The 57,671-nt window shown below is 66.7% G+C and carries 22 protein-coding genes (1 of these 22 running past the window's edge); 13 read left to right on the top strand and 9 right to left on the bottom strand.

All coding sequences use genetic code 11. The annotated features are described in order from the left end of the window. Positions 1-446: the start of an acetolactate synthase large subunit gene (locus FDZ84_RS00125; RefSeq protein WP_168584169.1), read on the bottom strand. The gene continues 1,624 nt to the left of window position 1, outside the view; only the first 446 of its 2,070 coding nucleotides appear in the window; it begins with the start codon at positions 444-446; its stop codon lies beyond the left edge, outside the window. 414 nt (positions 447-860) lie between these two features. On the opposite strand from FDZ84_RS00125, the gene FDZ84_RS00120 reads away from it, so the two are divergent. Further along, complete coding sequence (locus FDZ84_RS00120) at positions 861-1,124, top strand: hypothetical protein (RefSeq protein WP_168584168.1); 264 nt, start codon at positions 861-863, stop codon at positions 1,122-1,124. Positions 1,125-1,916: 792 nt separating this feature from the next. On the opposite strand, the gene FDZ84_RS00115 is transcribed toward FDZ84_RS00120, so the two are convergent. Next, the gene (locus tag FDZ84_RS00115; RefSeq protein WP_168584167.1) at positions 1,917-2,534 is read right to left on the bottom strand and encodes a response regulator transcription factor; all 618 of its coding nucleotides are present in this window, start codon (positions 2,532-2,534) and stop codon (positions 1,917-1,919) included. 94 nt (positions 2,535-2,628) lie between these two features. Continuing rightward, positions 2,629-2,823, bottom strand: coding sequence for a hypothetical protein (locus tag FDZ84_RS00110; protein WP_168584166.1), 195 nt, complete (start codon positions 2,821-2,823; stop codon positions 2,629-2,631). Between the two features lie 694 nt (positions 2,824-3,517). Between FDZ84_RS00110 and FDZ84_RS00105 the strand changes: the two genes are divergently transcribed. Next, positions 3,518-3,937 (top strand): cold-shock protein, encoded by a 420-nt coding sequence (locus FDZ84_RS00105; protein WP_168584165.1) that lies wholly within the window; start codon positions 3,518-3,520, stop codon positions 3,935-3,937. A 706-nt stretch (positions 3,938-4,643) separates the two neighbouring features. Here FDZ84_RS00105 and FDZ84_RS40425 read toward each other — a convergent pair. After that, entirely contained in the window at positions 4,644-4,817 is a 174-nt protein-coding gene (locus FDZ84_RS40425) for a DUF397 domain-containing protein (RefSeq protein ID WP_168584164.1), read from the bottom strand. After that, on the bottom strand, positions 4,814-5,179 hold the full coding sequence (locus FDZ84_RS00095) for a Scr1 family TA system antitoxin-like transcriptional regulator (RefSeq protein ID WP_256413791.1): 366 nt from the start codon (positions 5,177-5,179) through the stop codon (positions 4,814-4,816). Before FDZ84_RS00095 ends, FDZ84_RS40425 begins: the two co-directional genes overlap by 4 nt. A 722-nt stretch (positions 5,180-5,901) precedes the next feature. Between FDZ84_RS00095 and FDZ84_RS00090 the strand changes: the two genes are divergently transcribed. Both FDZ84_RS00090 and FDZ84_RS00085 read left to right on the top strand, forming a co-directional pair. Further along, entirely contained in the window at positions 5,902-6,213 is a 312-nt protein-coding gene (locus FDZ84_RS00090; RefSeq protein ID WP_168584162.1) for a hypothetical protein, read from the top strand. Between the two features lie 16 nt (positions 6,214-6,229). Next, positions 6,230-8,074, top strand: coding sequence for a hypothetical protein (locus FDZ84_RS00085; RefSeq protein ID WP_168584161.1), 1,845 nt, complete (start codon positions 6,230-6,232; stop codon positions 8,072-8,074). Between the two features lie 133 nt (positions 8,075-8,207). On the opposite strand, the gene FDZ84_RS00080 is transcribed toward FDZ84_RS00085, so the two are convergent. Beyond that, positions 8,208-9,722 (bottom strand): NAD(P)/FAD-dependent oxidoreductase, encoded by a 1,515-nt coding sequence (locus tag FDZ84_RS00080; RefSeq protein WP_168584160.1) that lies wholly within the window; start codon positions 9,720-9,722, stop codon positions 8,208-8,210. A gap of 614 nt (positions 9,723-10,336) precedes the next feature. On the opposite strand from FDZ84_RS00080, the gene FDZ84_RS00075 reads away from it, so the two are divergent. The 5 genes from FDZ84_RS00075 to FDZ84_RS00055 all read left to right on the top strand — a co-directional run bounded on the left by FDZ84_RS00075 (position 10,337) and on the right by FDZ84_RS00055 (position 29,743). After that, a complete protein-coding gene (locus FDZ84_RS00075; protein WP_168584159.1) occupies positions 10,337-12,136 on the top strand; it encodes a fatty acyl-AMP ligase in 1,800 nt (599 codons plus the stop codon). Then, positions 12,129-15,653 carry an FAD-dependent oxidoreductase gene (locus FDZ84_RS00070; protein WP_168584158.1) on the top strand — a complete coding sequence of 1,175 codons (3,525 nt, stop codon included), beginning with the start codon at positions 12,129-12,131 and terminating at the stop codon, positions 15,651-15,653. Before FDZ84_RS00075 ends, FDZ84_RS00070 begins: the two co-directional genes overlap by 8 nt. Before the next feature lie 5 nt (positions 15,654-15,658). Continuing rightward, positions 15,659-17,227 carry a PfaD family polyunsaturated fatty acid/polyketide biosynthesis protein gene (locus FDZ84_RS00065; RefSeq protein WP_246868701.1) on the top strand — a complete coding sequence of 523 codons (1,569 nt, stop codon included), beginning with the start codon at positions 15,659-15,661 and terminating at the stop codon, positions 17,225-17,227. A gap of 73 nt (positions 17,228-17,300) precedes the next feature. Further along, positions 17,301-23,264: a type I polyketide synthase gene (locus tag FDZ84_RS00060; protein ID WP_168584156.1), complete on the top strand. Its 5,964-nt coding sequence runs from the start codon at positions 17,301-17,303 to the stop codon at positions 23,262-23,264. 5 nt (positions 23,265-23,269) lie between these two features. Then, positions 23,270-29,743, top strand: a complete 6,474-nt coding sequence (locus FDZ84_RS00055) for a polyketide synthase (RefSeq protein ID WP_168584155.1) — start codon at positions 23,270-23,272, stop codon at positions 29,741-29,743. Positions 29,744-29,988: 245 nt separating this feature from the next. On the opposite strand, the gene FDZ84_RS00050 is transcribed toward FDZ84_RS00055, so the two are convergent. The 3 genes from FDZ84_RS00050 to FDZ84_RS00040 form a co-directional block, all read right to left on the bottom strand. Then, positions 29,989-30,606 carry a LuxR C-terminal-related transcriptional regulator gene (locus FDZ84_RS00050; RefSeq protein WP_168584154.1) on the bottom strand — a complete coding sequence of 206 codons (618 nt, stop codon included), beginning with the start codon at positions 30,604-30,606 and terminating at the stop codon, positions 29,989-29,991. Between the two features lie 288 nt (positions 30,607-30,894). Beyond that, positions 30,895-31,068 carry a hypothetical protein gene (locus FDZ84_RS00045; protein WP_168584153.1) on the bottom strand — a complete coding sequence of 58 codons (174 nt, stop codon included), beginning with the start codon at positions 31,066-31,068 and terminating at the stop codon, positions 30,895-30,897. A 536-nt stretch (positions 31,069-31,604) separates the two neighbouring features. Then, entirely contained in the window at positions 31,605-31,850 is a 246-nt protein-coding gene (locus FDZ84_RS00040; protein WP_168584070.1) for a hypothetical protein, read from the bottom strand. Positions 31,851-32,036: 186 nt separating this feature from the next. On the opposite strand from FDZ84_RS00040, the gene FDZ84_RS37550 reads away from it, so the two are divergent. The 4 genes from FDZ84_RS37550 (at position 32,037) to FDZ84_RS00005 (ending at position 56,291) form a co-directional block, all read left to right on the top strand. After that, positions 32,037-46,331, top strand: coding sequence for a hypothetical protein (locus FDZ84_RS37550; protein WP_210435371.1), 14,295 nt, complete (start codon positions 32,037-32,039; stop codon positions 46,329-46,331). Positions 46,332-46,384: 53 nt separating this feature from the next. Further along, positions 46,385-54,199: a hypothetical protein gene (locus FDZ84_RS38395; protein ID WP_246868700.1), complete on the top strand. Its 7,815-nt coding sequence runs from the start codon at positions 46,385-46,387 to the stop codon at positions 54,197-54,199. 65 nt (positions 54,200-54,264) lie between these two features. Beyond that, positions 54,265-54,966, top strand: a complete 702-nt coding sequence (locus tag FDZ84_RS37545) for a hypothetical protein (protein WP_210435370.1) — start codon at positions 54,265-54,267, stop codon at positions 54,964-54,966. Beyond that, on the top strand, positions 54,957-56,291 hold the full coding sequence (locus tag FDZ84_RS00005) for a hypothetical protein (protein WP_168584152.1): 1,335 nt from the start codon (positions 54,957-54,959) through the stop codon (positions 56,289-56,291). The genes FDZ84_RS37545 and FDZ84_RS00005 overlap by 10 nt, the downstream gene beginning before the upstream one ends. Positions 56,292-57,671: the final 1,380 nt, after the last annotated feature.

Raw genomic sequence — 57,671 nt, 5'->3', positions numbered from 1 at the left:
GCGGCGGGGATCTGTTCGGCGTTGGTGACTGCGAATCCGTGTTTGGTAATGGGAAGAGTGATTCCCAGGACGTCAATCTCCTGGAAAGCGTCCGTTCCGATCGCAGTGCTGGGGACCTGGCCGGTGATCGCCACAAGCGGAATCGAGTCTCGGTGCGCGTCGGCCAGCGGAGTGACGAGATTGGTCGCGCCGGGCCCGCTGGTAACCAGACAAACCCCAACATTCCCGGTCGCCTGGGCGTATCCTCTTGCCGCGTGGCCGGCGCATTGCTCGTGCCGTACCAATACGTGCCGCAGCCTCTTCGAATCGACCAGTGCATCATATGCTGGCAGGATCGCGCCCCCCGGCAAACCAAAGATCACCTCCGCCCCGATTAGCTCCAGGCTTTGGACCAGGGCTTGGGCGCCGGTTATCTGTCCGGCATGCCTTGGCGAGGGGATGGTCATCGAGAAAGCCTCCTAAAGAAGACCCATTTAATGCAACCGGCACCGGCGTGCCCCCACGCGAGAACCGACGCCAAGGGTTATTCGCTTACGACATGGCAGCTGCCGCTCCGTGCAAGTATTCTTAGAGCAAATGAGCGTCATTGGTCGCCGTTTCACGTGCGATCAACGGGATCACAAGGAAACCTGCAGGGAAACCAGAGGATTGGTCCAGGTGCTCCCCTGCCTCCACCTCCAGTAACGTTCTCTTTTTTCGGCATGCGGAAATCGGCCTACCCCAGGTGTGCGCTTGGGGCATTGATTCTGCCGCCAACCGGGCCAAATGTCACTAGTCGCGACTACGGGGCGAATTCTGACCCTATTTTCGGCAGAGACGGTACCGCTTGGTCGCGACAGTGCCCTAATGACCACTAATGCATGACCATTCGGACAGTCAGTCAGCCGGACGGGATCGGCAAAGCCGGTTTGGGCTGGTCGCGTCCGCTATGGTGGCAGGATTCCGCTGCGGTCGGCGGCGACGTGTTGCGGAGAACGGGTGACCTGGGTGATGTCGGCCAGGCCAAGCAGGCCGAGTGCGGGGTTGCGCAAAGTGGCAAGGCCTGGGAGCCGGGTTCCGGGGTACGCGTTCTGGTCGTCTTCGCGGTGGACGGTGTCGCGAAACCCAGTGCGTTTTGTTCTTGATTTCCCTTGTATCGGGAGCGGCGTTCGGGGCGGGTCCGGTTGCCGGTCGGGTTGGTTACGCCGTGCGCACTTCCTTGCTGATCCGGCTACTGAGGTGGTCGAAGGTGTCGCGGCGGATGCGGAGTACGTGTCCGGCACCGGGAAAATCGGTCCCGTCAGCGGGCGTGGCCCAGATCAACCGGCGTACGAAGCGAATGGCCTCGGCGTAGGCGGCTGGTGCTGGACCCACGGCCCCGCCCGCCCCAGCAGCGTGGCGCTGACCACATCGGGCAACATCCCTACAAATCAACCCTCGACGGTTTGAGGGATTGACACTTCGCAACGTCTGAAGCAAGCATCAGGTAGCCGTGACGCGCTAATTCCTATTGCCCGTTGGCTGTTGCACCGGGGTGTTACTGGACGAAGCTGGGTGGCCGCCCGGGGCAGGTTTTGCGTTGGAGTAGTGGCTGTGCGGCGGCCGGGCATGGCGCGGTGGTCTGGCCGGCGAGCGGGTGATCCGCCTTGCACTGTGATCGCCGCCGTGCTGCGACTGGTCACGGTCTGACCGTCGGATTCTTGACGCAGTTCGAACTCGATCGACGGATCGCCGGGCCTCGCTCGGGTGGAGTCGACTTGGAAGTAGACGGTAGTGGTCTGCCCGACGTCCAGGGGTGGTACGGACACGGCTCCGTCGAAAACCTCCTGACCTGTGGAGCGGAGTACGGCGGGTGACCACTCGTCTTGAACCAGGACTTCGTGCTCGGCCAGTGCTGCCCGCAGCCGGACACGCGTCGACCTGCCTCCTGTTCCTGGTCAGATCGCTCCGGCTCGCATCGCATACGCCACCGCGTGTGGCCGGTTGCGCAGGTTGAGTCGACTGGTCACCCCGTAGATGACGTTCTTGACCGTTCGTTCCGAGTAGCACAGCTTCTGCGCGATCTCCGCGGTGTCCATGCCGTCGGCCATCAGCCGCAGCACGTCAACTTCCCGGTTGGTCAAACCGGAAGCGTTCAAACCCCGAGGCGTCAGCACCTCACGCTGCAAGTGGTCGACCTGCTTGAGTAACTCACCAAGCAGATCCGGGGGCATCGTCCCGGCGCCTTTGGCCGCAGCGACCACGCTGTTGGTCAGCCTCGTTCCGGTCGCGGAAGTTCGAGGCAGCACGGCCACCACGCGGGATTCGACCACGCTGAGTACATCGGCCGGGTTGACCTCGTTGGTCACCAGCACTCTGGGCGCCGACACCTGTTGTGCTGACAGTCTCAACTCGGCCAGGACCTTGGCGTTGACGCGGTCTGCAGCGAATACGATCACGTCGGCTTCAGCCGGGTTCGGCGCCACGAACAACTCCTCCCGTGACTTCAGGCAACTCGCCAGACCGGCTACGGTGATCGGGTCTTCGGCCAGAACAGCCACTCGAACTCGGTCCATCAGGATCTCCCACACGCTCCGCGACGATGTGGTCTCAGTGTCGGAAGATCCCCTTCACAAATTCTCTACGCCACCTTCACGCCTGCTTGCCTGATCAGGTCGGTTGCGTGAACAGCCGGCACCGGCCCCATTCCTCCAGGAGGAGGTCGATCCACACGTCGTGGAGATGGGCAGCCTCTTCATTGCCCGCCGCGCGGCATCGCACGACGTACTCGCGAGCCTCCGACATCTCGGTCTCCAGTTGCCGCAGCACGGATACCGCGTCCTCGGGCAGATCGACCTTCTCCAATGTTCCCTCCTCCGTCCAAACCCGTCGACCTACCATGCCTGAAACTCGGCGCCATTATCTGTCTCAACAACCGGGATTGACCATTCGGCTCAGCGACTTTGCCTTGTCGCCCCCGTCCGTTCGCCCAGCGCAGGGTTGCTGCGATACGCGTCACAGGAGCAGTCAGGGGCGCTACGTTCCGGCCGGACCCGCTACGGCGATCGGGCATGATCGCGGCAATGCACCAGGGAACCTCCAGCCTGAGCAGAACCCGGGCGCGAACCGGGGCACCGTGCCATCCCATCGGCGACGACGTCGGGGGATTACGTGCAGCGCACCGCCGGGCTCACCGACCGTGTCGGCAAACCGCGAAATACTGATCAATTTCGCTTGAATCGCATACAAACGGCGTCGATGAATCCGCAAGAGCAACAGGGGCAAACTTCGGTGCCCGTCCGGGCGGATCGACTGCGGTTCGTGCCGGGAAGTGCCCGGCTTCGGTGTCTCCGCGCGCCAGCAGTCCGCGCCCAGGGAAGACCGGTACGGGACGCGGTCACGGGCGATTCGGGGGCTCGTGACGGCGTTCTCGTACTTTATCCGGCCCGGAGTACGCCGGTTGCCTGACCCGGACTTTGTTTTTGGCGCGGAGGGCCTTATACTCGGGGGGTAATTGTTGGCGGTGCGGTAGGCACTAGCGGTTTAAGGGGCGGAAGCGGTGAAGACAGGAACAATCGTAAAGTACGACGGGACCAGGGGATTCGGTTTCATCGAACCGGATGCCGGCGGTGAGGACGTGTTCCTACACGCGTCCATTCTGGACGAACAACTGAAGCAGGTCCTCCAAGGTGGCATGCGGGTGCAGTTCGAGGCAGCCTCCAGCAACCAGGGCACGAAGGCCGTGGCTGTGCGGTTGCTCGGCGCGGTTTCGCAGACACCCGCGCCGCAGATCCTGCCCGTCAAACAACAGGAGCGTGACGACGAGGAGCTGTGCGAAGTTCTGTCGGCAGCCGAGTTCTCCCAGAAGATCACGGATGTGCTGATCGAGGCTGCGCCCAGTATGACGGGCGGGCAGATCCTCCAAGTGCGCAGTCAGCTCGTGGCGTTCGCGCAGCGTAACGGCTGGGTGGAAGCCTGACGGCACACTGAATTAGAACCGTATGCCCGGCCGGGACGCAGAGTGTCCAGGCCGGGCATACGGCTCTGAGCGCCGTATCAAAGCTCAACGGCTTTGGGCTCAGGCCGGCCAATCTTTTTGTCTCCCATTGAGCCTTTTCATCCTGGTCGATCCGTAGCCGCGAGGTGGAAGGCCCACGGTGCGAGGCTGCCGCAAGCGGCGTAGCCGCCCTCCTTAGGCTTGCCCGACAGTTGCTGTCGTCTGCCCAGCATCAATGTCCTTCTCCTTCTTCCGCTCAGCGGGAGTGAAGGTGTTTTGGACGTCAGGCAGGTGTGCCTTCACGAGGTGCACCAGGTGCAGCGATCGCTTCAATGCTTCCCCGAACACCGTAGGCTGTTGCTTCGACGTCCAACGCTCTTCGGCACCGCACAGGTAGAACCGGCATTGTCGCTCACGACCGGACGGGCATCGGTCGTGAGTGGTGGTTCCGGTAAGAACCGGCGTTGTCACTCACGACCGGACGGGCATCGGTCGTGAGTGGCAATGTTCCGTTCCAAAAACATCCGGGTGGTCCCGAGATACGGCGCCCGCTACCGATGCCCACCACGGCACGCCATGAAATGCCCTTCGGCACGACATTTTCCGCTCCTCGGTTCCTGACTCTGGACAAGCCAGAAACTTAGCCGAAGCAACGGCGTGCCCTCGTCTCCGGACCCAAGAACCCAGCTCAAACTACCCACAGAAACGTCACAAGAGCCCGAAATCGGCACCCCTCCCTCACTTGGAACGCCGATTTCGCGGGAAATCGGCCCGCCACACCGGGAGCGCCTCCGACCTCCACACAGGCTGTCTGCTGTGCGGACCGGGTCGACTTGCGCCAGCCGGTCAGATTGTTTGTCACTCGTCTATTCCTTCCAGTTCTGCGGCACCTTTCGAAATCATCCTCAGTGATTCCACGGTATATACTGCCCGTTCCCGCAAGGTATTAACCGCGCGTTTGTATGCGGCAATATCTCGCGAGCCTTTGAGGGACGCGGCACCGCTGTAGTGTTCCAAGTGCACGATCGGCGGCGAAAGTGCCCTGTATGAGATGCTGGGCGGTCCGCGCGTCATGCCGAGTATCACATCGAAGCTGGGGGAATCGACGCGCGAAATCAAGTTCTTGCGTTCCATGCGCATCAGGATGCGCGGCCCGGTCTCTTTGTCCGACATGTCATGCATGATCGCTTGCATGTATTCAGGTATCTGCAAAAGGCCTGGAATCAGAAACGGGGGCGACCTCTGTCATCGCAACGGCGGTTCGCTCGCCTGGATGAGTGTCGCGAGTTCCTGCGGGCGCTCAACGAGTTACTCGACGCGCTGCATCGGCTCTAGCACCGCGCCGATTCCACCTGCACTCACCAAGGCCCGCATCCTCGGAACGAACACGGAGCGGACCTGCCACCCAATCAGTCCACAGAGGACGTTCCTGCCGGATACCGGGCTGCGGTCTCTCTGACGTTACGAAGATCACTGCGCCTAAGTTCCTTCGCCAAAGCGGAGAAGAAACTCAAGCGGGCACAACGAAACCTCCCCGCAAGGAGAAAGGCAGCCGGAACGGGATGGGGCAGGGATCACGGTGGCTCGCGCTCAGGCGCGGGTCGCGGATGCGCGCCGTGAGTTCCATCACCAGCTTTCCATGCGCACCGGCCGTCAGCTTCAGGCCGGTGAGGAAATCAGAATGTGACTTACGACAAACGCGTATGCGGCACCCTCCTTTTTGGCCGCCACGCACGCTTCCCCGAGTCGAGAGGTTGGCGCGTCCGCAAGTCGTCCGCGCGCGGGCACGACGTGTCGGTGCCCTTTCTGCTCTAAGGAACGCGCCGAAGGACCGCGAGTGAACATTTGCCGATTGGCTTCGGTCGGTTTGGTGAAGTTGGGCCTCAACGGCCTTGTTGGTCTGGCATCTTCGGTTGCGTGGCCCACCGATCGGAGGAGGTAAGACCGTGTCCAACGTTGTCGGTGTGGACGTGGAGAACCTGCGGCGCATGAGCCAGGAGCTGCGGGCCACGGCCGACGAATTGAGGGCGCGGATTCTGAAGTTCCAAAACGAGGCGGAGCCCACGCGCGGAGCGTACGGCGCGACGCCGGACGCCGTGGAATCCGAACGGGAGTACCGGGAAACCACCGCGCAGACGCTGGAACAGCTCATGAAGATGCACCGCGAAGTCGTGGAAGTTGCGGACGCCTTGGAGGACGAGGCCAGGCACTTCTCCGACGTGGACGCCACGGCCACAGAGACGGCCGACAAAACCTGATGAAGGACGCGAATTAATGTCGCAGGACGCGCTGTCCGAGGTCGGTCTCCGAAACCCCGGGGGTGACGCGCAGGCTCTGTACCGCAGTGCCCAGGGCTGGGCCGACCTGTCGGCTTACCTGTGCGAGCACAGCGCTCGGGTAGCCGAGATTACCGGCGTCGGCCTGCAGAAGTGGACGGGTGATGCGGCGGACGCCTTCACCGACCGCATGCGAGGGGTTGTGCATCGCGCTGAACGAATGGCGCAGACCACGGAGGTGGTGGCCGCGCAGCAGGAGCAGCACGCGAGGAAGCACGTCAGGGTAACGCAAATCATCGTTGAGCTGGCTGTTTTGATCGCCGCGACGTTGGCGTTCTACGCCGCAGCAGCCATGTTTCCGGCACTGCTGGCCTGGGCACAGGCCTGGCTTGCGTATCTGGTCAGCACTGGCGTCCGCGTGCTGCAATTGCTTGCCCAGGCATTGCGGGTATTGGTGGACTTCCTGGTGCGTACCCGCACGTGGATTGCCGAGGTCTCGCAGCTGACCTGGAAGAGCGAACGGCTCAGCGTCGGCTACGGCCGGATTTTGGTCGAGGGCGTCCGCGACATGGGGATCGACTTGGCGGCGAACCTGACGGCGTCGGGTCTCCTGGGCAAGAAGATCGACCCGGCTCAGGTGTTCATCAGCGCTGGAGTCAGTGGTCTGGGCGGGGCGTTCGTCGGCGGTCTGGAAAAGAGCGGTATATCGAAGGTGCTGGACGGCGCGGGCAACGCGAGACGGGGGTCCGACGGCCTGCCGGAGTTCGTCACCTTCGAGAGCCAGGCCAAGAACTTCGTCATGAAAATAGGCCCGGCACCGAAGCAGAAGCCGCCCAATCCACCGCCTTCCGAGTCGGAACGCTTGCTCGACAACGTCAAGACCGCGTACGACAACGCGGCGAACCTCGGCATTAAGGACACGCCCGATGCAGGCAGGCGCCTCGCCGACGAGCTCACCCTGGCACGCAACAACCACCGGAACGCGGTCGCAGAACACACCATAGCCGTCGACGAACTCTCTCGAGCCGTTACGGACGTGGCGACGCGCGAACGCGCCGTGTTGGTGCACCGCGAGGCGGTCGACCAGGCCATGCAACGGGTCGGCGCCGCCAGCACGAGGCTCGACCTGTACCGGGCGTCCGGCAACCCGGAGTGGATTCAGGACGGCGTTCAGCAGCTGGACGCTGCCCGCCGCGCGCTCGCCGAGGCCTCCGGTGGTCTACGCGAGGCCCAGAACGCACTGGACACCTCCCGGCAGGGCCTCCTCGAATGGCAGCGGAACGTGCAGACCGCCAGAGACGCTGTTGCGCGCAGCGAAGCCGCTCACGACCTCGCGAGATTCCGGGCTGACGCCTGGGACCAGCTTGATGCGGCCCGCATCGCCGCCCGTGACCAGACCACCTTCCGCCAGCGGCTGGCGTTCGTGCGGAATAACAATGCGTGGGGTGCCTCGTTCGGCTCGCGCAATAGCTGGCAGGAAATTCTCTTCTACGATGTCCCGAAGGATGCCATCAACGGTATGACCAGCGGCGCGGTAAAGTCCGGCATCGAGGTGGCCAGGGGCAACGGCCAGCCCGGTGACATGTGGAAGGGCGTGCTGCTGCAGGGAGCGACCGGCGCGCTGCGCGGCGGGGTCAATTCGGCGGCCAGCAACACCGCGTTCCCGAGGTCGGGTGTCGGAGAAACGCTGTGGAAGACCGGGAGTAAGACCGCAGACATCCACGCGCGCTCGAGCATCGAGGCCAATACCTACGGAAAGGCATCGGCGGGTCATCACCGCAAGGATGTGTCGCGGATGCCCCGTCCGCAGGGCGGGGAGGAAGCGCGTTCAACTTCCGCATGAGGTGGCACCTCCAACCTCCAGACTTCCTTGAGCCGCTCTCGCGAGAGCCGCTTTCGCAAGTCTGGAGGAGCATCGCAGAGCGGTAGTCCGCTTCGTCGGCGTGATCAACCGACAGCGCTTGGCTTGGCGGATTTTACCGAGCCGGGGTGCTCTCGCTGGCCTCGAGGCGCCTATCCTGCGGTGCGCGATGGAGCAGACGGTAGTCCTCGCGCCGCACCCTTCGGGTGGCCAGCCAGAACTGCCACGTGAAGCCCGGCCAGATGGCTCGGTTGACGCCTGCCGCATCGTGGTAGATGTTCGTGCAGCCACCCCGGGTCCAGACTCCCTTAACCAGCTTCTGCTGGATCGTTGTCTGGAATCCTTCCTGCACGTCGCGCCGAACATCGAGTGCCGCAGCGCCGCTGTTGTCGACCAACCTGATCGCGTTCACCACGTACCTGGCTTGTGCTTCGAGCATGAAGATCACGGACGTATGGGTGACAGCGGTGTTCGGCCCGAGCAGAAAAAACATGTTCGGAAATCCAGCAACGGTGGTGCCGAGATGAGCACGCATGCCACCGGTTGCCCATTCCTCGGCTAAGAACCGCCTGTCGGTGCCGATGATGTGGAGGTAGTCCAACGCATCCGTGATGCGGAAGCCGGTCGCGTAGATGATCGCGTCTATCTCGCGCTCGACGCCAGAAGCGTCCACCACCGAGCCGGCCCGAACGTCGGCCACGCTGTCGGTGATGAGCTCGACGTTGTCCCTGGCCAGGGCCGGATAGTAGTCATTGGAGAACAATACCCGCTTGCAGCCCATGGTGTACTTGGGCGTCAGTTTCTCCCGCAGAGCGGAGTCTTTGATGTGCCGGGCGATGTGCTGCTTGGCGATCGACTCGGGCCCCTTCCACAGCTCCAAGCGCCCGTTGAACGCAAGCGCGCGCATCTCCCGGCGCCAGTAGATCCTGTTGCGGTAAACGCGCTGAACACCGGGGATGTATTTGAACAACACCCGCTGCCAGCCGGGAACGTCTCGGTTGCGTTTGGGCAGCACCCAGTGCGGAGTGCGTTGGAAGACGTACAACTTGGCTGCGTCGGCCGCGATCGGTGGCACGAGCTGGATCCCGGATGCCCCGGTGCCGATGACAGCGACCCGCTTTCCGGCGAAGTCGAAGTCATGGTTCCACTGCGAGGAATGCCAGACCGGGCCCGTGAAAGTTTCGATGCCAGGAAGCTCGGGCAGCCGGGGGACGTGCAGGCCGCCGACTGCGGAGATCAGGAACTGGCACCAGAGTTCTTCGCCTGTCGTGGTGTTGAGCCGCCACCTGCATCGGTCTGGCTCCCAGGTCGCCGCGGTCAAACCGACTCCGAATCGGATCTTAGACCTCAGCCGGTGCTTGTCCGCGATGTTGCTCAGGTAGGCAAAAATTTCGGACCGGGCGGCGAAATTGCGTGACCAGTCGGGTTTCTGCTCGTAGGACAACGAATACAGGTGCGACTCGACGTCGCACTCGCATCCGGGGTATGAGTTGTCCCGCCACGTGCCGCCCACGTCATCGGCCTTTTCCAGGACGAGGTAGTCCCGGATGCCGGCCTTCTCCAGCTGGATGGCCTGTCCGAGTCCTCCGAAGCCGGTGCCGACGATCACGACCTTGAGGTATTGTTTCATGCGCTCCTCGCAGGGCCAACCCGCTCACACTGTCGCGGTTGCCTGTCCTGTTCGAATCTTTAACGTTCCGGGCGTGCTCTCGGCAAGAGACCGCCCGGGGGTGTGAACTAATGGGCAACGAAACCATGCCTATGAGGCATCTTTCGGAAGCGGCACCTATCGCTCCATGGCCGCATCGCGTACCGCTTTTCTGTAGGCATCACGTGCTTGCGCCACGTGGACGTTTCGAAGGTGGCGCCGCCTGTGCTGTCGGCGCTCGGTCGCCCGTCCGCTGGATGGCTGGCCTACCGGGGTGGCGGGGCGGGGCAGAGCTCACCAACTTGCCGCAGTGTCCCGGTGCTCGTCGTGAGCTTCGTGGGTCTTAAATCAGCCGAATAGCCGCCGAGATTACGCGGCCTGGAGGAGTAGGCAGGAAAGGCTGTCGGATCAGGCAACTTCGAGGGCGGTGACCTTTCGTCCGCCGCACTAAGGTCCGTAGCATTTTGGTGTCCGGGTCGGACTGGGCAGGTTGTGGCGCAAGACCGTCCGCACAGGGCGTCCGGGGGAGATGCCAGCATAAGCGGCTGGGCGGATCAAGTGGGTTCGCGGCCCGACCGTAGACAGGGAGACTCGCCATGCATTTGGAAGTTGAGCCGGATCCGAACCCGGCCCCGAGCCTCGGAGCAGGCACGATTCTGGCGGCGTTCATCGATCTCCACGAGCGTGACATGGACCGCGAGCTCTTCGTGTTCGTCGACGACGACGGTCGCGATGCCGAGTCGATGACGGTGCGCCGGCTGGCTCACGACGCGCAGCGGGTCATGTCGCTCCTGGCAAGAGAGGGCGTCCGGCGTGGCGACCGGGCGTTGCTGGTGTACCTGCCATCGCTGCATTTCATCAGCGCGTTCCTCGGCTGCCTGGCGTGCGGAGTGATTCCGGTTCCGGTCGCACCGCCAAACCCGCTCAAACTCGCGCAGGATACCGGGGCCTTGGCGGCTGTCGCCACCAGCTCCGGTGCCCGTGTCGTGCTCACTCACGATGCCTACCAGGGGGCGATCGATGCGGCGTTGAGAGCACGCCCATTGCCGCCCGAAGCGCCCCAAATGCCCGGGATTCCGTGGCTGGCCACCGATTCACGCCACGGCGGCGAGGTGGACGTGGTCGAGCCGCGGCATTGGTACAACCCGGCAGACCCGGACGAGCCGGCCTTCCTGCAGTACACGTCCGGATCGACCGGGTTCCCCAAGGGCGTGATCGTCAGCCACCGCAACATCGGCCGCGAGTTGCAGTTCCTGGCAGCGGATTTGGGCCTGGGCGACGACACGGTCGCGGTCACCTGGGTTCCGCACTTCCACGACCTCGGACTGATCAGCTTCCTGCTGAACACCATCGCGGGGCACTCCGGGCGGACCTACGTGATGTCTCCGCTGAGCTTCCTGCAGCGGCCCTCGGTGTGGTTCGATGTCATGTCCCGGGTGCGCGCCACGCACACGTCGGCGCCGAATTTCGCCTACGACCTGATGGTCCGCAAGACGACTCCGGAGCAGCGCGCCGAATGGGACCTCAGCTCCGTGCGAATTCTCGGTTCCTCCGGAGAAATGGTGCTACCGGAGACCATGGAGCGTTTCTGGAACGCTTTCCTGCCGACCGGACTGAGACCTGCGGTGTTCCACCCCGGTTACGGCATGGCCGAGCACACCTTGAGCCTGAGCATGGGAAGCGGTGGTCAGCTGTGGGTGGACAAGCGCGAGTTGGAGAAGGGCCGGGTGGAGCCGGTTGAGGCCGGCTCCACCCGGGATGCCGCCGGTTTCTATGGCAGCGGCTGGGTTACCAAGCAGGATGCCAACGTTCGCATCGTCGATCCCGGCACCGGCAAACCGTGCGATCCCGGGCAGGTGGGGGAGATCTGGGTCGACTCGCCCACCAAGGCCCTCGGGTACTGGGGCCTGGCGGATGAGACCCGCGAGACTTTCCGTGCTCGCGTCTCCGACGGGGACCCACGCGAGTATCTGAGGACGGGTGATCTCGGATTCTTCCACAATGGAGAGTTGTTCGTTACCGGTCGACTCAAGGAACTGATTATTATCCGGGGCGATAATTACTATCCGCAGGACATCGAGGAATCCGTTCGCCGGTGTCACCCGCTGATCCGCCCGGGTGGGGTTGCCGCGTTCTCGGTTCCTTCGGCTGGATCTGGCCAGGGCGAGCGGTTGATCGTCTTCGTGGAAACGGCGGATGGTGAGCCTGCTACCGGCACTGCCCGGGAGGTCACCCAGGTGGTCCGTCGCACGGTCCGGGATTCCTACGGGATCGCATGCGACAAGGTGGTCGTGGGCGCGCCTGGGCTGGTGCTCAAGACGACCAGCGGCAAGGTGCGCCGCGCCGCGTGCCGCACGCAGTACCTTCAGCGTTTAGAGGAGCAGCCCGATGAGTAGTGAACTTCTGGCCCCGGCGCTGCGGATTTGCACCGGGCCGGATGATCCGCGACTGCACGACGTCGACGCGGATTTCACCGCACTGCTCCGGAAATTCCAGACCGCGGTGACCTCGACCGGCAAACGCCTCTTCCACGGTGCGGGCGCTTGCGTGCGCGGGCATGTCGAGTTCGTCGACGGCACCGGGATCGCCGTGCATCCGTTCTTCGCGGCGGGCAAGCGGTACCCGCTGATTGCCAGGTACAGCAACGGTGAATCGCCGGACGACATCGCGCCCGGAACCCGCGGTGTGTCGCTGCTTTGGTTGGATCCCGATGGTTCCCGGGAGTCGCCGTTCAGTCTGACGCTGAACACCGGTCGCGCACTTTTCGCCGGCAACGTCGCGGCCTTCGTGCGCTTCCTGCTGGGAAGCGATCAGGACCGCCAGGACATGGTGGAGGCGAATCCGCGTGCCGGGGAACTGCTGTGGGAGCAGGTCCGCGATCCGGTCTCGTTCATGCGGTACCACTATCACTCGCAGGCGCCGCGCGTGCACGTGGACGCCACCGGGCGTCCTTGGCTGGCGCGTTACCGGCTCGTACCGGCGGAAGACAGCTCCGACTGCGGACGGCACGTCGCCGGCCATCGCGTTTTCCCGCCCGTGCCACCGCATTTCCTCCCCAGGTCTGCTGCCGATATGCGACCGCCGACTGCCCTCCGGGATGAGCTCGTCGAGCAGGTTTCGAACGGCGGATTCGGTGCGCTGCTGCAAATCCAGCTGCATCCGGTGACCGACTCCACCGACGGCAATCAGGCCGCGCTCGATCCATCGGTCGTGTGGTCTGCGGGATACCACACGATCGCGCGAGTGCGGTTCGACGCCGTTCTCGATACCGAGACGGCGAAAGACCTGGTGTTCGACCCGGCTCAGGCCCCGGAAGGTCTTGGTATCGCGCTCGCCCGGTCGCCGTTTGAAGCGGCCTCGGTGAACCATGCCCGTGCCCTGATCTACCGGACGATGCACGCCGCGCGGACGGCGCCGGTTGCGGCCAGGGTTGCGGCCAGGGTTGAGGGCACGGTTGAGGCCAGGGGCACCCGTGACCAAGTAACCGGGTCGAGGGGGCCCCTAACCTCAACAGTCTGTGTCGTCGGTGCGGGCCCAAGCGGGCTGACTGTCGCGCGCGAATTGGAGCGCCTCGGCCACACCGTGGTGGTGTTGGAGCGCGAGCCGGTCGTCGGTGGTAAGGCCGTCTCAATCGATGTCGACGGGCGTGCCTACGATCTGGGCGCCCACATCTGCACACCGCGCTACGAGCGGTTTGCCGAACTGGCGGCGGAATTCGGTGTCGACACTGAAGAAGCCACGGCGACCTACGAATACGACGCCGACCGGTGGTTTCGCAGATCGCCGGGTGCAGCTTTCTTCCGGAGATCGGAGTTCTCCCGGTACACGCAACTGCGGGAGCAGTCCTTTCCGGGCATCGCGACGGCCGGCCTGGCGCATTCTGCAGGGACGTTGGTTCAGCCGATATCGGAATGGGTGGTCGGCAACGATCTTCTGGGTATGACGGATTCGCTCGGATCCGGTTACACCGCCTCGGGATACGGCTATCCGCACGACGATATCCCCGCGCTGTACTTCGTCAAACATGTCGAGATGACCGGTCTGGTTTCCCTTGGTCCGCGAACCACCGGCCATGCCGGACCCTTCACGGTATCCGGCGGCTTCGGGAGGCTGTGGCAGCGGGTTGCCGACAGTCTTTCCGATGTGCGCACCGGTACGCGCATCACATCGATCGAACGCGCCTCCGGCGGCGTCGTCGTGCACACCGATTCCGGCCCGGTACATGCGGATTCGCTCGTCCTTTCCGTTCCGCTCGACCAGGTCGTCGACGTGCTCGACGCCACCGCCGACGAGCGGGATATCGCGTCGAGGGTTCGCACGATCGACTACTACACCGTGCTTTGCCGGATTTCCGGACTGCCCAGAGCCGGCATGTATCTCGTGCGCTCCAAGGAGGCGGCACCGCCACCTGGCCACTGCGTCGCCTACCACAACCGGTATGCCAACACGGACGTCTACACCTGCTACTCCTATGGGGCGCGAGGCCTGGACACCGCGGACATCGTCCGGCGGCTTCGTGCAGATGTGGCCGCGATGGGTGGTCAGGTTACCGAGGTACTGGTCGCCGGACGATGGCCGTTCATGCCGCACTTCAGCGCCGCGGATCTCAAGGACGGTGTTCTCGATCGCCTCGAGCGCATGCAAGGAGACCGGCAGACTTACCACGTCGGGAGTCTCCTGGGTTTCGAGTTGATCGAGACCAATGTGGCTTATGCTCAGGATCTCGCGCGCCGCTACTTCGCAGCTCCAGTGGCCGACGACAGCCGGGGGCGAGGCCGGCTCGGCGCACCGCGATACCAGGTGCGTTCCGGTGCCGAGCTGCTGGAGTGGCTGACCCGGCAGCTCGCGGCCGAACTCGGCCGCCCCGTGGCCGAGATCGACCCACAGGCCCCACTGGATGACTACGGGCTCGACTCGCTGACCGCGACCGGACTGCAGGCCGAGCTATCCGACTGGCTGGGCTTCCGCGTCCCGCCAACGCTGTTGCTCGAACATCCCACGCTGGAAGCGGTTGCACGCCAACTGGTCATGCTGATGGACGGTGAGCACGCCGACACGCTTGACGTGGAGCGGAAGCCGGTGTTGGCCGTTGCGCTGACTCCGCCACGACCCTTCTTCTGCGTCGGCGGCGCGGTCGGAGCAGCGCATCAGCTACAGGCGCTCGCCGATGATCTGGGTCCAGGATACCCGTTCTACGGGCTTCAAGCCCCCGGGTATGACGGCGGCGAGCCGGCACTCAAGACCGTCGAGGAACTCGCCGACCGGTACCTCGAGGACATCTACGCGGTCCAGCCGCGTGGTCCCTACGTCATTGGTGGCTACTCGTTCGGTGGTCTGGTCGCGTACGAGATCGGCTGCCGGTTGCGGCGTGATGGGGCAGAGGTCGCCGGCGTGGTGGGGATCGACAGTTACCTTCCGCGAGGGGGGCAGACCGCCCCGGTTTGGGATGAGCGTGCCGCGCTGGAGGAGCTGGTGGCGGTGCACCGGGCGATGTCGGGAGCCCAAGGGGATGCGTTGAAGGTGGATCCCGCACTGACGTTCGCCCAGTGCCGTGAGCTGGTCATCAGAGAGCTTCAGATCATGGGCGCGGCAGCGGCCGATCGACTACTCGATCGGTTGTTGCCGGTGTTCCAATCGAATCTGGAAGCCAACATCGCCTACCGGCCTCAGCCGTCTGATCTGTCGATGACGTTGCTTCGCGCTGTCGAACCTTTTCCGCCAGTCTTCGGCGAGGCGCGGCGACCAGCGATAACGGTGGGGGATCCCCACAACGGCTGGGCGTCGGTGCAGATGGCTCGACTGCGCGTGCATGAGGTGCCCGGCAACCACTTCACCATCATCGGCGGGGCTGACCTGCGCGGGCTGGCCGCGACCTTGCGGAAAGTGCTTGACGAGACGCTGCTGGAGAAGTGATGAAGATGTCCTCGACCACGGTCCCCAGCGTCGTGCAACCCGGAGCGCAGGAGCCGCTTGCCGACGTGGTGGCAAGGATTCGTGAAGAAGTCCGGATCGTCGCGACCCCCGGCAACGGAATCGGCGCCATCGTCGGCGACCCGCGCGGTCGGCGTGTGCTGGCCACCTTGCCGCCGCTGTACCCGGAATGGCTGGGTGACCGCTCCTTCAACGAGGTTCATGGCACGCGGTTTCCCTATGTCGCGGGCGAAATGGCGAACGGAATCGCGACCGCGGAGCTGGTGATCGCCATGGCACGAGCGGACATGCTCGGCTTCTTCGGCGCCGCGGGTATCCCCGTTCCCAAGGTGACGGCGACGGTGCAAAACCTCCGGGAAGCGTTGCCGGACCGGCAGAACTGGGGAGTGAACGTCATCCACGCGCCACAGAATCCGGCGTGGGAGAGGCACCTGGTCGACATGCTCCTCCGGGAGCAGGTGCCCGCGGTTTCGGCCTCCGCGTTCATGGATCTGACTCCGACGGTGGTCCAGTTGGCAGCATCCGGACTGCGAACAGACCGCAGTGGCCGGATCGTCCGCGGGACACGGGTGTTCGCGAAGATCTCCCGCCCGGAGGTCGCGGAGAAGTTCATCGCCCCGGCACCGCAGCGCCTGCTGGATGAGCTGGTCGTGAATGGCCGGATCACCGCTGACGAAGCCGAACTCGCCAAGCGCGTCCCCGTGGCCGAGGACATCACCGTGGAAGCCGACAGCGGTGGGCATACCGACAACCGGCCGCTCGCATCGTTGCTGCCCCGGATCATGGAGCTGCGTGATGCGTTGAGCACCCGATTCCGGCATGGGCGCAACGTTCGGATCGGTGCTGCGGGTGGCCTCGGCACGCCCCACGGTGTCGCGTCGGCCCTTGCCGCCGGGGCGGCCTACGTGCTCACCGGGTCGGTGAACCAGACCTGCCTGGAGGCCGGAATCTCGGCGGAGGCGAAGGAAATGCTTGCGGCGGCCGACATCGCGGACGTGATGATGGCACCAGCCTCAGACATGTTCGAGCTTGGCGCCAAGGTGCAGGTGCTCCGCAAGGGCACCATGTTCGGCCCGCGTGCGAACCAGCTGTACCAGATCTACCGGCAGTATCGGTCGTTCGACGAAATGCCCGACCGGGAGGCCGAAAAGCTCGAACGTAGTGTGCTGGGCGCCACGATCGCGGACGTCTGGGCGGAGACGCGGCGCTACTGGCTGGAGCGGGATCCTGACGAGCTTTCTCGCGCCGAGGCCGATCCGAAACACCGCATGGCGCTGGTATGCCGGTGGTACTTGGGCAGGTCGAGCTGGTGGGCGATCCATGGCGAGACGACGCGCCGCGCCGATTACCAGCTCTGGTGCGGGCCGGCAACGGGAGCCTTCAACCGCTGGGCGGCCGGCAGTTTCCTCGCGGACCCGGCGAACCGCAGTGTCGTGCAGGTCGCCCGCAATCTGCTGGAAGGTGCTGCGGTGGTGACCAGAGCCCACCAGCTGCGCACCTACGGAGTGCCGGTCCCCGCGACCGCTTTCCGCTTCACGCCGCGCAGGCTTACATAAGAGCCCGTGAGTGTTTCGGGGTGTCATAGCACCCCAAAACACTCACGGGACCATCGACACTGAGGACAAGGCCATGCCCGAGGCGAGAACGAGAACCATGCCGCCGGTCGCGATTGTCGGGGTCAGCGCGCTGCTGCCGGGTTCTTCCGATCCGGGCGGATTCTGGCGCACCGTCGTGACGGGAGAAGACCAGGTCACCGAGGTACCGGCGACGCACTGGCTGGTCGAGGACCACTACGACCCGGATCCGGCGGCACCGGACAAGACCTATGCGCATCGCGGCGCGTTCCTCTCGCCGGTGCCGTTCGATCCGCTCGCTCACGGCATTCCCCCCAAGGTGTTGGAAGCCACCGACACCAGTCAACTGCTTGCACTCGTGGCAGCCGAACAACTGCTGTCCGGCCTTCCCGGCCTGTCGGGTGTGGATCGCGAGCGGGTGAGCGTAATCCTCGGCACGTCGTCGCTGGAACTGCTGACCACTATGGGCAGTCGCATCCAGCGGCCGGTGTGGCTGAAGGCGTTGCGGGACAGCGGCATCGCCGAGGACCAGGCGCAGGCGATCTGCGATCGAATCGCAGCCAGCTACGTCCCGTGGCAGGAGGCCAGCCTGCCCGGCTTACTCAGCAACGTCGTGGCCGGGCGGATCGCGAACAGGTTCGATCTGCACGGGAGCAACTACACCACGGACGCCGCGTGTGCGAGCTCGTTGGCTGCGTTGTCCAGCGGGGCGAACGAACTCGCCACCGGTCAGGCCGACTTGGTGATCACCGGCGGTGTGGACACACTCAACGATCCGGTGATGTACACCTGCTTCAGCAAGACACCCGCGCTTTCTCCAACTGGCGATTGCCGTCCCTTCTCGGACCAGGCCGACGGCATGGTTCTCGGGGAAGGGATTGTCCTGTTCGCGATTCGCCGCCTCGAAGATGCCGAGCGCGACGGCGACCGGATTCACGCGGTCATCCGTGGCATCGGCACCGCCTCGGACGGGCGCGGCAGCTCCATCTACGCGCCGGTGCCCGAAGGACAGGCCAGGGCGCTGCGCCGGGCCTACGACTCCGCGGGCTACGGTCCGGAAACGGTGGAGCTAGTCGAGGCGCACGGCACTGGAACTGCTGCCGGGGACGCTGCCGAGTTCGCCGGGCTTCGAGCCGTGTTCGGCGCGGCCGGACGCTCCGACTCCCAGTGGTGCGCGCTTGGCTCGGTGAAGTCGCAGATCGGCCACACCAAGAACGCGGCGGGCGCTGCCGGTCTGCTAAAGGCCACGCTCGCATTGAGTCAAAAGGCATTGCCTCCGACGATCAAGGTCGACCGCCCCAATCCGGCACTCGGATTCGCCGGCAGCCCGTTCTACCTGAACACCCAGGCACGTCCGTGGATCAGCGACGGCAGCCATCCGCGGCGCGCTGCGGTGTCCAGCTTCGGCTTCGGCGGAACAGATTTCCACGTCACGTTGGAGGAGTACCGGCCCTCGCCGGGGTCGGAGAGCCGTGCGCCCGATTTGACCAGGGCCGCCTCCTCCGAGCTGGTTCTGTTCTCGGCCGATTCCCCGCAGGCGCTCGTGAGCGCATGCCGGGCAAGCACCGGTGTCTCCCGCCCGCTGGCCGCGATCGCGCGGGAGACACAAGGCGCGTTCGACCACACCGCCCAGTCCAGACTGGCGATCGTGGCGACCACCGAAGCCGATCTGACCGCGAAGCTGGCAGAGACAGCGGACCGCATCGAAGCGGATCCGGAAACGGCGCTGTCCGCCCCGCGAGGTGTCTACTATGCGCCTCGTCGTACCGATCCCGGCAAGCTGGGACTCCTGTTCTCCGGGCAGGGCAGCCAGTACGTCGGGATGGGCGCAGAGGTCGCGATGCTTCATCCGGCCGCCAGGAGTGCGTGGGACTCGGCCGCTGGAATCAGCTTCGACGGTGTCGCGCTGCACCGCTTGGTATTCCCGCCTCCCGCCTTCACCGAGGACGAGCGGGCCGCGCAAGACCGCCTGCTGACCCGCACGGAATGGGCACAACCGGCTCTCGCTGTGCAAAGCCTTGCGTTGCTGGAAGTTCTGCGCACCTTGGGTGTGTCGCCGGATGCCGTTGCGGGGCACAGCTTCGGAGAACTGGTCGCGTTGCACGTCGCCGGTTGCTACGACGCCGAGACGCTCATCAGGCTGGCACGCAAGCGCGGCGAACTGATGCGGGACGCCGCCGCGTCACAAGGAGCTATGCTCGCGGTCGCAGGCTCCATCGACGACGTCCGCTCGGTCGTTGCGGATCTCGACGACCAGCTGTGGGTCGCCAACCACAACGCACCCAAACAAGTCGTGGTGTCCGGCACCACCGAGGCGATCGACCGGCTGGCGAAATGGCTTGCCGAAGCCGGCCGAGCTGCCCGGAAACTGAACACGGCCGCCGCTTTTCACAGCCCGCTCATGGACTCCGCCCGCGCACCGCTGCGGGAATTCCTTACGGCAGTGGACGTCGAGCCGCCGCGAATCGACGCGTACTCGAACGCGGAAGCCGATCGTTACCCGCCCGACCCGGACCCGATCCGGGACCGCCTCGCCGACCACCTTCAGCGGCCGGTCCGGTTCGTAGACCAGATCGAGACCATGCACGCCAACGGTGTCCGTACGTTCGTCGAGGTCGGTGCGGGAGCGACCCTCGCGAGACTGACCAGCGACATCCTGGCCGGACGCGAACACCTGTCGGTCAGCCTGGATCACGCCCGTACCGACGGGGTCACCGCCCTGCACGAAGGGCTGGCCCAGCTCGCCGTGCGCGGCATTCCCCTGAACTTCGAGGCACTGTGGTGCCCGTTCACGCCGATCGAGGAACCCCGAATGGACGAAAAACCCGGCATGACAGTGGACCTGCTCGGCGCGAACTACGGCAAACCGTATCCGCCGCCCGGCGGTGCCCACGAACTCCCGCCGCCCAACCCACCACAGCAGGCCAAGATCACCACCCCAGTTCCCGAACCCGTGGACGAACCTGTCGTTCAAGGACATCGACCTCCCCCCGACTGGGTGCCGGGTGAGGGGCATCCTTCACCAAGCAACCTGGTCAGGAGTGCGCCGCATCCCGTTTCGGACCCCTGGCTGGACGCGTTGCGGGAGACGCAGCGGCAGGCGAGCGAAGCGCATGCCACCTACCAGCGCGTGATGGCCGAGACGCACCTGGCGTTCCTCCGCATGTCCGAAGCGGCTCTCGGCGGGTTGTCTTCCGGCGGCGTGCCGGAAGCAGCGTCCGGCGGGTTCTCTTCCGCTAGCGTGCCCGAAGCGGCTGCCGTGCAGCCCGCGGTTCCCCCGTGGGGCCATGCCGGCTACACCGTGCCCCAAACGCCATCGCCTCCACCGGAACCCGTGGGCGTTCCGGTTCCGGCTGCTGATTCCGTGGCACCGTCATACGACGCATACGACGCATACCCGGCTTCGGTTGAGAACCCGGTTGAGAACCCGGCTGCGGAGCCGGAGTCGAGTCGTGTTGATGTGGGGTTGGTGTTGGAGGTGGTCGCGGAGAAGACGGGTTATCCGTTGAGCGTGCTTGATGCGGGGATGGAGCTGGAATCGGATCTGGGCATTGATTCGATAAAGCGGGTGGAGATTCTTTCGGCGGTGCGGGAACGGGTTCCCGGTCTGGCAGAGGTTGATCCGGCGTTGCTGGGTGCCGCCGGAACGCTGGGCGAGGTGGCTGAACTGCTCGGCGCCGGAGACAGCGGCGTGGTGCACGTCGCAGCCGAACCTGCCGTACCCCAGGAAATAGCGCCGAGTGACAAGCCAACCGAGTTGACGCGACTGGCTATTTCGGCCCGGCGGGCACCGGCGGCCGGGTTCGCGCTGTCCGGGTTGATCGGCGCGTCTATAGCGATCACCGAGGACGGAACCGGCGTGGCCGAGCCGCTGGCGGCCGAACTCGTCGAGCACGGTGTGCGCGCGTTCGTCACCGCGGACGTCCAGGGCGACACCGACGGCGTCATCTTCCTCGGGGGCCTGCGCTCTGGCTCGGCAGATGAGGCAATCGGGGTCAACCGGGACGCTTTGCGGGTGGCTCGCGCGATGGTCGCTGGTCGTCCGGAAACACCCAGGGTTTTCGTTACGGTGCAGGACACCGGTGGTGACTTCGGGCTGTCCGGCTCCGCGCCGGAACGCGTGTGGCTCGGTGGGGTCGCGGCGCTGGCGCGTACCGCCGCGAAGGAATGGCCGGGTACGGCGGTCAAAGCGATCGACTGCGAGCGGGGTGGGCGCAGCGGCGTCGAGCTGGCCCGGGCAATCGCTCGTGAGCTGCTCACCGGCGGCGGGGTGACTGATGTGGGACTGACCGCTGACGGCGCCCGCACCGTGCTCCACCACGCCGATGCGCCGTTCGGCGACCCGTGGACCGATGTGATCGGTCCGGAGTCCGTGATCGTCATCAGCGGTGGAGCGCGCGGTGTGACCGCGATGGCGGCGCGAGCCCTCGCCGCCGCACGCAAACCGAAGGTCGTCCTGCTCGGCCGCACGCCCTTGGCGGAAGAGCCGTCTTACTTGCGTGGCGTGTCCGGCGAGGCAGCGGTGCGGGAGGCGGTGGCCGAGCACCTGCGGACCAGTGGTGAGTCAACCGCACCGCAGCGGATCAGATCCGAAACCGCCAGAGTGCTTTCCTGCCGCGAAATCCGGGCGACGCTCGACGCGCTCGAATCCTGCGGTTCGCCGGCCCGCTATCTTCCCGTGGACGTCCGCGACAGCGCGGCGCTGACCGAGGCTCTGGCGGAAGTGCGCGCGCAGTGGGGGCCTATCACTGGGGTCGTGCACGGTGCCGGGGTGCTGGCGGACAAGACCATCAAGGACAAGACCGACGAACAGCTCGACTACGTCTTCGGCACGAAGGTCGGCGGTCTGCGCACCCTGCTCGACGTGACAGCGGACGATCCCCTTGATCTCCTCTGCGTGTTCTCCTCGGTCGCCGCCTGCTACGGCAACGCGGGGCAGAGCGACTACGCGATGGCCAACGAGGTCATCACCCAGATCGCCGCGGCGGAGCGCGCGAAACGACCGGGGTGCCTGGTTCGCACCATTGCGTGGGGCCCTTGGGACGGCGGGATGGTGGATGCGTCGCTGGCCGACCGTTTGCGGGCCTCCGGAGTCCAGCTGATCCCGATCGAAGCAGGGGCGAAAGCGTTCGTTGACGAGGTACTGGGCGCGCGCGAGCCTGTGCATGTCGTGTGCGCCGCGGGCGGCTTCCCGAAAGCCGAGCCCAGCGCAGCCGGGGAGATCGTGGTCACCGACCGGTCGCATCCGTATCTGGCGGACCACTCCGTTGCCGGCACGACGGTGGTTCCGGTCGCGATGGTGCTGGAGTGGTTCACCGCCGCGGCGCACCTGGCCGGAACGTGCGAAACCGCCGCGCTTCGCGACCTCGACGTACTCCGCAAGATCACCCTCGACCACTTTGCCGGAGACGGCGATATCGTGCGCATCACCTGCGAGCCCGGCGGATCCCTGGTCCTGCATGGCACGGGGGAGTTGCCGCATTACCGAGCGAAACTGGACTGCGGACGGACCGCGGTTTCGACTGAAACAACAATTGAAAGGGTGGTCGGCGCACCGCGCCGATGGGACATCCCGGCGCGCCTGCACGCCTTCGGCGACAGGCCGATCTACGACGGCTACCTGCTGTTCCACGGTCCGGCGTTCCAGGCCCTCCGCGGCGTCGACGGGGTCTCCGCGGCCGGAGCGGTTGGGACGGTTGTCGGCGCGCGTGTGCTGGGCTGGCCAGATGAGCACCGTTACACCGATCCGGCGGCGGTGGACGGCGGTATCCAGCTGGCGACCTTGTGGGCGCAGCGGGCGCTGGGGACCGCCGCGCTGCCCATGGGCGTCGGCGAATTCCGGCTGCATCGTCCGGGAATGCTGGACGGTGCGGGCACGAGCATCATCCGGGCGGGCGAGGTGCACAGCGCTCATGCTGAGTGCGATCTCCAGCTCTGCGCCGCCGACGGCACACCCGTCGCCGAGCTGCACGGGCTTCGCCTGGTGGCCCGCCCCGATGGCGCCCCGAGCGGGAGGTGACGGGCGTGTTCGAGCCGATCGCCATCGTCGGTCGTGGGTGCGTACTACCGGGCGCACTTGACCCGGATACGTTCTGGGACAACATCATCGAACGCCGGGTCAGCCTCACCCGGGTTCCCGAAGGCCGCTGGAGACTGCCCGCCGGCGACGTGCCACTTGGCATCAGCAGTGACATCGGCGGTTATGTCTCCGGCTTCGCCGGTGTCTTCGATCCTGACGGGTTGCAGGTCGATGCCGCGCGGATCGGCGTGCTGGACGAGTCGTATCGCTGGGTACTGCACGGTGTGCGTCAAGCACTGGGGGAAGCAGGCGTCGGCCAGCCCCGCGAACGTGCCGGACTGGTGCTCGGCAATCTGTCGCTGCCCACGGACGGCATGGTGCGTTTTGCCGAGAGCGTGTGGTTGTCCGACCAGACGCCCGCTGTCCGGGCGGTTTTGTCCGGCCTGCTCGATGGGCCCGAACCCAGCGCGCTGAACCGGTTTTCCTCCGGTATCCCGGCGCATTTCGCGGCCGCCGCGCTCGGCTTGGGTGCGGGCGCGTTCGCGTTGGACGCGGCGTGCGCATCGTCGCTCTACGCGATCAAGTTGGCGTGCGATCGCCTGCACGATGGCACGGCGGATCTCATGGTGGCGGGCGCGGTCAACCGGACCGACGATCTCGCGATCCACCAGGCGTTCAGTGCGTTGTCCGCGCTGAGCCCTACCGGACGCAGCCGTCCCTTCCACCGCGATGCCGACGGCCTGGTCCCGGCGGAAGGCGCGGCCTTCGTCGCCCTGATGAGGTTGTCCGACGCCCTCGCCGCGGGCGTCCGGATTCGTGGCGTGATTCGGGGTGTCGGACTGTCCAACGACGGACGGTCGAAGGGCATCCTGGTGCCCACCGAGGAGGGTCAGGTTCGCGCGCTCCAGCAGGCCTATGCCGACGCTGAGATCTCGCCTGAGTCGGTGTCGCTTCTCGAGTGCCACGCGACCGGCACCAGCCTCGGCGATGCGGTCGAGGTTCGCAGCACCTCGCGGGCCTTCGCCGGGGCGCGGGATCTGCCGATCGGTTCGGCGAAGTCGAACACCGGCCACCTCATCACGGCCGCAGGAGCCGCCGGTGTGCTGAAGGTGCTTGCCGCGATGGACGCCGGCATTCGCCCTCCAACGCTCGGAGCCGACGAGCCGGTCGAAGCGCTGCGCGACACCCCGCTGCGCCTGCTGCACGAAGCCGAAGCGTGGGAAGGCCTCCGTCGTGCTGGGATCAGCGCGTTCGGCTTCGGCGGCAACAACGCCCACCTGGTCCTCGAACAATGGACAGGCGACAACGTGGTCGTGAGTGCGAAAACGGCCTCTGGCCCGTCTTCGCACTCACGACCCGATGAGGTCGCGATCGTGGGGATCGGCGCGCGAGTCGCCGACTGCGCGGACTTCGACGAGTTCCGCGATGCTCTACTGCGTGGGACCCCCCGCCTGAGCCCGGCCGTCGATTACGCGGTCGCCGTCCCGGAACTTCGCGTGCCACCGGCGGACCTGCAGAAGGCACTGGGCCAGCAGGTGTCGATTCTGGAGGCCGCCCGCGAGGCGGTGCGCGATGTCAGTCTGGTCCGGGATCGGACGATGGTGCTGGTCGGCATGGGTTGCGATGCCGAGGTAGCCCGCTATCCGACCCGCACCCGCGTGGCGAGCAACCTCGGCGAATCGGACCTACGCGAGCGGTATCCGGACGCTTTCGCGCCGGTACTCGACGCTTCCGCGGTCGTCGGCACGATGCCGAACGTCGTGGCGAACCGGATCAATGCCCAATTGGACCTGGCCGGACCGAGCTTTACCGTCTCGGCGGAGGAAGCATCCGGTCTGGTGGCGCTCGAAATCGGTGAGCGAGCCTTGCGCACGCGGGAGGCCGACGCGGTGTTGGTCGGTGCCGTCGACCTCTCCCACGAGCAGGTCCACCGCAAGGCTCTCGCAGACCTGAACATCGACGTCCCACCCGGCGATGCAGCCGTCGTGCTGGTCCTCAAACGCCTCGACGACGCGCGCGGAGACGGCGACGACATACTCGCCGTCCTCACGGACCCCCAACCGGATGTCAGCCTCGTCGTGGGTGACGGCGCAATTTCAATGGAAATCGGGGATTCGATTTCCATTGAAATTGCGGACCAGCAGAACCAGGTGACTCATCGCTGCAGAGAATCCTTCGACCCCGCAGGCGTTTTCGGGGTGCCGCATGCGGCCAAGGGGTTGCTGGCCGTGGCGTGCGCCGCCGTGGCCGTGCGGCACGGGGCGATACCGCGTATCGACCAGCCGGCCGATCCACGTGTCGACCAGTCGGCTGGCCCGCGTGTCGACCATCCGGCCGATCCGTCCGTTGGCCGTCGGAGCGCGGCTGTGGCGGTGTCGACGCTGGGGTCGCAGGAGCGACATCTCGGACTCCGGGCTGACTCCGCGGTTGCGTGGATCGCCGATGACGTCGGCAGATTGCACGTGTTTTCCGGCGCCGATGCAGCCACAGCCCTCGCTGCCGCGCGGGCAGGCCGGGAAACCGACACGGGACCCGCGCGACTGGTCGTCCTGGCATCCGACCAGACTCAGCTGCACGATCGGATCGGGGCCGCCGAACGTTGGCTGGCCGGGCAGGGCCTCCAGCCGGAAGGGGTGGCGTTCCGGAACGAACCGATCGCGGGCGAAACGGCGTTCGTGTTCTCCAATGGTTCCGCCAGCTACCCGCGGATGGGGCGGGAGGTCATGCTCGCGCTGCCGGATATCCGGCAACGAGTCGAACAGCGTTGTGGGTCGCTGACCGAACTGATCGGATGGGCGTACGCCGGGACGGCACCACGTGCGTTGGACCAGATTTGGGGCGCGTCAGTACTCGGCCAGCTGCACACGGAGATCACGCGGGGCTTGCTCGGCGTGAAACCCACCGCGGTCATCGGCTATTCCTCGGGAGAGTCCAGCGCACTGGTCGCGATGGGCGCATGGCGCGACGTACCGCGGCTGGTTGCGGAGGCCGAGGACTCCGTGGTGTTGACCAGCGCGCTCGCCGGGGAGTTCGCCGCCGTTCGCCGGGCGTGGCGGCGGCACGGCGTTACGGGCGAGAAATGGGCCGCCTACATCGTCAGCGCATCAGCGGAAGCCGTCCGCGAGGCCGTCGCCGGCGAACCCGCCGTGCACCTGATGGCGATGAACGCGCCCGGGGTGAGTGTTCTCGGCGGCGAATCCGAGGGGTGCCAGCGGGTGCTGCGGCGGCTGGGACAACCGAACGCTCTGCGGCTCGACTACGACATTGCCGCGCACGTCCCGGAGGTCGACGAGGTACGGCGAGAGTATTGGGAGCTGCACCGCCGGCCCACCTTCGATCTGCCGGACGTGCGCTTCTACTCCTGCGCCACCACGGAGCCGTACGTGGTGACCGCGCAGAATGCCGCCGACGCCGTGACCGCGCAGGCGGTCGGCACAATCGATTTCATCGGGACCGTCGAGCGGGCGTGGCGCGACGGGGTCCGGGTGTTCATCGAGCACGGGCCGCGCGGGCTGTGCACGGGATGGATCCAGCGGATTCTCGGCGACCGGGAACATGTGGCCGTAGCGCTGGATTCGGCTGACGGCCGGAGTTTGCGCCAGCTAACACGCGCGGTCGCGGAACTGGTCGCAGCGGGTGTCATCGTCGACCACGAACGGCTCCTCGGCGCGCTGGCGACCGGTCGGCCCGCGCCACGCCCCGTGGTCGAGGCCTTCGCCACCGCGGCACATCCACCGCCGATCGTGCTACCGGAACCGCACCCGGAGCAGCGAATGCATCCGGCACCGGTGCTTCCTTCCGTCGGCGAGATGTTGGCACCGGTCCCGGATCCGGCGGGTGAGCCGCTACTGCCCGTCCGGACTCCGGCACCCGTCCGGACTCCGGCACCCGTCCAGGCTCCGGCACCCGTCCGGACTCCGGTCGAGAGGGCGGCACTCCACGCGGACGGCGAATGGCACCGCATCGTCGCTTCGACGCACCAGGAGTTCCTCGAAAGCCATGCCCAGGTGCATCAGCAATACCTCGCCCTGCTCGAGAAATCACGCATGGTCCTGATGCGCCGCCCCGGTACGCCCGGTCGGGGCGAGGTGCAGGGCACCGTTGACCAAGCACGTTGGTCAGAGGCGCCCTTGACCCAGCACCCGACCGGGCAGTTGAGCGGCCCGGTTTTCGGTCGGGAGCAGCTTGTGCAGTTGGCGAGTGGGCGGATTTCGGAGGTGTTCGGGCCGGAGTTCCGGGCGCAGGACGGGTTTCGGCGTCAGGTCCGGATGCCCCAGCCTCCGATGCTGCTGGCCGACCGGGTGACCGCGATCGATGCGCCGCGCGGGCGGTTGGGGACCGGCACGATCTGGACCCAGACCGACGTGGCCGCCGATGCGTGGTATCTCGATCCGGCTGGGCGCATGCCGGCCGGTCTGGTGATCGAGGCAGGACAGGCGGACTTGCTCCTGATCAGCTGGATGGGGGTGGATCTGCTCAACCGTGGCGAACGCGTTTACCGGCTGCTGGGCTGCGAGCTGACTTTTCACGGCAGCCCACCCATGCCCGGTGAGATGCTCGACTTCGACATCCACATCGACGGTCACGGCGACCACGGTGGCATGCGCCTTTTCTTCTTTCACTACGACTGCCGGGTCGACGGCGAACTCAGGCTGAGCGTGCGCGGCGGCCAGGCGGGGTTCTTCAGCGACCATGAGCTTGCCGACACCAGCGGCGTCTTGTGGGATCCGGCCGGCGAGACCCCCGAACCCGCTCGCTGGCTCGATGAACCACAGGTGGTGTGCTCGGCGCGCAGCTTCGCCGCCGAGCAGGTCGCCGCATTCGCGGCTGGGCGGCCGGACGACTGCTTCGGCCCAGAATGGCTGTGCACCCAGGCGCACGTCCGCACCCCGCGCATCGCCGGCGGAAAGATGCAGCTGCTGCGCGAGGTCACCGAGTTCGATCCGGCCGGCGGTCCGTGGAAACGCGGTTATCTGCGGGCGGAAACACCGGTCTCCGCCGCCGACTGGTTCTTCGAAGGCCACTTCAAGGACGACCCGTGCATGCCCGGCACCCTGATGTACGAAGGCTGCCTGCAGGCAATGGCCTTCTACCTTGCGGCACTCGGGTACACCGTGGACGCCGACGGCTGGCGGTTCGAGCCGGTGACCGGCGAGCCGGTGGCAATGCGCTGTCGCGGCCAGGTGACCCCGGACAGCCGGTCGATCACCTACGAAGTGTTCGTCACCGAAGTTTCGGCGGGTCCGGTACCGACCCTGATCGCCGACGTGCTGTGCACGGTGGACGGGGTCAAGGCATTCCACGCGAGACGAGCCGGGCTGCGCCTGGTGCCGGATTGGCCGCTGGCGACCTTGGTTCCCGTTCAGGATGCCGAAGTCGGCAGCGGCATCTTCGGCCGTTCCGGGCTTCTCGCATCGGCCTGGGGCAAGCCGACCGATGCGTTCGGCCCCGCGTTCGCCCCGTTCGATGGCGTCCGGCGTTCGGCGCGGTTACCGGGGCCGCCGTACCACTTCATCTCGCGGATCGTCTCGGTCGACGCGCCGCAGGGCGCGATGACCGCGGGCGGTCAAGCCGTCGCCGAATACGACCTGCCGGCGGATGCCTGGTACTGGGCGGAGAACGGGTATCCGGTGATGCCGTTGGCGGTATTGATGGAAGTGGCGCTGCAGCCGTGCGGGTGGTTCGCCTCCTACGCGGGATGCACGCTGTCGTCCGAAGAGGACCTTCTTTTCCGCAATCTGGACGGCAGCGCCACTATTCTCGGCGAGGTGGACCGGTCGGTGCAGACGCTACACACGACGGTTACCCTGCTGGACATTTCCCGGTATTCCGGGACGATCATCGTCTCGTTCGCTGTGGACGTCGAGGCCGATGGGCAACGGTTGCTGCATGCTTCGAGCGTGTTCGGTTTCTTTCCCACACAGGCATTCGCCGAGCAAATCGGCCTGCCCTCTGCCAGCAGCGAGCGACTATCGGGCGACTCGTGTCGAGAGCTGGTTCCCTGTGACGGGCATGGCTCGCTGCGACTGGCTGGTCCGATGCTGCTGGTGCTGGATCGCATCACCGGGTACTGGCCCGACGGCGGCAAGGCCGGGCTCGGCCGAGTGGTGGCGGAGAAGGACGTCCGGCCCGGCGAGTGGTATTTCAAGGCCCACTTCTTCCAGGACCCAGTGCAACCGGGCTCGCTGGGGGTGGAAGCGATGTGCCAGCTGCTGAGGTTCTACATGATCGACCGCGGTCTGGGCGATGGCCTGACCGACCCGCGGTTTTCGTTGGTGACCGATCGGCCGCTGACCTGGAAATACCGGGGACAGGTCACGCCGGCCAACCAAACGGTGACGGTCGAGCTGGACGTGCTGGAACTCGGCGAGGACCCCGACGGCCGCTTCGCGGTGGCCGACGCTTCGCTGTGGGTCGACGGCGCCCGCATCTACCACGTCCCAGAACTCGCACTCCGCGTCGTTGAGCAGAACCCGTGAGCCCTTGGGCGTTTTTACAACTGAGCCCATGAGATTCACGTCTTACTGGCCGGCCCCAAGCCTTGGACCCGAGCGAGACCGATGCCATTCTCAGCCGTTTCCCGCTTGGCCGGACCCGCCGATTTTGCCCGAGACGGCCCGATTTCGCCCGAGACGGTCCGATTTCGTCTAGACGGCCTGGTGTTCTGCAAGCGTGCAGTCACGGGGGACGCAATCGGCAGTTTGCCCTTATCCCCGTGCCCTCATCAGATCGCTCCGGCTCTCATCGCAAAGGCCACCGCGTGCGGCCGGTTGCGCAGGTTGAGGCGACTGGTCAAGCCGTAGATGACGTTCTTGACCGTCCGTTCCGAATAGCACAACTTCTGCGCGATCTCCGCGGTGTCCAGACCGCCGGCCATCAAGCGCAGCACGTCGGCTTCGCGGTTGGTCAGCCCGGAAGCGTTCAAGCCCTTCGGCGTCAGCACTTCGCGCTGCAGGTGGTCGACCTGCTTCAGCAACTCCCCCAGCAGGTCGGGCGGCATTACGGCGCCGCCTCTTGCCGCGGCGATCACGCTGTTGACCAGTCTCGTCCCGGTCGCGGCGGTTCGCGGCAACACCGCCACCACGCGGGCTTCGACCACCCTCAGCACATTGGACGGGTCGAGTTCATTGGTCACCAGCACACGAGGAACCGGCACCTGTTGTGCCGACTTTCGCAGCTCAGCCAACACCTTCGAGTTGACGGGATCCGCAGCGAATACGATCACGTCGGCTTCGGCTGGGCTCGGAACAAGTAACAACTCCGACCGCGACTTCAGGTAACTCGTCAGGCCGGCCACGGTGATCGGGTCTGCTGCCTGCACAGCCACTCGCACTTGGTCCATCAGGATCTCCCACACGCTCCGTGACAATGTGGTCTCAGTGTGCGAAGGCTGTCTTCACGAATTCTCTACGTCGTCTCCACGGCGTGATCTCGGACTCCGACCGCTGCACCGCGTACCCGGCTTCGTCTGGCAGGTCGGGCATCGCCAAGAATTCCCTCTCTATTTCGGCGCCGTCAACCAACCATGCCCGAAACTCGTGCCGACTGTGGCCCTCGCAAGGAGAACTGACCTTTCGTGTAACCCTCTTTGCCCCCGTTTCACTCGGGGTGGCCTATGGCGAGACGCCTGTCACAGCCGCTTGACCGTCTCAACGACCGTCCCCGCGCTGCGGAGCTCGGCGGCGGCCGCGGGCCCTACAGCCACGCCGCGGCTGCGGGAGAAGGCCAGGCGATGACCAGTGTGGTGGGCGGGCAGGTGGAGATCACCGGCCTGCGCGGTGGGCGAGCCCACGTGTAGAGCCATCGTGCCTGGTCACCAGTCGTGAGTGCAAAAACCGGCTGGAGCCCGCTTTCGTACTCACGACACCCGGCCTGCGGCAACGGCACCCTGCACCGGTCGCGATGGAGGTCACGAACAAGCTCGGAGCCGGAGCGAGGCCGATGCCTCTTTTCTTCTATCGCCCGGATTAAAGGGGCACACTCGTCGGGCTTTCGTGGTGGAATGCCGTGTTGTCTGGCAACATCCTTCCGATGTCGCGTGTGCGGCGTTGAATGCGCGCATGACGAGAAGTGGTGAGGGGCGATGCTTGGTCAGAAACGTTGGTTTCTGCTGGCAGCCCCACATCCGCTTGCTGATGTCACGGACAGGTTTCTCGACTGGATTCGCCAACCTCGCTCAGGGCGAATCGCCCAGGTGGGGCTGGAGACCTTTACTTGTGGGACAGCTGTGCGGGGCGTCGGGCTTTCGCACCAAGTTCAGGAGCGCGGCACGGGTCGACTCGACGCGCCACCGCAGGCGCGTCTTGCGGAGGTCGTGGTGTTCTGCAATGAACTCCGTGATCAGCGATGTGGCCGGTCGATCTCGGCCGCGAAGAAAGCCGACGCCGCCGTGAGAATCGCGTTGTCGCGCTTGAGAATCGCGTTGTCGCGCTTGACTTCCGTATTCTCCCGGCGTAGCCGTTGCGACTCCGCTGACTTTTCGGACGCTACACCCGCACGCGCCGCGGTGTCGGTCTCGCTGTGGCGAACCCATCTGCGCACCGTCTCGGCTGTCCCAACACCCGGTGGATCGGCCAGCGCCTGCATCGCTGACCGCTGCGGGGCATGCTCCCCGCGAGTCTCGGTAACCTTTCGGACAGCCCGCTCACGTGACTCCGGCGGGTGCTTCTTCGAACGAGACACGACTCTTTTCTTCCCCACAGATGAAACCCGGGAACGGACCGGGGCGGCTCAAGACTTTCTAGGCGCTGGTTTGCGGATGGGGTGGGTGTGATGTTTTCGTCGATCATGGTGCCGGAGGGGGTGCGGCGGCTTTTTCAGGTGTTGACCGGTGAGGACATGACGGATGCGGATGAGGGTGTGTTGTTCGCGGTGGCGGATGCGTTGGAGTCGGGTGCGGCGGAGCTGGGTGAGGTGCGGGCGTTGGTGGCGGAGCTGGTGGGGAAGGTGCGGACGGAGTTTTCGGGGAAAGCGGCGGACCGGTTCGCGGACGGGTTGGGGATTTTTGATGGGTTGTTGTCCTCGGGACAGGCGGGGTTACTGGATTTAGCGGCGTTCGTGCGGAAGACGTCGCAGCAGGTGCGGTATCTGAAGCTGGTGACGATTTATAGCTTGCAATTGCTGTGGATAGAGATGGCGTGGGCGATGCAGTTTGCGGGGGCGACCGCTGGTGCGTCGCTGTTGTGGCTGGCGGCGCGGATGGCGGTGATGCGGTTTTTGTTGACGACGTGGTGGGGGCAGTTGTTCATGCGGTTGGCGATGATGGCGGCTGGTGGTGTGGTGTTCAACGTGCTGCCGGACGTGCCGGCCCAGCTGCAGATGCTGGGTGAGGAATCGGCTCAGAAGTGGGATAGGACGCTGACCGAGCAGGCGGCGGGGATGGGGGCGTTCTCGGCGTTGGTGGCGCTGCCGTTGTCGGCGGTGGGCGGTCTGGTCAGCAACATGTTGACGAAGGTCCTGGTGAAGGGCCTGGGCGATGACGTGGACGCGGCGATTCTGGAGGCGGCGGCGAAGAAAGCGGTGGCCGAGCACGCGGAGTTGTATCCGGTGTCGGCGATGGCGAAGTTCGCGGACGCGGTGGGCAAGAGCCTGGATAACTATGCGGGGATGTCGGTGGGGACGATGTGGTGGGCGCGGTTCGGGCATAGCGTGGGGGAGGCGGTGGAGAACGCGTTGTCGGAGTTTTTCGGGGAGGCGGGATATTTGGCGGCCACGGGCCAGGAGGTGACCTGGAACCCGTTTAGTTTGACGGCGGGTTTCTTCGAGACGGTGTTCAGCGGTGTGGGCAACCTGGCGGGTTTGGCGTTGCGGGGCAAGCTGCACCCGGAAGGCCCGAGCCCGTACCTCGAGAGCACCGGCGGGGGCGGGGGCGGCAGCGACGATGGTGACGGGACCGGTGGGGAGAAGACCCCGCTGCCGGGGGCAGGGTCCGGGTCGCAGCCAGGGGACATCCCTGGCACCCCGGACAAGGACAGCACGTTCATCCCATCCGATGCCTCGCAATCGGATGCCTCGGATGCCTCGCAATCGGATGGCTGGGTTGGCTCGGGTTCCGGGGCCGGGTCGGATTCCTCGAGTGTGTCTGATGTGGACTCTGTGTTCTCGGATACCGGGTCGGTGGATTCGGCGGCGGTGTCGGTGCCTTCTGATGATGGCCTGGTGGTGCCCGCTTCCGCTGTGGTGTCAGCCGTTGTCGTGGGCGGCACGGACGGTAAGGACGGTAAGGACGGCACGGACGGCACGGACGGTAAGCGGGGTGCCGATGGCAGTGTGCCGGGCAGGGACGCGGCCGGTGATGTTCCGGTGGCGCCGGGTGCCGGGCAGCACCGGCCGGGCACACCACCACCCGCGTATTCCGGTGGGGTACCGGGTGTTGACCCGGACCGGCCGGGCACACCACCACCGCCGTACAGTCCGGAGCCCGGTGACGATCAGGCCGTGCCCGGGAAGCGGCCGCTGGAGGTGTCTGCTTCGAAGACACCGGACTCCCCGACAGTGACCCCACATGCTTCTGATGTGCCCGCGGATGCCGCGCGCCCGGAGACAGTCAGGCCCGGGTCTGTCGAGGAATCTGACGATCGAGTGCCTGCGGATGCCGCGCGCCCGGGGACTGTCGGGTCCGGGTCTGTTGTGGACTCCGGCAGTGGTGTGCCCGCGGATGCCGCACGCCCGGAGACTGTCGGCTCCGAGTCTGTTGTGGACTCCGATGGTCGTGTGCCTGGGGCGTATCCGGGGTCGCCGGGTGGGGTGACCGGCCGCGATGGGGATCCCGGTGTGGACTCGGTTGCGGGGCGCGGGGGTGCGCATCGCCAGGACGGGTTGGTGGTGTCGGCGGATTCGGTGACACTGTCCGGGGAGGGGTCGCCGGCGGCGCCGTCTCTGGATCGGGATCCGGCGGCGGTGTTGCCGGCGGGCTTGCCGGCGAACGTGGTGCGGGTGCCGGTGTCCGCGGAGGCGGTTGCTGGTGGCGGGTTGGCGGAAGTCGTGCGGGGCGCGGATTCCACGGGTGGGGCTGTGCTGCTGGTGTCCCCCAGCGATCCGAACGTGGGTGTGGTGGTGACGCGGGGTGAGGGGTTGGCACTGGCGAAGGAGATGGGCCGCAACGTTGTCGCGATGATGCCCGGACAGGGCGGGCGCGAGCCGCAGTTAATGGTGTTCCCCGCGGATGGTTCTCGTCCCAAGCCGCTGGCCGGGCCCGGTGCTGCGGTACTGACCGGCGGGGGTAGGGGCGTGGCCGGTCTGGCGGACGCCTCGGTAACGGTCCCGGCCGCCGGTGACAAGACGGTGGCCCGGGGTAAGACACCGGCTACCGGGACGGGGTCTGCCCAGGCGAGGTCGGTGGCTGGGGAGGGACAGCCCGCGTCGACCACGCCCGGTGCCGGGGCGGGCACGGTGCGGGATACCGGTCGGATACCGGTGGGGCAGTGGTCGCAGCCGGAACTGGACGGCGCGATCGCCCAGGCGAAGTTGCTGCGCTTGTCCAGCAGGGAAAAGAAAGCGGCGAGGCAGATTGTGCAGCTCGCGCATGACGTCCAGGGGTTGGCTCGTGCGGATGCCGTTGTGCCGTTGGAGGATGTGGTGGCGCTGGTCGCGGCCAAGCGCCGCGAGCTCGGCGGTGATCACCAGGGCCGCCGCGAGCTCGGCAGGGAGCACCGGGATCAGGTGGTGGAGTTTTCCCAGGCGCTGGCGGACAGGCTGGGTACGCGGGGCAGCGGGCTGAGAATCCGGGCCGGGGCCGGACCAGCACGGCCGTCCGCTTCCGTCCCGGTGCCCTTCGGTGAGCTGAAGCCTCCGGTAGATGGGGGGTCTCAGCTGCGTGGCGGCGACGCGGAGGGCGACGCGGAGTACGCGCAGGATGGGTCACCGGGGTCGCTGCCGGATGTGGTGGATGGCCGGCGTGTGGTGCTGGTCGTGGAGGAGTTGGCGGGGCTTTCTTGGGAGGGGCGGGCGGCGCTGGACGCCTTCGAGGCAGCGACAAGAGTGCCTGCGGAGCCGAGGCTGGCCGATGTTGATGGTCACAATGTCATGGCGGACATGCGGATGCGGCTGGACTGGTTGGGTGTTGCGGACGATGCGGTGGTGGTGAGGAGGCGGAAGACGACGTGGAGGGTCCGCAGTGGGCGATCGTCGGATCCGGAAGCACCGGTGTTGGTCGAGGAGGGCATCGACGCCCGGTATGTGAAGGGCGAGTACGCGCAAGGGAGGCCGTTTAGCGCCAAACGGACCGACGACTTGTGGGAATTCCTGACCCAGAGAGCGCCGAATCAGCGGTGGGGGGTGCCGCGGCATCTGGATCCGGACAGGGTTTTGCCGCCGGATGCCGAGTTGGAGAACATCGGGGAGTCGGTGGAGTTCTTCGTGCATGTGGTGGATCCGGCGGGTGGCAGGGTGGAGTACGGGCTGGCGGATCCGGGGTTGTGGCGTCGTGGCCGTGAGGTCGAATGGGGTGGGTTGTTCGCGGCTTTGCAGGATGAGGGTCCTGCGGAGTTGATGGATTTGGTCAACCCGTCGGTGCGTGAGAGCCGGTATCTGGCTCAGGTGTTGGGGGTGGATGAGGCTACGGCGCGGGTGTGGCGGATGTGGTCGTACCTGCCCGAAGGGTATGCCGAGGCGTTGCGGCGGGTGATCATCGGGTCGGTGGTCAGCACCTATGGCGGGCGGGAGGAGGTCAAGAGTCTGGTCGAAGAACTGCTGCCGGACGGTCCGCCGTACGACGAGCGGTTGGGTGCTCTGGGGCAGTTCATGGTGGGCCTGGCCGATCGCCGCCGTCGGTTGGGGAGGTGGGGCGAGGAAAGGCGTGACTTCCTCACTGCGGCCGATTACCGCGACCAACTGCGGGATGAGGTGGACGAGCTCGGTGGCCTGGACGAGGTGGTGCTTGCCGGGAGCAGGCCCGACATCCGGGTGCCGGTGCTCGGCGGTCCGGCACCGCAGCGTGCCGGTGTGTCAGGCCGGCAGCCCAGTCCGCGGGAGCTGAACGTGCTGCGCGAGCTGGTGCACGCCCTGGACGGTCATGAGCTTGACTACCTCAAGCGCTTCTACGGTGATAACGGGGACGCCGGGGCGATCGGCGTTCTTCCGGAAGACGGGAGCGGGTTCCGTCTTGGCCATGGTGATCGTGCGGTGGTGCGTGGGATCTTGCTGGACGCGTTTCTCGCGGCGTTCGGCGGGCCGGAAGGCGTGGTCGCGCTGGCTAACCGATTGCGGGAGAGCCGGGGCCCCCTGCAGCAGCTGGGCTTGGAGATGGCGTCGAAGTGGGAGCTGGACTGGGGCGGGTATCCGCGACGGCAGCGGGACCCGGCAACCGTGGCGACGGTTCTCGGTTTGCGGGCCATGGAGGATTGGTTGCCCTGGAGGCCGGGCGATCTGGTGAAGTACGTCGCCGAGGATGCTGTTCCGGCGGGAGTCCCGGATGGGGATTTGGTGGCTCACCTCGGCACGGCCCGCGCGGCCTTGGAGGCCGGAGTTGACGAGTCCACGGCTCAGAGGTGGCGGGACGGCAGCCAACAGCCCAACCCGAACCATCTGCAGCGGATGCGCGCGGCTGCCCGGCTCCCGAGCTCGGAGCTGGTGCGTTACCTCGGTCCGGGCCGAGCACTCGAGGTGACCGATACCGGCGGCGGGTTTCCTATAGACGAGTCGGAGGTATGGGGGTGGCTGGCGGGCGTCGGCGAGCCCCCCGCGGGGGAGCCTGCGAAGCTGCGCCTGGATGTTTTGCGGGCTATCCGGGATGGGCTCGTCCCGCCAGCGCCGTCCAGGCGGTTGGGTTGGAGCAAGAACTGGATACGGGAGGCTGAGCGCCGTCTCGCGTGGGCCGATGCCAAGAAGGGAGGCCCGTTCCCGTCCGAGGCTTGGGAACAGTGGAAGAAGGTGACGGCCTCAGTTCCGTCTCTGCGGCCCGAATCGCGAGAGGTCATCGATGGGCTGGGGAGGTCGCTGAGGGCTTCGGTCAACTACATCGTTGTTCAGGTTCTGCTCGGCAATGAGATCGCGAAGGTCATGGTGGCGGGCTCGGGCATCGTGATTCCCAAGGCGGGTCCCAAGGCGGCAACGGAGTTGCTGGATCAGATCGCCGACAGCGTCCGTGCCGCGGAAGGCATGCTGCATTCTGGTGTGTTGCGGCGGGTTGTGGGAGGTGCGGCGAGTGAGGAGTTCCAGGCCGCGACCGGGGGTGTTGTCCCACAGCCCCGGCTGACCGGTGGCCCCGCTGCGGTGCGGGAGTTCATGGAGCAGTGGGCGGGGCCTGAAGTTCATTTCCTTGTGCTGAGGATGCCGCCGGCGACCTCGTCGTGGGGAGAGACCTCGCAGGGTGCCCCGCGGGCAGAGTATGTGACGGGCAAGGATGCGACGAATGCGTTCCTGGCCTCTGGTTATTTCTTTAAAAACGGGCCGGCGCATTATTTCGTGGACGCGGTCCAGGGTGATGGCAGAAGGATCCATCCCGGGTCGACGTTGTCGTTGGGTGTGATGGCGGCCGCGGGCGATGCTGTGGCCTGGTGGGCTGAACTGCGCGCCTTCGAGGGGGGCAGCGATAGCGATGATTCCTCAGCGTCCGCGTCGCAGGGGGAGGGTTCGCAGGCGGCGGCCGCCGACGTCATTCTGGGTGGGCCGGTGCAGGCGGCGTTGGATGGCCGGTTGCCGCGAGTGCTTGATTTGCCGGAGTCGGTGCGGCGGGAGCGGCTCGGTAACCTCGCCGGGATCGCGGAGGTGGCCGAGTTGGCGGGCCGGATGGAACTGCATCTGGAAGCGATGCCGGGATTTGATCCGGGCGGTGAGCGTAAACGGAACGTCGACGTTGCGAAACGCATGGTACGGCAGGGAGCCTGGACCGCAGAGGATCTGCAGTGGGTCAAGGACGGGTTGCCTGGGATGCGGGCGGTCGAGAAGAAATGGCGTGGCCTGGCGAGCTTGTCGAGTAGTGCTGCTGCGAAGCGGGAACTGCGATGGTCGAGCAATGAGGCCAATGTGGCGTTGGAGGAATTGTCTGGCCCGGCACGGAAAATCTTGTTGGACCGCGCATCCATAAAATTGGGGGAGTCATTTAATGGCTCGTCGCAAGCTGTAAGCGTGCTGGCCTATCACATGATGCGTGGAGACGGGGACGGTGAGATCGCGCGGGTACGGAACAGACTGGCCCGTATGTTGGTGGCCTTGACGGAGGTGAGTGCGGGGGCCGGGCCGGGGACGGGCCGGGGTGCGGGGTCCGAATCGGTCGGTGATGCGGGCGGGGTGCCCGCACTGGGTGGGGATGTGCGGCCGGAGTTCACTGGGGATGCGTCGGGTGATCCGGCGACCGCTGCGCGGTCGGAGTCCACCGAGGATGTGGTGGGTTCCACCGGGAGCGATGGTGGTGGGGGTGCGGGGACGTTCGGGCGCGGGAGTCCGGACTCCGAGGAGCGGTTCAAATCGTGGCTGACTGAGATCGCCTTTCTCCGTGATGATGGTCTCCGTCGGGCGTTCGGCCGTGATGGTGGTGAGGTATCGGGTGGTCAGGTCGACGACCCGGGGGCTTCTGCGTGGGATGCCGAGCCGAGCGCTGGCACTCCCACTGACGATGCGCGTGTGGCGGGTGCCGCGAGCGATAAAGCGGTGAGCGACGAATTCGATACCTTCATGAACAACGAACGGCCAGGGTTGCTGGAGCGGCTTAAGCGCGTGGGCGGAAAGGAGATGCCGTCCGGGAGCTCAATGCGCCCCGCGGGGTCTGTTGTGGACGGTGGTGGTGCTGTCTGGTCGGGCGACGTTGTTTCGCAGGACGATGGTGCTGGCGGTGTGACGGAGGGGCAGCGGGCCGACGGTGGTGCCGTCGAGCGGACGGCTGCCCAGGCGAGGTCGGAGGCTGGGGAGGGACAGCCCGCGTCGACCACACCCGATGCCGGGACGGGCACGGTACGGGATACCGGTGGGAAACCGGTGGGGCAGTGGACGCAGGAGGAACTCGTCCGCGCGATCGCCGAGGCGAAGAAGCTGGACCTGTCCAGAGACGAAAAGGAGACGGCCGGGCAGATCGTGCAGGACACGCATGGCGTCGCGGAGTTGGCTCGCCGGGATGCCGCGGTGCCGTTGGAGAATGTGGTGGCGCTGGTCGCGGCCAAACACCACGACCTCGGCCGGGACCACCGGGACCAGGTGGTGAAGTTTTCCCGGGAGCTGGCGGACTGGCTGCGTACGCGGCGCAGCGGGCCGGTCATCCACGCCGGAGCCGGGCCGGCACGGCTGTCCGATGTGGATTCCCGCCGGGTGCCCTTCGGTGAGCTGAAGCCGTTGAGGGAGGCGGTGGATGCGTGGGGGTCTGAGCCGCGTGGCGGCGGCGCGGAGGACGGGCGGGATGGGTCACGTGGGTCGTTGCCGGATGTGGTGGATGGCCGGAGTGCGGTGCTCGGCGCGGAGGATTTGGCGGGGGTGTCCGAGGGGGGACGCGCGGCGCTGGACGCTTTCCAGGCGGCGACGCGAGTGCCTGCGGAGCCGAGGCTGGCCGATGTTGATAGTCACAATGTCCTGGCGCACCTGCGGATGGAGGACTGGTGGGGTGTTGCGGGCCATGCGGTGGTGGTGAGGAAGTCGAAGACGAGGTGGCAGTCGGATCTGGACGGTCGGGAGTTGGTCGAGGAGAGCATCGACGCCTGGTATGTGATGGGCGAGGACGCGCCAGGGGCGAGGCCGGATCACGCCAAGCGGTCGGAGGATTTGTGGGACCTCCTGACCCAGAAGTCGCCGGATCGGTTGTGGACGGTGCCGCCGCATCTGGATCCGGACCGGGTTTTGCCGCCGGGTACCCAGTTGGAGAATATCGGCGAGTCGGCGGAGTTCTTCGTGCATGTGGTGGATCCGGCTGGTGTCCGGGTGGAGTACGGGTCGTCGGGTCCGGGGCTGTGGCGTCGTGGCCGTGAGGTCGAATGGGAGGGGTTGTTCGCGGCTTTGCAGGATGAGGGGCCTGCGGAGTTGATGAATATGGTCAACCCGGGGCCGCGCGAGAGCCGGTATCTGGCTCAGGCGTGGGGGGTGGATGAGGCCACGGCGCGGGTGCGGCGGATGTGGTCGTACCTGCCCGAAGGGCATGCCGAGGCGTTGCGCCGGGCGATCACCGGGTCGGTGGTCAGCACCTACGGCGGGCGGGAGGCGGTCAAGGCACTGGTCGAAGAATTGGTGCCGGACGGTGAGCTGTACGAGGAGCGGTTGAGCGCTCTGGGCGGCATCATGGTGCGCCTGGCCGATCGCCGCCGTCGGCTGGGGAGGTGGGGCGAGGAAGGGCGTGCCCCACAGGGTGTCCCCCGCAGCGCGGCTGAGTACCGCGCCGAACTGCGGCAGAAGGTGGCCAGGCTCGGTGGTCTGGACGAGGTGGTGCGTGCCGGGCGCAGGCCCGACATCCGGGTGCCGGTGCGCGAGCTCCGCGGTCCGGCACCGCAGCGTGCCGGTGAGCTGGGTCGGCAGCCCAGCCCGCAGGAGCTGAACGTGCTGCGAGAGTTGGTGCATGCCCTGGACGGTCATGAGCTTGACTACCTCACGCGCTTCTTCGGTTGGGACCACCAGGTCGCCGAGGCGATCGGCGTTTCTCCGATATTCGTGAGCGCGTTGCGTCTTGGCCGTCTCGGTGATCGTGCGGTGGTGCGCGGGATCGTGTTCGACACGATTGTCGCGGCGTTCGGCGGGCCGGAAAGGGCGGTCGCGCTGGCTAACCGATTGCGGGAGCTGGGCTCCCAGAGGGGCGAGCGAATGGCCTTGGACGGGGAGCTGGACCCCCGGAAGGGCGTGCAGGTGGCCTCACAAAGGCAGCCGGACCCGGAAACCGCGGAGAGGCTAATTTGGGCGGCGCGGACGGTTCTCGGTTTGCCGGCCATGCAGGATTGGTTGCCGTGGACTCTTCACAAGGTGGTGGACTACGTCGCCGAGGGTGCTGTTCCCGCCGAAGTCCCGGATGAGGAAGTGGTGCGCCACCTCGGCGCAGCCCGCGCGGCAAAGGCGACCCTTGTTCCCGAGTCCACGGCTCAGGCGTGGCTGGACGGCACATTCCAGTTCGACGGGTTCCATGTGCAGCAGATGCGCGAGGTTGGCCGGCTCTCGGGCTCGGAGCTGGTGCGTTACCTCGGTCCGGGCCGGGCACTCGAGGTGACCGACACCTCCGTCGTACTTCCTAGAGACGAGTCGAAGGTATGGGAATGGCTGGCGGGCGTCGGCGAGCCCGACGTGGGGACAGCTGGGGAGCTGCGTCTGGGGGTTCTGGGGGCTATCGCGGATGGGGTCTTGCAGTGGCCGCAGCCGTTGCGGCGGGTGGTGTGGAGCGAGAGCGGGATTCGGGAGGCTGAGCGCCGTCTCGCGTGGGCTGATGCCACGAAGGGGGATGTGTTCCCGTCCGGCGCCGTGGAACAGTGGGAGGAGGTGAACAACTCACTTCGGTCTCTGCGGCCCGAATATCGAGAGGTCATTGATGGGCTGGGGAAGTCGCTGAGGGCTTCGGTCAATTACATCGTTGTTCAGGTACTGCTGGGTAATGAGGACGCGAGGGCCATGGTGGAGGGCTCGGGCATCGAGATTCCCGACCCGGACAGCCCTGATCTGCTGGGTAATGAGGACGCGAGGGCCATGGTGGAGGGCTCGGGCATCGAGATTCCCGACCCGGACAGCCCTGATGCGGCGGCTACGCGGTTGCTGGAGCAGATCGCCGATCATGTTCGCGCGGCGAAGGGTTTGCTGCATTCTGGTGTGTTGCGGCGGGTGGTGGGAGGTGCGGCGAGTGCGCGGTTCCAGGAGGCCACGGGGGGTGTTGTCCCGCAGCCCCGGCTGACCGGTGGTCGTGATGCGGTGCGGGAGTTCATGGAACAGTCGGCGGGGCCCGGTGTTCATTTCCTTGTGTTGAGGGTGCCGCCGGCGGCTTCGCAGGATGCACCGTCGGCGACCCCGCAGGATGTTCCGCGGGCGGTGTATGTGCAGGGTGACGACGCGACTGCGTTCCTGGCCTCTGGTGATTTCTTTGAAGACGAGTCGGCGCATTATTTCGTGGACGCGGTCCAGGGTGATGACAGAAAGACCGATCCCGCGTCGGTGCCGTCGAAGGTGGTGGCGGGCGCGGGCGATGATGTGGCTTGGTGGGCTGAGCATGGCGGATTGGGTGGGCCGGAGCAGGTGGCGTGGCTGGATGGCCGGTTGCCGCGGGTGACGGAGTCGCTTGATACGCCGGAGTCCGAGTCCGTGCGGTTGGACCGTAACCTGGCTGGGATTGCGGAGCTGGCGGGGATTGCGGAGCTGGCCAAGTTGGCGGGCCGGATGGAACAGCACCTGAAGGCGATGCCGCCGGGATTCGATCCGGACGGTAAGCGCGCCTTGAGCGTCGAAGCTGCGAAACGCATGCTACGGAAGGGAGTCTGGACCACAACGGATCTGCAGACCGTCGCGGACAGGTTGCCTGTGATGCGGAAGGTCGAGAAGGCCTGGGACGACCTGGCGTCCCGGGCAAGAGAAGCGGCCGGCAAGCGGAAGCGACGCACCTCCGCTGATCCGGCTGACCCTGCTGATCCCGCTGGTGGTGTGAAACGCCTTCGTCTGGCCTCGCCTGATGGGGGGCCGGTCCAGGCCACCTCCGCCTCCGCCGCTGGCGGCGAACGTGGTGGTGCGGGCCCGGAACGGGCGGATCCTGGCGGTTTCGGCGGTCCCACACCGGGCCGCATCTCTTCCAGTCCTACGAGGCAGCCGGATCCGGATCCGGATGCGATCGAACCGGCGCCCCCGTTGCCGCCCGTGTTGGTTCCGGCCGCCTCTGGTGGCGAGACGGTGGCCGGGGGTGAGGCATCGGCTACCGGGACGGGGTCTGTCCAGACGAGGTCGGAGGCTGCTGGGGAGGAACAGCCCGCGTCGACCACACCGGGTGCCGGGGCGGGCACGGTACGGGATACCAGTGAGATACCGGTGGGGCAGTGGACGCAGGAGGAACTGGAACGCGCGATCGCCCAGGCGAAGAAGCTGGACCTGTCCAGCGACGAAAAGGAGAACGCCGGGCAGATTGTGCGGCTCGCGCATGACGTCGCGGCGTTGGCTCGCGGGAATGCCGTCGTGCCGCTGGAGGATGTGGTGGCGCTGGTCGCGGCCAGGTACCACGACCTCGGCCGGGAGCACCGGGCCGAGGTGGTGGAGTTTTCCGGGGCGCTGGCGGACTGGCTGCGTACGCGGGGCAGCGGGCTGAAAATCCAGGCCGGGGCGGGACCAGTACGGCTGTCCGAGGATTCCGGCGGGGTGCCCTTCGGTGAGCTGAAGCCGTTGAGGGATCCGGTGGATGCGTGGGGGTCTGAGCCGCGTGGCGAGGACGGGTCGTTGCCGGATGTGGTGGATGACCGGTCGGTGCTGGGCGCGGGGGATTTGGCGGGGGTTTCCGGGGCGGGGCAGGCGGCGCTGGACGCTTTCGTGGCAGCGACGGGAGTGCCTGCGGCGCCGAGGCTGGCCGATGTTGATGGTCACAACGTCGTGGCGTTCCTGCGGATGCTGGACTGGTGGGGCGTTGCGGACCGTGCGGTGGTGGTGAAGAAGCGGACGACGACATGGAAAACCAGCACATGGCAGTCGGATCTGAACGGTCGGGAGTTGGTCGAGAAGCGCATCGACGCCTGGTATCTGATGGGCGAGGACGCGCCAGGGACGAGGCCGGATAGCGCCAAGCGGCCCGGCGCCTTGTGGGACCCGCTGACCCAGAGGTCGCCGCTCGTGTTGGAGGAGGTGCCGTCGCATCTGGATCCGCACGAGGAACTGCCCCCGGACAGTCGGCTGGTGAACGTCGGGGAGTCGGTGGAGTTCTTTGTGCATGTGGTGGATCCGGCTGGTGTCAGGGTGGAGTACGGGTTGGCGGGTCCGGGGTTGTGGCGTCGTGGCCGTGAGGTCGAATGGGGTGGGTTGTTCGCGGCCCTGAAGGATGAGGGGCCCGCGGAGTTGATGAGTATGGTCAACCCGGGGGTGCGCCGGGACCTGTATCTGGCTCAGGCGTTGGGGGTGGATGAGGCCACGGCGCGGGTGTGGCGGATGTGGTCGCACCTGCCCGAATGGCATGCCGAGGCGTTGCGCCGGGCGATCACCGGGTCTGTGGTCAGCACCTTTGGCGGGCGGGAGGGGGTCAAGAATCTGGTCAAAGACCTGGTGCCGGACGGTGAGCAGTACGAGGAGCGGTTGCAGGTTCTGGGGCAGTTCATGGTGCGCCTGGCCGATCGCCGCCGTCTGCTGGAGAGGTGGGGCGAGGAAGGGCGTGCCCAACCGGGTGTCCCCCGCAGCGCGGCTGAGTACCGGGACGAGCTGCAGCGCAAGGTGGACGAGCTCGGTGGTCTGGACCAGGTGGTGCGTGCCGGGAGTAGGCCCGACATCCGGGTGGAGGTGCGCGAGCTCGACGGTCCGCCACCGCAGCGTGCCGGTGAGCGGGACCAGGAGCCCAGTCCGCGGGAGCTGAACGTGCTGCGCGAGCTGGCGCACGCCCTGGACGGTCGTGAGTTTGACTACCTCACGCACTTCTTCGGCGAAGTCTGGAACGTCGCCGAGGCGATCGGCGTCTCTGAGGGAGTCGTCCTCGAGTGGCGTCGTGGCCGTCCCGGTGATCGTGCGGTGATGCGCGGGATCTTGCTGGATACGATTCTCGAGGCGTTCGGCGGGCCGGAAGGCGCGGTCGCGGTGGAGGACCGATTGCGGGAGCTAGGCCGCAAGAGGGGCCTGCGGATGTTCGCGCACGGGCAGCCGGAGCGGGTAGCTACCGCCGTGCGGACGGTGCTCGGTTTGCCGATAATGAAGGAGTGGGGAGCGCGGACTCTGGACAACGTGGTGGACTACGTCGTCGGAAATCCTGTTCCCGCCGAAGTCCCGGATGAGGAAGTGGTGCGCCACCTCGGTCGGGCCCGAGCGGCCGCGGTGACCAACGTTTTCGAGTCCGAGGTTCAGGAGTGGCTGGACGGCAGTCGCCAGCCCCACGCGGTCCATCTGTGGCAGATGCGCACGGCGGCGCGGCTCTCGGGCTCGGAGCTGGTGCGCTACCTCGGCCCGGGCCGAGCAATCGAGGTGACCGGCGTCGAGGATTCTGTAGCAGAGCTGTATGCATCGGAGTGGCTGACGGGCGTCGACGAGCCCGGCAGGGGGCACGGTGGGAAGCGAAAAGAGCAATATGTATGGAAGTGGCTGGCGGGCGTCTCGAAGCCCTCCGCGGAGCAAGCCGGGAAGCTGCGCCGGGATGTTCTGCGGGCTATCCGGGTTGGGCTCGTCCCGCCAGTGTGGTTCAGGCGGTTGGGTTGGAGCGAGAACTGGATACGGGAGGCTGAGCGCCGTCTCGCCTGGGCCGATGCCCCGAAGGAAGACGAGTTCCCGTCCGACGCATGGGAACAGTGGAAGTCCGACGCATGGGAACAGTGGAAGAAGGTGGATGCCCCAGTTCCGCCTCTGCGGCCCGAATCGCGAGAGGTCATCGATGGGCTGGGGAAGTCGCTGAGGGCTTCGGTCAATTACATCGTTGTTCAGGTACTGCTGGGCAATGAGGTCGCGAGGGCCATGGTGGAGGGCTCGGGCATCGTGATTCCCGACCCGGGTTCTGAGGCGGCTGAGGCGGCCAAGGCGGCCACGGAGTTGCTGGAGCAGATCGCCGACCATGTCCGAGCCGCGAAGGGCTTGCTGCATTCTGGTGGGTTGCGGCGGGTGGTGGGAGGTGCGGCGAGTGAGCGGTTCCAGGCCGCGACCGGGGGTGTGGTCCCGCAGCCCCGGCTGACCGATGGCCCCGACGCCGTGCGGGACTTCATGGGGCAGGGGGCGGGGGACGACGTTCATTTCCTTGTGCTGAGGGTGCCGCAGGCGACCTCGCAGGATGCCCCGTCGGCGAGCCCGCAGGATGTCCCGCGGGCAGAGTATGTGACGGGCGAGGATGCGAATAGGTTCCTGGCCTCTGGTGCCTTCTTTGAAGGCGGGCCGGCGCATTATTTCGTGGACGCGGTCCGGGGTGATGGTAGAAGGATCGATCCCGCGTCGACGTTGGAGTGGGACGTGATGGCGGCCGCGGGCGATGCTTTGGCTTGGTGGGCTCAGCCTGACCGACTGGGCTCCGCGGGGCGGCCGACACTGTGAAGATTCTGGGTGGACCGGCTCAGTGGGCGTGGGTGGATGGCCGGTTGCCGCCAGTGGCGGAGTTGCTTGGTTTGCCGAAGCCGGAGCGGCTGGACCGTAACTTGACCGGGGTTGTGGAGCTGGCCGAGTTGGCGGGCCGGATGGAACAGCATTTGGAGACGATGCCGCCGGGATCCGGTCAGGACGGTACGCGTGCACTGGTCGAAAGTGCGAAACGCATGCTAAGGCAGGGAGCCTGGACGTCAACGGATTTGCGGTGGGTCAAGGACAGGTTGCCTGGGATGCGGAAGGCCGAGAAGGCCTGGAGCGATTTGGCGTCCCGGCAAGCAGAAGCGACCCGCGAGGGGACGGGAGGCGCCTCCGCTGATTCCGCTGGTGGGAAACGCCGCCGTCTGTCCTGGCCTGGTGTGGGTCCGGTCCAGGCCACCTCCGCCTCCGCCGCTGGCAACGAACCTGGTGGTGCGGGCCCGGAACGGGCGACCCTTCTTCGCCTCGGCGGTCCTCCACCCGGCCGCATCGCTTCCAGTCCTACGAGGCAGCCGGATCCGGATCCGGATGCGATCGAACCGGCGCCCCCGTTGCCGGCGTCGTTGCCGGCGTCGGGGTTGGGATCGGGTTCTGAAGGCGCGGGCAATCTGCGGGATCATGCGTCGGAGGGCGGGCGGGGCGATTCTGTGGGCGGGCTGGTGGCGCGGGGGCAGATGGGGGAGTTGGGGTCGCTGCGGAAGGTCTTGGAGGAGGCGGACAAGGTTCCGTTTCCGCCGGGGATGCCGTCGGCGGACGAGGTGGGCGCGCAGCGTGCGCGGAATATCCTCGCCCGGGCCAACAGGCTCAGCAGTGAGGGAAACAGGCTGGGCGATGAGGAAAACAGGCTTTTTGTGGCGTTGAGCCGTTTGGTGGTCTATGAAGCGGGATGGGTCGAGCGGGCGGATGGCGCTACGAAGGAGAGCCGTGACACGAAATTCATGGAGTATGTCCGCGATCTCAGTATCATCACCGACACGTTGCGGGAGGGATGGACTATCGATTCCAGGCTCCGCGGTGGGGCGGGACCGGCATTGCTGTCCGATGTGGATTCCGGCGGGGTGCCCTTCGGTGAACTGAAGCCGTTGACGCGGCCGGTGGATCCGGTGGATGCGTGGGGGTCTGAGCCGCGTGGCGGCGACGCGGAGTACGGGCGGGGTGGGGCACGGGGGTCGCTGCCGGATGTGGTGGATGACCGGTCGGTGCTGGACGCGGAGGATTTGGCGGGGGTGTCCGAGGAGGGGCGCGCGGCGCTGGGGGCTTTCGTGGGAGCGACGGGAGTGGCCGCGCGGCCGAGGCTGGCTGGGGTGGATGGTCACGCCGAGGTTGATGGTCACCATGTCCTGGCGTTCCTGTGGATGCTGGACTTGTGGGGTGTTGTGGACCATGCGGTGGTGGTGAAGAAGCGGAAAACGACGTGGAGTGCCCGCCACATGCGGTTGCGGAATCTGAACGGTCGGGAGTTGGTGGAGGAGGGTACCGACGTCTGGTATGTGATGGGCGAGTACGCGCCAGGGGAAAGGCCGGATAACGCCAAACGGCCCGACGACCTGCGGGGCCCGCTGACTCAGGGGCCGCGGCACGGGTTGGATGAGGTGCCGCCGCATCTGAATCCGAACGGGGAATTTCCGCCGGGCACCTGGCTTGCGAACCGCGGGGAGTCGGTGGAGTTCTTCGTGCATGTGCTGGACTCGGCGGGTGCCAGGGTGGAGTACGGGCTGGCGGATCAGGGGCTGTTGCTTCGTGGTCGCGAGGCCGAATGGGAGGGGTTGTTCGCGGTCCTGCACGATAAAGGTCCGGCGGAGTTGATGAATATGGTCAACCCGGACGTGTACCGGGACCTGTATCTGGCTCAGGCGTTGGGGGTGGACGAAACCACGGCGCAGGTGTGGCGGATGTGGTCCTACCTGCCCGAAAAGTGGCATGCCGAGGCGTTGCGCCGGGCGATCACCGGGTCGGTGGTCAGCAAATACGGTGGGCGAGAAGCGGTCAAGACACTGGTCGAGACCCTGGTACCCGACGGTCCGCGGTACCAGAAGCGGTTGCGCGCACTGGGTGAGCTCATGATGACCCTGGCCGATCGCCCCCGTCGGCTGGAGAGGTGGAACGAGGTAACGCGTGCCACCCCCAGCGCGGCTGACTACCGCCGCGTGCTGCAGCACAAGGTGGACGAGCTCGGTGGCTTGGATCAGATGGCCGAGAGTAAGCCCGGGGTGGAAGCGACCCGTCTCGCCGGTCCGGCACTGCAGCGTGCCGGTGAGCTGGGCAGGCGGCCCAGTCCGCGGGAGCTGAACGTGCTGCGTGAGTTGGTGCATGCCCTGGACGGTCGTGAGTTTGACTACCTCACGCGCTTCTTCGGCGACGTTGTTGACGTTGCCCGGGCGGTCGGCGTTTATTTGGGGGACGTGGGCGCGTTGCGGCTTGGCCGTGGCAGTGATCGTGCGGTCGTGCGTGGGATCTTGCTGGACGCGTTTGTCGCGGCGTTCGGTGGGCCGGAAGGGGCGGTCGCGGTAGCGGACCGATTGCGGGAGCTGGGCATCGAGATGGGACTGCGGATGTTCGCGGACGGGCGGCCGGAGGAGGCAGCTATCGCCGCGCGGACGGTGCTCGGTTTGCCGATCATGCAGGAGTGGGGGGCGTGGACTCTTCCCGAGGTGCTGGAGTACGTCGCCGGCGATGCTGTTCCCGCCGGAGTCCCGGACGAGAGATTGGTGCGTCACCTCGGTCCGGCCCGAGCGGCCTTGGTGACCGGCGTTGACGAGTCCACGGTTCAGGAGTGGCTGGACGGCAGAAGCCAGCCCACCGCGTTGGAACGGCACGAGATGCGCGAGGCTGCCCGGCTCTCGAGCTCGGAGCTGGTGCGCTGCCTGGGTCCGGGCCGGACACTCGAGGTGACCGACGCCGACCAGGGGCCTGTCTACGAGTCGGAGGTATGGGAGTGGTTGGAGGGCTTCCCCGAGCCCGACGCGGAGGACACTGGGAAGCTACGCCTGGCGGTGCTGCGGGCTATCCGGGATGGGCTCATGCAGGGGCCGCAGCCGTTGTGGCGGGTGGTGTGGAGTGGGAACGGGATTCGGGAGGCTGAGCGCCGTCTGGCGTGGGCCGATGCCACGAAGGAAGACGAGTTCCCGTCCGACGCATGGGAACAGTGGAAGTCTGACGCACGGTCACAGTGGGAGAAGGTGGACGACCCAGATCCGTCTCTGCCGCGCGAATCGCGAGAGGTCTTCGATGGGCTGGGGAAGTCGCTGGAGGCTTCGGTCAACTACATCGTTGTTCAGGTCCTGCTGGGCAATGCGTACGCGAGGGACATGGTGGCGGGCTCGGGCATCGTGATTCCTGACCCGGGTCAGGACCCGGATCCTGGCGCGGTCACGGGGTTGCTGGAGCAGATCGCCGACCATCTCCGCGCGGCGAAGGACATGCTGGACTCTGGTGTGTTGCGGCGGATGGTGGGAGGTGCGGCGAGTGAGCGGTTCCAGGAGGCCACGGGTGGTGTTGTCCCGCAGCTTCGCCTGACAGGTGGCCCCGGTGCCGTGCGGGAGTTCATGCGGCAGACAGCGGCGGGGGACGAGGTTCATTTCCTTGTGGTGAGGGTGCCGTCGGCGGCCTCGCGGGATGCGTTGCGGGCAGCGTATGTGAAGGGCGCCGACGCGGATGCGTTCGTGGCCTCGGGTGATTTCTTTGAAGGCGGGCAGGCGCACTATTTCCTGGACACCGTCCAGGGTGATGACAGAAGGATCGACTCCAAGTCGGTGCCGTCGGAGGTGGTGGCGGACGCGGGTGCCGATGTGGCCTGGTGGGTTCAGCATGGCGGGCTACACGCTCGCGCAGGCGGCAGCGATGACAGTGGTTTTGCGGCGCCTGTGTTGCGGGGGAAGGGTTCGATTCTGGGTGGGCCGGAGCAGGTGGCGTGGCTGGATGGCCAGTTGCCGCGGGTGGCGGAGTTGCTTGATTTGCCGGAGTCCGAGCGGCTGGAGCGGCTCGGTAACCTGGCGGGGATTGCGGAGCTGGCCGAGTTGGCGGGCCGGATGGAGCAGCATCTGACGGCGCCGGTATTCGATCCGGACGGTAAGCGCGCCTTGAACGTCGAGCGTGCGAAACGCATGGTACGGCGGGGAGCCTGGACCTCAACGGATCTGCAGACCGTCGCGGACAGGTTGCCTGAGATGCGGAAGGTCGAGAAGATCTGGGGCGATCTGGCGTCCCGGGCAAGAGAAGCGACCGGCGAGGGGAAGCGACGCACCTCCGCTGATCCGGCTGACTCTGCTGATTCCGCTCGTGGTGGGAAACGCCGTCGTCTGGCCTGGCCTGGTGTGGTGCCGGGCGAGGTCGCTTCCGTTGGTGGTGAACGTGGTGGTGCGGGCCCGGAACGGGCGGATCCTGGCGGTTTCGGCGGTCCCACACCGGGCCGCATCTCTTCCAGTCCTACGAGGCAGCCGGATCCGGATCCGGCTGCGATCGAACCGGCGCCCCCGTTGGAGCCCGTGTTGGTTCCGGCTGCTTCTGGTGGCGAGACGGTGGCCGGGGGTGGGGCATCGGCTACCGGGACGGGTTCTGCCCAGGCGAGGTCGGAGGCTGCTGGGGAGGGACAGCCCGCGGCGGTCACGCCCGTTGCCGGGGCTGGCACGGTACGGGATACCAGTGAGATACCGGTGGGTCAGTGGACGCAGGAGGATCTGGTCCGCGCGATCGCCGAGGCGAACGAGCTGGACCTGTCCAGCGACGAAAAGGAGACGGCCGGGCAGATTGTGAGGATCGCGCATGACGTCGCGGCGTTGGCTCGCGGGGATGTTGTGCCGCTGGAGGATGTGGTGGCGCTGGTCGCGGCCAAGTACCACGATCTCGGCCGGGAGCACCGGGATCAGGTGGTGGAGTTTTCCCGGGCACTGGCGGACTGGCTGGGTACGCGGCGCAGCGAACCGGTCGTCCAGGCCGGAGCCGGACCGGCACAGCCGTCCAGTGTGGAGCCCGCCCCGGCCTCGGTGCCCTTCGGTGAGCTGAAGCCGTTGAGGGATCCGGTGGATGTGTGGGGGTCTGAGCCGCGCGGCGGGGAGGGGGCGCTGCCGGATGTGGTGGATGGCCGGCGTGTGGTGCTGGGCGCGGAGGATTTGGCGGGGGTGTCTGAGGAGGGGCAGGCGGCGCTGGAGGCCTTCCAGGCGGCGACGGGAGTGGCTGCGCGGCCGAGGCTGGCCGGGGTGGAGGGTCACGCTGAGGTTGATGGTCACCATGTCGTGGCGTTCCTGCGGGTGCTGGGCTGGTGGGGTGTTGTGGGCCGTGCGGTGGTGGTGAGGAAGCGGAAGACGACGTGGAGAGTCCACGCGTGGTCGTCGGATCTGGACGGTCGGGAGTTGGTGGAGGAGGGCATCGACGCCTGGTATGTGATGGGCGAGGACGCGCCAGGGGCGAGGCCGGATGGCGCCATGCGGCCGGAGGACTTGTGGGACCCGCTGACCCAGGGGTCGCCGGAATGGTTGTCGGAGGTTCCGGACCATCTGGACCCGAACAGGGAGTTTCGGCCCGTTGACGCCGACTTGGAGAACATCGGGGAGTCGTTTGAGTTCTTTGTGCATGTGGTGGATCCGGCTGGTGTCCGGGTGGAGTACGGGCTGGCGGGTCCGGGGCTGTGGCGTCGTGGCCGCGAGGTCGAATGGGAGGGGTTGTTCGCGGCCCTGGAGGATGAGGGGCCGGCGGGGTTGATGAATATGGTCAACCCGGGGGTGTACCGGGACCTGTATCTGGCTCAGGCGTTGGGGGTGGATGAAACCACGGCGTGGGTGTGGCGGATGTGGTCGCACCTGCCCGAAGGGTGGCATGCCGAGGCGTTGCGCCGGGCGATCACCGGGTTCGTGGTCAGCAAATACGGCGGGCGAGAAGCGGTCAAGACACTGGTCAAAGACCTGGTACCGGCCGGTGCGCGGTACCAGGAGCGGTTGCGGGCTCTGGGGGAGCTCATGATGCCCCAAACCGATCTCCGCCTTGTGGTGATGGGGCGGTGGGGCGAGGAAAGGCGTGACACCACCAGTGCGGCTGAGCAGCGCCGGCTGCGGGACAAGGTGGACGAGCTCGGTGGCCTGGACCAGGTGGTGGCGAGCAGGCCCGACATCCAGGCGGAAGTGCCGAGCCGCGGTGGTCCGGCATCGCAGCGTGCTGGTGAGCTGGGCAGGCGGCCCAGTCCGCGGGAGCTGAACGTGTTGCACGAGCTGGCGCATGCCCTGGACGGTGATGAGCCTGGCTACCTCAAGCGCTTCCTCGGCGACTTCTGGCACGTTGCCGGGGCGGTCGGCGTTTCTGCGGGAGACGTGGAAAAGTGGGATCGGGGCGGTCCCGGCGATCGTGCGGTGATGCGCGGGATCGTGCTGGACACGATTCTCGAGGCGTTCGGCGGGCCGGACGGGGCGGTCGCGGTGGAGGACCGATTGCGGGAGCTGACCCGCCTGAGGCGCGTGCGGCTGTTCAAACACCGGCAGTCGAAGGAGGCAGCTGCCGCCGCGCACAGGGTTTTCGGTTTGACCATGTGGGAGTGGGATTGGACTCTTCCCGGGGTGGTGGACTACGTCGCCGGAGCTGCTGTTCCCGCCGAAGTCCCGGATGAGGAAGTGGTGCGCCACCTCGGTCCGGCCCGAGCGGCCAAGGCGGCCTACGTTCTCGAGTCCACGGCTCAGGCGTGGCTGGACGGCAGACTCCAGCCCCAAACGCACGATCTGCGGTTGATGCGTGAGGTTGCCCGGCTTCCGGGTTCGGAGGTGGTGCGCTACCTCGGCCCCGGCCGGGCCATGGAGTTGACCGGCGCCGCGATGTTTGTAAACGAGCGGTATGTATGGGAGGAGTGGCTGGCGGGCGTCCGCGAGCCGGACGTGTGGCTAGCTGGGAAGCTGCGTCTGGGTGTGCTGGGGGCTATCGCGGATGGGGTCTTGCAGTGGCCGCAGCCGTTGAGGCGGGTGGTGTGGAGCGAGAGCGGGATTCGGGAGGCTGAGCGTCGTCTCGCGTGGGCTGATGCCACGAAGGGAGATGAGTTCCCGTCCGGCGCCCTGGAACAGTGGCAGGAGGTGAACAACTCATTTCGGTCTCTGCGGCCCGAATCGCGAAAGGTCATTGATGGGCTCGGGAGGCCGCTGGGGGCTTCGGTCAATTACATCGTTGTTCAGGTGTTGCTGGGCAATGCGTACGCGAGGGCGATGGTGGAGGGCTCGGGCATCGTGATTCCCGGCCCGGACAGCCCTGATCCGGCGGCCACGCGGTTGCTGGAGCAGATCGCCGATCATGTCCGTGCGGCGAAGGGTTTGCTGCATTCTGGTGTGTTGCGGCGGGTGGTGGGAGGTGCGGCGAGTAAACGGTTCCAGGCGGCCACGGGGGGTGTTGTCCCGCAGCCCCGGCTGACTGGTGGCCGTGATGCGGTGCGGGGGTTCATGGAACAGTCGGCGGGGCCCGATGTTCATTTCCTTGTGTTGAGGGTGCCGTCGGCGGGTTCGCAGGATGCTCCGCGGGCGGTGTATGTGAAGGGTGACGACGCGCCTGCGGTCCTTGCCTCTGGTGATCTCTTTGAAGGTGGGCCGGCGCATTATTTCCTGGACACGGTCCAGGGTGATGACAGAAAGACCGATCCCGAGTCGGTGCCGTCGAAGGTGGTGGCGGGCGCGGGCGATGATGTGGCTTGGTGGGCTGCGCATGGCGGATGGGGTGGCCGGAGCAGGTGGCGTGGCTGGATGGCCGGTTGCCGCGGGCGGCGGGGTCGCCTGATGTGCCGGAGCCCGTGTGGTCGGACCGTCACCTGGCCGGGATTGCGGATCTGGCGGGGATCGCGGAGCTGGCCAAGTTGGCGGGCTGGATGGAACAGCATCTGACGGCGATGCCGCGGGGATTCGATCCGGACGGTAAGCGTGCCTTGCGAGTCGAAGCTGCGAAACGCATGCTCCGGAAGGGATCCTGGACCACAACGGATCTGCAGACCGTCGCGGCCAGGTTGCCTGCGATGCGGGAGGTCGAGAAGATCTGGCGCGATCTGGCGTCCCGGGCAAGAGAAGCGACCCGCGAGCGGAAGCGAGGCACCTCCGCTGATTCGGCTGACCCTGCTGATCCCGTTGGTGGCGTGAAACGCCGTCGTCTGTCCTGGCCTGGTGTGGGGGCGGACCAGGCCGCTTCCGTTTCCGTTGGCGGCGAACGTGGTGGTGCGGGCCCGGAAGCGGCGAACCCTGGCGGTTTCGGCGGTCCCGCATCCGGCCGCATCGCGTCCAGTCCTGCGGGGCAGCCGGATCCGGATCCGGATGCGATCGAACCGGCGGCCCCGTTGCAGCCCGCGTTGGTCCCGGCCGCCTCTGGTGGCGAGACGGTGGCCGGGGGTGAGGCCCCGGCTGCCGGGACGGGGTCTGCCCAGGAGAGGCCGGTGGCTGAGGGACAGCCCGCGACCGCTGCACCCGATGCCGGGGCGGGCACGGTGCGGGATATCAGTCGGATACCGGTGGGGCAGTGGACGCAGGAGGAACTGCGCCGCGCGATCGCCGAGGCGGAGGAGCTGGAGTTGTCCAGCGACGAAAAGGACGCGGCGGGGCAGATTGTGCGGTTCACGCATGACGTCGTGGCGTTGGCTCGCGGGATGCGGTCTTGCCGCTGAGGGATGTGGTGGCGCTGGTCGAGGCCAAGTACCACGATCTCGGCCCGGAGCACCGGGATCAGGTGATGGAGTTTTCCCGGGCACTGGCGGACATGCTGCGTACGCGGCGCAGCGAACCGGTCATCCACGCCGGAGCCGGACCGGCACAGCCGTCCAGTGTGGAGCCCGCCCCGGCCTCGGTGCCCTTCGGTGAGCTGAAGCCGTTGAGGGATCCGGTGGATGCGTGGGGGTCTGAGCCGCGTGGCGGCGACGCGGAGGACGGGCGGGATGGGTCACGTGGGTCGCTGCCGGATGTGGTGGATGACCGGCCGGTGCTGGGCGCGGGGGATTTGGCGGGGGTTTCTGAGGAGGTGCGTGCGGCGCTGGCCGCTTTCCAGGCGGCGACGGGAGTGGCCGCGGCGCCGAGACTGGCCGATGTTGATGGTCACAACGTCCTGGCGCACCTGCGGGTGCTGGGCTGGTTGGGTGTTGTGGACCGTGCGGTGGTGGTGAAGAAGACGACGTGGAGAGCCAGCATGGGGCAGTCGTCGGATCCGGACGCACCGGTGTTGGTCAAGGAGAGCATCGACGCCTGGTATGTGATGGGCGAGCACGCGCCAGGGGCGAGACCGGATATCGCCATGCGGCCGGAGGACTTGCGGAGCCCGCTGAGCCAGAGAGCACCGGATCGGTCGGTGAAGTTCTTCGTGCATGTGGTGGATCCGGCGGGTGTCAGGGTGGAGTACGGGCTGGCGGATCCGGGGCTGTGGCGTCGTGGCCGTGAGGTCGAATGGGGTGGGTTGTTCGCGGCTGTGCAGGATGAGGGGCGGCCTGCGGAGTTGATGAATAGGGTCAACCCGGCGGTGCGTGAGAGCCGGTATCTGGCTCAGGCGCTGGGGGTGGATGAGGCCACGGCGCAGGTGTGGCGGATGTGGTCGCACCTGCCCGAAGGGCATGCCGAGGCGTTGCGCCGGGCGATCATCGGGTCGACGGTCAGCACCTACGGCGGGCGGGAGGCGGTCAAGGCACTGGTCGAAGAACTGGTGCCGCCCGGTGAGCGGACCGGGGAGCGGTTGCAGGTTCTGGGGCAGTTCATGGTGCGCCTGGCCGATCGCCGCCGTCGGCTGGGGAGGTGGGCGAGGAAGGGCGTGCCCCACAGGGTGTCCCCCGCAGCGCGGCTGAGTACCGCGACGAACTGCGGGATGAGGTGGACAGGCTCGGTGGCCTGGACCAGGTGGTGCGTGCCGGGCGCAGGCCCGACATCCGGGTGCCGGTGCCGGTGCTCGAGGGTCCGCCACCGCAGCGTGCCGGTGAGCCAGGCAGGCAGCCCAGCCAGCGGGAGCTGAACGTGCTGCAGGAGTTGGTGCATGCCCTGGACGGGCATGAGTTTGACTACCTCCCGCGCTTCTTCGGTACGGACGCCATGGTCGGCAAGGTGATCGGCGATTTAGAGTGGCGTCGCGGCGGCGATCGTGCGGTGATGCGCGGGATGTTGCTCGACCTGTTTGTCGGGGCGTTCGGCGGGCCGGAAGGGGCGGTCGCGCTGGATGACCGGTTGCGGGAGCAGAGCCGGGGCCCCCTGACGGGCCTGCAGACGGCCTCGCAGGGGGAGCTAGCCGCCCGGAGGGGCGTGCAGGTGGCCTCGCAAGGGCAGCCGTCGAATCTCGGCGATCTGGTGAAGTACGTCGCCGAGGGTGCTGTTCCGGCGGGAGTCCCGGATGGGGAATTGGTGGCTTACCTCGGCACGGCCCGAGCGGCGTTCGTGGCCAGGGTTGACGAGTCCACGGCTCAGTGGTGGCTGGACGGCAGACGCCAGCCCACCCCGCAATCTCTACGAAGGATGCGCGAGGCTACCCGGCTCCCGAGCTCGGAGCTGGTGCGTTACCTCGGTCCGGGCCGAGCACTCGAGGTGACCGACACCTGGCGCGACGAGTCAGAGGTATGGGAGTGGCTGGCGGGCGTCGTCGAGCCCCCCGCGGGGAAGCCTGCGAATCTGCGTCTGGCTGTTCTGCGGGCTTTCCGGGACGGGCTCGTCCCGCCAGCGCCGGTCAGGCGGTTGGGTTGGAGCGAGAACTGGATACGGGAGGCTGAGCGCCGTCTCGCGTGGGCCGATGCCACAAAGGGAGGCGAGTTCCCGTCCGAGGCTTGGTCACAGTGGAAGAAGGTGAAGGCCTCAGTTCGGCCTTTGCGGTCCGAATCGCGAAAGGTCATCGATGGGCTGGGGAAGTCGCTGAGGGCTTCGGTCAACTACATCGTTGTTCAGGTACTGCTGGGCAATGAGGACGCGAAGGCCATGGTGGAGGGCTCGGGCATCGTGATTCCCGACCCGGGTCCTGGCGCGGCCACGGAGTTGATGGAGCAGATCGCCGCCAGCCTCCGCGCGGCGCGCGCCATGGAGTCTGTTGTGGACTTCGATGGTGGTGTGCCCGGGGGGTATCCGGGGTCGCCGGGTGGGGCGACCGGCCACGAGGGGAATCCCGGTGTGGACTCGGTTGCGGGGCGTGGGGGTGCGCATCGTCAGGATGGGGCGGTGGTGTCGGCGGATTCGGTGACGTTGTCGGGGGAGGGGTCGCAGGCGGCGCTGTCTCTGCATGGGGATCCGGTGGCGGTGTTGCCGGTGGGCTTGCCGGCGGACACGGTGCGGGCTGCCGGGACGGCGTCTGCCCAGGAGAGCTCAGTGGCGGGAAGGAACAGCGCGCGGCGACCACATCCGATGCCGGGGCGGG

The sequence above is a fragment of the Saccharopolyspora sp. ASAGF58 genome (assembly GCF_012277335.1).
Taxonomy (GTDB): domain Bacteria; phylum Actinomycetota; class Actinomycetes; order Mycobacteriales; family Pseudonocardiaceae; genus Saccharopolyspora; species Saccharopolyspora hattusasensis.
Note: the sequence above shows the minus strand (reverse complement) of the source record. Positions and strands in the feature narration are given on the sequence as shown.

Bases quoted from the DNA above. Each gene is read 5' to 3' on its own strand.
- FDZ84_RS00120 (WP_168584168.1), top strand. From the start codon at position 861: ATGACCATTCGGACAGTCAGTCAGCCGGACGGGATCGGCAAAGCCGGT.
- FDZ84_RS00115 (WP_168584167.1), bottom strand. From the start codon at position 2,534: ATGGACCGAGTTCGAGTGGCTGTTCTGGCCGAAGACCCGATCACCGTA.
- FDZ84_RS00085 (WP_168584161.1), top strand. From the start codon at position 6,230: ATGTCGCAGGACGCGCTGTCCGAGGTCGGTCTCCGAAACCCCGGGGGT.
- FDZ84_RS00080 (WP_168584160.1), bottom strand. From the start codon at position 9,722: ATGAAACAATACCTCAAGGTCGTGATCGTCGGCACCGGCTTCGGAGGA.
- FDZ84_RS00075 (WP_168584159.1), top strand. From the start codon at position 10,337: ATGCATTTGGAAGTTGAGCCGGATCCGAACCCGGCCCCGAGCCTCGGA.
- FDZ84_RS00070 (WP_168584158.1), top strand. From the start codon at position 12,129: ATGAGTAGTGAACTTCTGGCCCCGGCGCTGCGGATTTGCACCGGGCCG.
- FDZ84_RS00065 (WP_246868701.1), top strand. From the start codon at position 15,659: ATGTCCTCGACCACGGTCCCCAGCGTCGTGCAACCCGGAGCGCAGGAG.
- FDZ84_RS00060 (WP_168584156.1), top strand. From the start codon at position 17,301: ATGCCCGAGGCGAGAACGAGAACCATGCCGCCGGTCGCGATTGTCGGG.
- FDZ84_RS00050 (WP_168584154.1), bottom strand. From the start codon at position 30,606: ATGGACCAAGTGCGAGTGGCTGTGCAGGCAGCAGACCCGATCACCGTG.
- FDZ84_RS00045 (WP_168584153.1), bottom strand. From the start codon at position 31,068: ATGGCTCTACACGTGGGCTCGCCCACCGCGCAGGCCGGTGATCTCCAC.
- FDZ84_RS00040 (WP_168584070.1), bottom strand. From the start codon at position 31,850: ATGCAGGCGCTGGCCGATCCACCGGGTGTTGGGACAGCCGAGACGGTG.
- FDZ84_RS37550 (WP_210435371.1), top strand. From the start codon at position 32,037: ATGTTTTCGTCGATCATGGTGCCGGAGGGGGTGCGGCGGCTTTTTCAG.
- FDZ84_RS37545 (WP_210435370.1), top strand. From the start codon at position 54,265: ATGCTCCGGAAGGGATCCTGGACCACAACGGATCTGCAGACCGTCGCG.